Source organism: Arthrobacter sp. UCD-GKA, assembly GCF_001863355.1.
Classification (GTDB): Bacteria; Actinomycetota; Actinomycetes; order Actinomycetales; family Micrococcaceae; genus Paeniglutamicibacter.
Map to the genome: position 1 here is coordinate 112,848 of NZ_MOLR01000007.1, position 55,598 is coordinate 168,445.

At 67.6% G+C, this 55,598-nt stretch carries 54 protein-coding genes (1 of these 54 only partly in view); 30 read left to right on the forward strand and 24 right to left on the reverse strand.

Translation table 11 applies throughout. The features are described from left to right. The 3 genes from BLJ79_RS13595 to BLJ79_RS22945 form a co-directional block, all read left to right on the forward strand. Positions 1-808, forward strand: partial view of a hypothetical protein gene (locus BLJ79_RS13595; protein ID WP_071215298.1) — the 3' portion only. Its footprint begins 311 nt before the window's first position; 808 of the gene's 1,119 nt are visible here — the last part of the coding sequence; its start codon lies off the left edge, out of view; the stop codon is at positions 806-808. Between the two features lie 84 nt (positions 809-892). After that, positions 893-1,141, forward strand: a complete 249-nt coding sequence (locus BLJ79_RS13600; RefSeq protein WP_286135406.1) for a DUF4235 domain-containing protein — start codon at positions 893-895, stop codon at positions 1,139-1,141. Between the two features lie 63 nt (positions 1,142-1,204). Then, positions 1,205-1,423, forward strand: a complete 219-nt coding sequence (locus tag BLJ79_RS22945) for a hypothetical protein (protein WP_139194874.1) — start codon at positions 1,205-1,207, stop codon at positions 1,421-1,423. A gap of 118 nt (positions 1,424-1,541) precedes the next feature. Here BLJ79_RS22945 and BLJ79_RS13605 read toward each other — a convergent pair whose 3' ends face one another. From BLJ79_RS13605 to BLJ79_RS13620, 4 genes are all read right to left on the reverse strand, one after another. Beyond that, complete coding sequence (locus tag BLJ79_RS13605; protein WP_071215300.1) at positions 1,542-2,024, reverse strand: DUF421 domain-containing protein; 483 nt, start codon at positions 2,022-2,024, stop codon at positions 1,542-1,544. Beyond that, entirely contained in the window at positions 2,024-2,572 is a 549-nt protein-coding gene (locus BLJ79_RS13610; RefSeq protein ID WP_071215301.1) for a hypothetical protein, read from the reverse strand. Before BLJ79_RS13610 ends, BLJ79_RS13605 begins: the two co-directional genes overlap by 1 nt. 653 nt (positions 2,573-3,225) lie before the next feature. Then, the gene (gene speB / locus BLJ79_RS13615; protein WP_071215302.1) at positions 3,226-4,224 is read right to left on the reverse strand and encodes an agmatinase; all 999 of its coding nucleotides are present in this window, start codon (positions 4,222-4,224) and stop codon (positions 3,226-3,228) included. After that, positions 4,221-5,618: an MFS transporter gene (locus BLJ79_RS13620; RefSeq protein WP_071215303.1), complete on the reverse strand. Its 1,398-nt coding sequence runs from the start codon at positions 5,616-5,618 to the stop codon at positions 4,221-4,223. The genes speB and BLJ79_RS13620 overlap by 4 nt, the downstream gene beginning before the upstream one ends. Before the next feature lie 205 nt (positions 5,619-5,823). On the opposite strand from BLJ79_RS13620, the gene BLJ79_RS13625 reads away from it, so the two are divergent. Beyond that, on the forward strand, positions 5,824-7,338 hold the full coding sequence (locus tag BLJ79_RS13625; RefSeq protein WP_071215304.1) for a PucR family transcriptional regulator: 1,515 nt from the start codon (positions 5,824-5,826) through the stop codon (positions 7,336-7,338). Between the two features lie 52 nt (positions 7,339-7,390). On the opposite strand, the gene BLJ79_RS13630 is transcribed toward BLJ79_RS13625, so the two are convergent. Both BLJ79_RS13630 and BLJ79_RS13635 read right to left on the reverse strand, forming a co-directional pair. Next, entirely contained in the window at positions 7,391-8,371 is a 981-nt protein-coding gene (locus BLJ79_RS13630; protein ID WP_071215306.1) for a permease prefix domain 1-containing protein, read from the reverse strand. Beyond that, entirely contained in the window at positions 8,368-8,730 is a 363-nt protein-coding gene (locus BLJ79_RS13635) for a PadR family transcriptional regulator (RefSeq protein ID WP_071215307.1), read from the reverse strand. The genes BLJ79_RS13630 and BLJ79_RS13635 overlap by 4 nt, the downstream gene beginning before the upstream one ends. 330 nt (positions 8,731-9,060) lie before the next feature. On the opposite strand from BLJ79_RS13635, the gene BLJ79_RS13640 reads away from it, so the two are divergent. Both BLJ79_RS13640 and BLJ79_RS13645 read left to right on the forward strand, forming a co-directional pair. Further along, positions 9,061-9,753 carry a GTP pyrophosphokinase gene (locus tag BLJ79_RS13640; protein WP_071215309.1) on the forward strand — a complete coding sequence of 231 codons (693 nt, stop codon included), beginning with the start codon at positions 9,061-9,063 and terminating at the stop codon, positions 9,751-9,753. A gap of 357 nt (positions 9,754-10,110) precedes the next feature. Beyond that, positions 10,111-10,980 (forward strand): VOC family protein, encoded by an 870-nt coding sequence (locus tag BLJ79_RS13645; RefSeq protein WP_071215310.1) that lies wholly within the window; start codon positions 10,111-10,113, stop codon positions 10,978-10,980. 85 nt (positions 10,981-11,065) lie between these two features. Here the strand turns inward: BLJ79_RS13645 and BLJ79_RS13650 are convergent, their stop codons facing one another. Then, the gene (locus BLJ79_RS13650) at positions 11,066-12,055 is read right to left on the reverse strand and encodes a GlxA family transcriptional regulator (protein WP_175475479.1); all 990 of its coding nucleotides are present in this window, start codon (positions 12,053-12,055) and stop codon (positions 11,066-11,068) included. Between the two features lie 414 nt (positions 12,056-12,469). Here BLJ79_RS13650 and BLJ79_RS13655 point away from each other — a divergent pair, with 414 nt between their 5' ends. Genes BLJ79_RS13655 through BLJ79_RS13665 form a run of 3 tightly spaced genes read left to right on the forward strand, consistent with a single transcriptional unit; the run spans position 12,470 to position 15,581 of the window. Further along, positions 12,470-14,146, forward strand: a complete 1,677-nt coding sequence (locus BLJ79_RS13655; protein WP_071215312.1) for an IS200/IS605 family element transposase accessory protein TnpB — start codon at positions 12,470-12,472, stop codon at positions 14,144-14,146. Then, positions 14,124-14,777 (forward strand): isochorismatase family protein, encoded by a 654-nt coding sequence (locus BLJ79_RS13660; protein WP_083411298.1) that lies wholly within the window; start codon positions 14,124-14,126, stop codon positions 14,775-14,777. The genes BLJ79_RS13655 and BLJ79_RS13660 overlap by 23 nt, the downstream gene beginning before the upstream one ends. Before the next feature lie 9 nt (positions 14,778-14,786). Then, positions 14,787-15,581 carry a CatB-related O-acetyltransferase gene (locus BLJ79_RS13665; protein WP_071215315.1) on the forward strand — a complete coding sequence of 265 codons (795 nt, stop codon included), beginning with the start codon at positions 14,787-14,789 and terminating at the stop codon, positions 15,579-15,581. Positions 15,582-16,710: 1,129 nt separating this feature from the next. On the opposite strand, the gene BLJ79_RS13675 is transcribed toward BLJ79_RS13665, so the two are convergent. Next, the gene (locus BLJ79_RS13675; protein ID WP_071215317.1) at positions 16,711-17,145 is read right to left on the reverse strand and encodes an arsenate-mycothiol transferase ArsC; all 435 of its coding nucleotides are present in this window, start codon (positions 17,143-17,145) and stop codon (positions 16,711-16,713) included. Then, positions 17,142-17,534: an ArsR/SmtB family transcription factor gene (locus BLJ79_RS13680; RefSeq protein WP_083411299.1), complete on the reverse strand. Its 393-nt coding sequence runs from the start codon at positions 17,532-17,534 to the stop codon at positions 17,142-17,144. The genes BLJ79_RS13675 and BLJ79_RS13680 overlap by 4 nt, the downstream gene beginning before the upstream one ends. A gap of 116 nt (positions 17,535-17,650) precedes the next feature. Here BLJ79_RS13680 and arsB point away from each other — a divergent pair, with 116 nt between their 5' ends. The 6 genes from arsB (at position 17,651) to BLJ79_RS22950 (ending at position 23,200) form a co-directional block, all read left to right on the forward strand. Beyond that, positions 17,651-18,742, forward strand: a complete 1,092-nt coding sequence (arsB, locus tag BLJ79_RS13685) for an ACR3 family arsenite efflux transporter (protein ID WP_071215318.1) — start codon at positions 17,651-17,653, stop codon at positions 18,740-18,742. After that, the gene (locus BLJ79_RS13690) at positions 18,739-19,155 is read left to right on the forward strand and encodes an arsenate reductase ArsC (protein WP_071215319.1); all 417 of its coding nucleotides are present in this window, start codon (positions 18,739-18,741) and stop codon (positions 19,153-19,155) included. Before arsB ends, BLJ79_RS13690 begins: the two co-directional genes overlap by 4 nt. A gap of 32 nt (positions 19,156-19,187) precedes the next feature. After that, positions 19,188-20,603, forward strand: coding sequence for an FAD-dependent oxidoreductase (locus BLJ79_RS13695; RefSeq protein ID WP_071215320.1), 1,416 nt, complete (start codon positions 19,188-19,190; stop codon positions 20,601-20,603). A gap of 146 nt (positions 20,604-20,749) precedes the next feature. Then, positions 20,750-21,583, forward strand: a complete 834-nt coding sequence (locus BLJ79_RS13700) for an alpha/beta fold hydrolase (protein ID WP_071215321.1) — start codon at positions 20,750-20,752, stop codon at positions 21,581-21,583. 298 nt (positions 21,584-21,881) lie between these two features. Next, entirely contained in the window at positions 21,882-23,030 is a 1,149-nt protein-coding gene (locus tag BLJ79_RS13705; protein ID WP_071215322.1) for a glycosyltransferase family 2 protein, read from the forward strand. Positions 23,031-23,059: 29 nt separating this feature from the next. Further along, positions 23,060-23,200: an LPXTG cell wall anchor domain-containing protein gene (locus BLJ79_RS22950; RefSeq protein WP_286135408.1), complete on the forward strand. Its 141-nt coding sequence runs from the start codon at positions 23,060-23,062 to the stop codon at positions 23,198-23,200. Positions 23,201-23,272: 72 nt separating this feature from the next. On the opposite strand, the gene BLJ79_RS13710 is transcribed toward BLJ79_RS22950, so the two are convergent. The 4 genes from BLJ79_RS13710 to BLJ79_RS13725 all read right to left on the reverse strand — a co-directional run bounded on the left by BLJ79_RS13710 (position 23,273) and on the right by BLJ79_RS13725 (position 27,652). After that, a complete protein-coding gene (locus BLJ79_RS13710; RefSeq protein WP_286135409.1) occupies positions 23,273-24,394 on the reverse strand; it encodes a hypothetical protein in 1,122 nt (373 codons plus the stop codon). 191 nt (positions 24,395-24,585) lie between these two features. Continuing rightward, positions 24,586-25,488, reverse strand: coding sequence for a diacylglycerol/lipid kinase family protein (locus tag BLJ79_RS13715; protein WP_071215323.1), 903 nt, complete (start codon positions 25,486-25,488; stop codon positions 24,586-24,588). Continuing rightward, positions 25,485-27,059, reverse strand: coding sequence for a glycerol-3-phosphate dehydrogenase/oxidase (locus tag BLJ79_RS13720; protein ID WP_071215324.1), 1,575 nt, complete (start codon positions 27,057-27,059; stop codon positions 25,485-25,487). The genes BLJ79_RS13715 and BLJ79_RS13720 overlap by 4 nt, the downstream gene beginning before the upstream one ends. Further along, positions 27,056-27,652 carry a TetR/AcrR family transcriptional regulator gene (locus BLJ79_RS13725; RefSeq protein WP_071215325.1) on the reverse strand — a complete coding sequence of 199 codons (597 nt, stop codon included), beginning with the start codon at positions 27,650-27,652 and terminating at the stop codon, positions 27,056-27,058. Before BLJ79_RS13725 ends, BLJ79_RS13720 begins: the two co-directional genes overlap by 4 nt. 17 nt (positions 27,653-27,669) lie before the next feature. Here BLJ79_RS13725 and BLJ79_RS13730 point away from each other — a divergent pair, with 17 nt between their 5' ends. From BLJ79_RS13730 to BLJ79_RS13745, 4 genes are all read left to right on the forward strand, one after another. Continuing rightward, positions 27,670-29,361: an FAD-binding oxidoreductase gene (locus BLJ79_RS13730; protein WP_071215326.1), complete on the forward strand. Its 1,692-nt coding sequence runs from the start codon at positions 27,670-27,672 to the stop codon at positions 29,359-29,361. Continuing rightward, entirely contained in the window at positions 29,358-30,191 is an 834-nt protein-coding gene (locus BLJ79_RS13735) for an SDR family oxidoreductase (RefSeq protein WP_083411300.1), read from the forward strand. Before BLJ79_RS13730 ends, BLJ79_RS13735 begins: the two co-directional genes overlap by 4 nt. Before the next feature lie 221 nt (positions 30,192-30,412). Then, entirely contained in the window at positions 30,413-31,744 is a 1,332-nt protein-coding gene (locus BLJ79_RS13740; RefSeq protein ID WP_175475480.1) for a DUF222 domain-containing protein, read from the forward strand. A 488-nt stretch (positions 31,745-32,232) separates the two neighbouring features. Further along, entirely contained in the window at positions 32,233-33,303 is a 1,071-nt protein-coding gene (locus tag BLJ79_RS13745) for a 2,3-butanediol dehydrogenase (protein WP_071215328.1), read from the forward strand. Between the two features lie 304 nt (positions 33,304-33,607). Here the strand turns inward: BLJ79_RS13745 and BLJ79_RS13750 are convergent, their stop codons facing one another. Beyond that, entirely contained in the window at positions 33,608-34,009 is a 402-nt protein-coding gene (locus BLJ79_RS13750) for a PIN domain-containing protein (RefSeq protein WP_071215329.1), read from the reverse strand. Positions 34,010-34,044: 35 nt separating this feature from the next. Next, complete coding sequence (locus tag BLJ79_RS13755) at positions 34,045-34,890, reverse strand: hypothetical protein (RefSeq protein WP_071215330.1); 846 nt, start codon at positions 34,888-34,890, stop codon at positions 34,045-34,047. 496 nt (positions 34,891-35,386) lie between these two features. Between BLJ79_RS13755 and BLJ79_RS13765 the strand changes: the two genes are divergently transcribed. Next, positions 35,387-35,851 carry a hypothetical protein gene (locus BLJ79_RS13765; RefSeq protein ID WP_071215332.1) on the forward strand — a complete coding sequence of 155 codons (465 nt, stop codon included), beginning with the start codon at positions 35,387-35,389 and terminating at the stop codon, positions 35,849-35,851. A 39-nt stretch (positions 35,852-35,890) separates the two neighbouring features. Further along, positions 35,891-36,631: an alpha/beta fold hydrolase gene (locus tag BLJ79_RS13770; protein WP_071215333.1), complete on the forward strand. Its 741-nt coding sequence runs from the start codon at positions 35,891-35,893 to the stop codon at positions 36,629-36,631. 12 nt (positions 36,632-36,643) lie between these two features. Here the strand turns inward: BLJ79_RS13770 and BLJ79_RS13775 are convergent, their stop codons facing one another. Together BLJ79_RS13775 and BLJ79_RS13780 are read right to left on the reverse strand one after the other, a co-directional pair. Further along, positions 36,644-36,964 (reverse strand): AzlD domain-containing protein, encoded by a 321-nt coding sequence (locus tag BLJ79_RS13775; protein WP_071215334.1) that lies wholly within the window; start codon positions 36,962-36,964, stop codon positions 36,644-36,646. Then, positions 36,961-37,596 carry an AzlC family ABC transporter permease gene (locus BLJ79_RS13780; RefSeq protein WP_286135411.1) on the reverse strand — a complete coding sequence of 212 codons (636 nt, stop codon included), beginning with the start codon at positions 37,594-37,596 and terminating at the stop codon, positions 36,961-36,963. Before BLJ79_RS13780 ends, BLJ79_RS13775 begins: the two co-directional genes overlap by 4 nt. A 115-nt stretch (positions 37,597-37,711) precedes the next feature. On the opposite strand from BLJ79_RS13780, the gene BLJ79_RS13785 reads away from it, so the two are divergent. Together BLJ79_RS13785 and BLJ79_RS13790 are read left to right on the forward strand one after the other, a co-directional pair. Further along, positions 37,712-38,287, forward strand: a complete 576-nt coding sequence (locus BLJ79_RS13785) for a helix-turn-helix domain-containing protein (protein WP_071215336.1) — start codon at positions 37,712-37,714, stop codon at positions 38,285-38,287. A gap of 112 nt (positions 38,288-38,399) precedes the next feature. Further along, the gene (locus BLJ79_RS13790; RefSeq protein ID WP_071215337.1) at positions 38,400-38,954 is read left to right on the forward strand and encodes an isochorismatase family protein; all 555 of its coding nucleotides are present in this window, start codon (positions 38,400-38,402) and stop codon (positions 38,952-38,954) included. Positions 38,955-39,028: 74 nt separating this feature from the next. Here the strand turns inward: BLJ79_RS13790 and BLJ79_RS13795 are convergent, their stop codons facing one another. Next, positions 39,029-39,907: a class I SAM-dependent methyltransferase gene (locus BLJ79_RS13795; RefSeq protein ID WP_071215338.1), complete on the reverse strand. Its 879-nt coding sequence runs from the start codon at positions 39,905-39,907 to the stop codon at positions 39,029-39,031. A 68-nt stretch (positions 39,908-39,975) separates the two neighbouring features. On the opposite strand from BLJ79_RS13795, the gene BLJ79_RS13800 reads away from it, so the two are divergent. Beyond that, entirely contained in the window at positions 39,976-40,542 is a 567-nt protein-coding gene (locus BLJ79_RS13800; RefSeq protein ID WP_286135412.1) for a helix-turn-helix transcriptional regulator, read from the forward strand. Here the strand turns inward: BLJ79_RS13800 and BLJ79_RS13805 are convergent. Further along, entirely contained in the window at positions 40,539-41,453 is a 915-nt protein-coding gene (locus BLJ79_RS13805; RefSeq protein ID WP_071215340.1) for a LysR family transcriptional regulator, read from the reverse strand. The two genes, BLJ79_RS13800 and BLJ79_RS13805, sit on opposite strands and share 4 nt — an antisense overlap. Before the next feature lie 119 nt (positions 41,454-41,572). Here BLJ79_RS13805 and BLJ79_RS13810 point away from each other — a divergent pair, with 119 nt between their 5' ends. From BLJ79_RS13810 to BLJ79_RS13820, 3 genes are read left to right on the forward strand one after another with little or no spacing between them, the layout of a single operon-like run. Further along, positions 41,573-43,615, forward strand: a complete 2,043-nt coding sequence (locus tag BLJ79_RS13810; RefSeq protein WP_071215341.1) for an oxidoreductase — start codon at positions 41,573-41,575, stop codon at positions 43,613-43,615. 54 nt (positions 43,616-43,669) lie between these two features. After that, complete coding sequence (locus BLJ79_RS13815) at positions 43,670-44,974, forward strand: aromatic ring-hydroxylating oxygenase subunit alpha (RefSeq protein ID WP_071215342.1); 1,305 nt, start codon at positions 43,670-43,672, stop codon at positions 44,972-44,974. Further along, positions 44,971-46,071: a flavin reductase family protein gene (locus BLJ79_RS13820; RefSeq protein WP_071215343.1), complete on the forward strand. Its 1,101-nt coding sequence runs from the start codon at positions 44,971-44,973 to the stop codon at positions 46,069-46,071. The genes BLJ79_RS13815 and BLJ79_RS13820 overlap by 4 nt, the downstream gene beginning before the upstream one ends. Positions 46,072-46,092: 21 nt before the next feature. Here BLJ79_RS13820 and BLJ79_RS13825 read toward each other — a convergent pair whose 3' ends face one another. The 3 genes from BLJ79_RS13825 to BLJ79_RS13835 form a co-directional block, all read right to left on the reverse strand. After that, entirely contained in the window at positions 46,093-47,718 is a 1,626-nt protein-coding gene (locus tag BLJ79_RS13825) for a peptide chain release factor 3 (RefSeq protein ID WP_071215344.1), read from the reverse strand. 121 nt (positions 47,719-47,839) lie between these two features. After that, a complete protein-coding gene (locus BLJ79_RS13830) occupies positions 47,840-49,204 on the reverse strand; it encodes an MFS transporter (RefSeq protein WP_071215345.1) in 1,365 nt (454 codons plus the stop codon). A gap of 112 nt (positions 49,205-49,316) precedes the next feature. Further along, positions 49,317-50,552 carry an MFS transporter gene (locus tag BLJ79_RS13835; RefSeq protein ID WP_071215346.1) on the reverse strand — a complete coding sequence of 412 codons (1,236 nt, stop codon included), beginning with the start codon at positions 50,550-50,552 and terminating at the stop codon, positions 49,317-49,319. A gap of 169 nt (positions 50,553-50,721) precedes the next feature. Here BLJ79_RS13835 and BLJ79_RS22955 point away from each other — a divergent pair, with 169 nt between their 5' ends. Continuing rightward, positions 50,722-50,865, forward strand: coding sequence for a hypothetical protein (locus BLJ79_RS22955; RefSeq protein ID WP_286135414.1), 144 nt, complete (start codon positions 50,722-50,724; stop codon positions 50,863-50,865). 13 nt (positions 50,866-50,878) lie between these two features. Here the strand turns inward: BLJ79_RS22955 and BLJ79_RS13840 are convergent, their stop codons facing one another. Both BLJ79_RS13840 and BLJ79_RS13845 read right to left on the reverse strand, forming a co-directional pair. After that, complete coding sequence (locus tag BLJ79_RS13840) at positions 50,879-51,796, reverse strand: DUF4389 domain-containing protein (protein WP_083411302.1); 918 nt, start codon at positions 51,794-51,796, stop codon at positions 50,879-50,881. A gap of 80 nt (positions 51,797-51,876) precedes the next feature. Continuing rightward, the gene (locus BLJ79_RS13845; RefSeq protein WP_286135415.1) at positions 51,877-52,908 is read right to left on the reverse strand and encodes an NAD(P)-dependent alcohol dehydrogenase; all 1,032 of its coding nucleotides are present in this window, start codon (positions 52,906-52,908) and stop codon (positions 51,877-51,879) included. A 96-nt stretch (positions 52,909-53,004) separates the two neighbouring features. Here BLJ79_RS13845 and BLJ79_RS13850 point away from each other — a divergent pair, with 96 nt between their 5' ends. Continuing rightward, positions 53,005-53,715, forward strand: coding sequence for a TetR/AcrR family transcriptional regulator C-terminal domain-containing protein (locus tag BLJ79_RS13850; protein ID WP_071215348.1), 711 nt, complete (start codon positions 53,005-53,007; stop codon positions 53,713-53,715). A gap of 407 nt (positions 53,716-54,122) precedes the next feature. Continuing rightward, on the forward strand, positions 54,123-55,592 hold the full coding sequence (locus BLJ79_RS13855; protein WP_071215349.1) for an HNH endonuclease: 1,470 nt from the start codon (positions 54,123-54,125) through the stop codon (positions 55,590-55,592). The last annotated feature ends 6 nt before the right edge of the window (positions 55,593-55,598 follow it).

The window sequence follows — 55,598 nt, forward strand, 5'->3', positions numbered from 1 at the left end:
TGCGGCGGTGATCGTGCTGCCGACGCTGGGCTTCGTGCGCCGCAAGCGCCTGGTCCGGGCAGTGGTACAGGTCCTGGCATCACTGCACGGGGTTGGCGACCCCTACCTTCGCGAGGACGGACGCGTCGACCTCAAGAGTGATCCGCTGTTGGTTGAACGCCGCATCGAGGCCCCGGAGGTCGATGACGATGCCTTCGAAACCGCCAAGGGCGCCAGGGGCCGGCTGCTGCTGCTCGTGGGCATGGTCCGAAGCAATCGGCCTTGGCATTTGGTGCCCCGGTTGTCCTCTGCCATGGCCGCGGCCCTGGCCACCGGCGCTTTCGGGGTCTTCTACACGAGCATCTGGTCCATGGCCGACTTCCTTTCGCCGCAACGCCTGGCAACCATCAGCCTGCTTTCGATCCTGATCATGGGTTCTTGGCTGGTGCTGCACAACGGGTTGTGGGAATCGCCGCTCGGGGCCAGCCATGCGCAGAAGCGGGTGGTGTACAACGTGGCCACGCTGATGACGATCTTCACCGCGATCCTGCTGATGTATCTGGCGCTTTTCGTGATCATCCTCGCCGGCTCCCTGGTCATCATCGATGCCCGTTTCCTGGCGGCCGAACTCGGGCACCCGGTGGGGTTCGGGGAGTACGTGAACCTTTCGTGGATGTCGGCGTCCCTGGGCACGGTCGCCGGGGCCGTCGGCTCGAGCCTGGACGACGAGGAAGCGGTTCGAAAGGCCACCTTCAGCCACCGGGAATATGAGCGCCGGAAGATCAGGCTGGACGAGGACGAACATAATGCGGCCGCCGAGGAAGACTAGGAGCCTGCGGGCGACCGGCCCGCGGAAGTTCCATCACCGGGCCGCATGGATTTTGACCAAGGAACACACCGAAGGAGAACAACCGTGAAATTGGCAGTGAAGATACTCGGAATGGCGGCCTCGATCGTGGCCGGACTGCTCGGAGCCAAGCTTGTGGGCAGCATCTGGAAGGGGGCCACCGGAGAAAATCCACCGACCCTTGCCAATCCGGACGTTCAGCAACGGGCCACCATCGGCAAGGTCCTGGCCTTCGCCGCCGTCTCCGGCGCGAGCGCCTCGATCATCCAGGCCGTCACCAAGCGTTGGGCCGGGAAGCTGGCCGACAAAGGCTAGCGCTCCACCGCCATCAGGCATGCGGCGCGCTACGGAAACCGCGCCAAGGAAAGGGGAACCACCATGAAAGAACACGGATTTGAAGAGCACGGCCAACCGGGGAAAGGTAGGTCGGGGCCAAAAGGCAACAAGGCGACCGAAAAATCCGCCACCGGGGCCACAGACGAAGTGCCGTCTTCCGAGGAAGAAATCAAGCCGGGGCTGAACCAAGACACCTCCACGGCTGGCCCATTCTCCTCCGAGCCGCCGGAGAAAGCGGGAGGGTCTGCGGCGCAGCGGTAGAGTCACCGGCGGTCCCGCTCGCCCGGGAGAGGAGGGGGCCGCCGGTTTCACGCGCCTCCGGCGATTGCGCCGGTGCCGGGTGCGAAAAAACCCACGCGGGGCTTGGGCGACGATATGCTCAGCCGGGTTCGGGCTCTTCCGGGGATCCATCCGAGGCCGCGCGGTCCTTGGCAAAGAACGAAATCCTGCCGTTCGGTTCGAGCACTGCCAAGTCGATGTCCGAGAAGTTCCGAAACCCCTGGCCGCGCGCGGCGGACATGAGGTCGTTCAAGCCCATCCGTTCGGCACGCAACGCCTTGGTGTCCGGGCGACCGTCGTGCAAGATGACCACCGGTGCCCCGTGGACCAGTCGGCTCAATTTGGGCCAACGCGCGTTTGCCCAACCCAACAGGACGGTCAGCAATGCCATGGTGCCAACGGCCATGATGCCCCCGGCCACGGAATGGTCTTCCTGGGTGATGCCCTGCTGCACGAGATCGCCCATGGTGATGAACAGCAGTAGTTCGAACGAGCTGAGTTCGCCCAGCGTGGAGCGCCCCACGGACCGGGTAATGAGCCAAAGCGCGATGAAAGTCACTGCAGCCCGAAGCACGATTTCCATTAGTACGCCTTCCAGAGCTTTAATTTCGTGGATGCCACCAGTTTTCCGTCGATGTAGACATGGGCATTCCCGCTTGCCAGCAGGACGCTGTCCTCGCTGACGGTTCCGTCAATGTCCAAGCGGAAGGCGTTTTCCTGCGGTGCATCGTAGTCGAGCACGAGCATGCTTCCGTCGCTGCTTTCCCCATCCGGAGCCGGGGAAATGCTGTACGTAGAAAAGGTATCAAGATAGTCCTGGTCGATTTTGACGGTGACCGGGCCGGAGATCTTCTCCGCGGTGCGCAATGTGAAGGTTATCTTCGCATCCATCCCGGCCCTGCTGGTTCGGGGCGCGGTGACAGTGAGTTCGTGGCCCGGGGCAACGCTCGTGGAGGTGGTTTCCATGCCGAAGACATTGCTGAGGGCTGCCAGGACAAACAGCGCCACGAGCGTCAAAAAGACCCGACGGCCAAGGCGGCCGGCCTTGTCATAGTCGGAATCAACCACATCGGAAAGTGTTGAGCCGTCGAGTGGATCCGCGCTTTCCGAGGGCTCGAAGTCCTTGTCCATGACTCATCCTAACCATGCCCCCACGATTGTGAAGATCAATGTGGAGGGGGTTGTTGCCGGTGGCCTCAGGGGAACCCCGTCCGACCGCAGATGTCCCCATGGAATGTTCCACGAAGGCGCGCGTCCAGGATCGTCAATCCAGGGGGCACCGTGCCGGCCCCGATGTCGCGGTGTCGTGGAACATTGCCGGTCATGGAATCGGGCAGGAAGTCATAGCGCGGGGCTGGGTAAACCGACGTAGTCCAGGTGAGACTGTCGATGATCTCTTAACATGTTTAAGTTGAGGCAACCGATTWCGGCTGGTTTCACATGCGGGCGACCATACACTCGGTGGCGCAAGCAACGGTGGTCAGATTCGGTGTGGGGAACGCCAATCTGCGCATGGCCCTCTAATTGAAACCACCAGCTGGCGGCCACTGACATGGACCATTGGCGGCATCGTGCGCAATGTTTGAGGCGGTGGAAAACGGCCTCTGAGGACAGGGCGTTGAGCTGCCGTTCGGCACTCAACGCTGATGGTCTTCGGCTTCCCGGGCCATCGTCGGGTCCCGAGCTGTTCCGGCTTCCTCGCCAAGTTGCCTTCGGCGCAAAAGTGGTCCGGCCCGGCCAACGAATGGGCCGTGGCCGGACCGCATGGGGCTCTGGTTTGTTTTCTAGACTGCCGCGACCTCTAGACGGTGGACGTTCTCGTTGGTCCGCAGACTGCCGGAGTTGACCATCAGGCCCATCATGTCGAAGACCACGGTCGCCGCGGCCAGCGAGGTGATGTCCGCGTGGTCGTAGGCCGGGGCGACCTCCACCACGTCGGCGCCGACGATATTGATGCCGTTGAGCCCGCGCAGCAGGCGCAGCAGCTCGCGGGAGTGCAGGCCGCCCATTTCGGGGGTTCCGGTGCCCGGGGCGAAGGCCGGGTCCAAGACATCGATGTCGACCGAGAGGTAGACAGGGGTGTTGCCCAGGCGCTCGCGCACCTTGGCGATGGCCGCCGGCACTCCAATGTCGTCGATGTCGGTGCTGCGGATGATCTGGAAGCCGAATTCGTGGTCCCGCAGGAAGTCGTCCTGGTCATAGACCGGGCCCCGGATGCCCACGTGCATCGACTTGTCCTCGATCAGCAGGCCCTCCTCGAAGGCCCTGCGGAACATGGTCCCGTGGGTGATCGGCTCGTCGAAGTAGGTGTCCCAGGTGTCCAGATGGGCGTCGAAGTGCAGCAGGGCCACCGGACCGTGGACCTTGTTGACGGCCCTCAGCATCGGCAGGGCAATGGTGTGGTCCCCGCCGACAGCGATGATCCTCTTGTCCTTGGCCATGAGGGGCAGGGCTTGCTCCTCGATCTGCTCCACGGCCTTGGTGATGTCATACGGTGTGCAGGCCACGTCGCCGGCGTCAACGACCTGGACGGCCTCGACCGGGGTGACATCGAGCTCCACGTGGTAACCCGGGCGCAGCAGGCGGGAGGCCTCGCGGACCGCGGCGGGGCCGAATCGGGCGCCGGGGCGGAAGGACGTGCCGCCGTCGAAGGGAACGCCAAGCACCGCGATGTCGTAGTCCGGGACGGCATCGATCTGCGGGAGTCTGGCGAAGGTGCCCAATCCGGCGAACCGGGGGACCTTGGTGGCTTCGACGGGGCCTATAGGCTGGTGCTTGCTCATACGAGGGTTCCTTCTGCTTTCGTTTCTTCGGTCGTTCCGTTGGTCTTGGTTTTCTTCTTGTTGCTGCCGCTGGAGATGTCTGCCAGCGAGCGGTTGGCGGTCTCCGGGGCCAGGATGAATGTGGCCACGAGTCCGATCAGGGAAATCCCGGCGCCGATCAGCAGGGCGCCCGAGGCGCCGAAGCTGATGATGGCCACCGGCATGAGATAGGTGCTTGCAGCGGAGCCCACGCGGCTGATCGCGGTGCCGAAGCCGACCGCGGTGGCCCGGATCTCGGTAGGGAACAGCTCGTTGGGGTACACGACCTCCAGGAAGCTGGAGGCACCCGAAGCCAGGGCGAAAATCGCCAGGGCGGTGAACAGCGTCTTCGGGCCAACCCCGGGGACGAAGGCCGGGGCCGCCAGCGCCACCACTATGATGCCGAAGGTCCACAACAGCAGCTTGCGCCGTCCGATGCGTTCGACCAGCCACAGGCCCGGGATGCCGCCGACGACAAACAGCAGGGAGATCAGCAGGGAACCGCCGTAGAGGTTCGCGTCCCCGTCCAGGCCGAAGGAGGCGAGCAGTTCCGGGGCGAAGGTGTAGACCGCGAAGAGCGGGATCACCTGGGCGGTCCAGAAGATGGAGACGAAAAGCGTGCGGCGCCAGAACTTCTTGTTGAAGATGTCGGTGAAGGTTGCCGCGCGCTTGCCGCTGGCTTCGTCCTCGCCGAGGGAATCTACGTCGTAGTCGTTGCCGTAGACCTTTTTGATCACGGTGCGGGCCTCGTCGACACGGCCGCGGGAGAGCAGCCACCGCGGGGACTCCGGGGTGCCGAGGCGGAAGAGCAGGGTGATCACGGCAAAGATCGCGGGGCTGGCAAGCATCCAGCGCCAGGCGTCCGGACCGAAGCCGCGCATCGCGTAGCCGACGGCGAAGGCCGCCGCGGCACCCACTGCCCAGACCACGAAGGTGGCCCCGAGCAGCCGGCCACGGTGCTTGCGGGGGAGGAACTCGGCCAGCAGCGAGGTGGCMATCGGGTAATCGGCGCCGATGGCCACGCCGAGCAGGAAGCGCCAGATCACCAACTGCCAGATGTCCGTGGAGAAGGCGCTGAGGATGGAGAAGGCAGCCAGGGCGAGCAGGTCCAGGATGTACATGGTGTGGCGGCCGACCTTGTCGGTCACCCAACCGAAGACCCCGCCGCCAAAGAAGATCCCGACCAGGCTGGCTGCGCCGACCATGCCGATTTCCTTGGGGCCCAGGTCCAAGGCCGGGGTCATGGTGATCAGCGCGATCCCGATGATGGACAGCGCGTAGCCGTCGATGAAGGGGCCGCCGGAGGAAAACACGGTCAGCTTCTTGTGGAACCGGGTCAGGGGCGCATCGTCAATGAGGCGAACGGAGGTGCTCATTGCGGGCTCTTTTCTCTCTAGGTGCCCGGGTGGCCCGGGCTGGTGTGTGGTGTGTTTCAATCATTCGTGATCGGCGTCACGGCGACAATCGACAAGTGTCAACTATCGCAGAGACGCACTAGACATTTGTATGAGAGATCACGTTTGATGGATTGGTGCCCGGCGGCAATGCGTTGGACGCCGGAAAGTGGAAGGGGAATGCCCAATGGCCATGACGGTCAAGGAACTGCTGGACGAGCCGCAACTGGGTCTGCGGCTGCTGGCCGGCGCTGACGGGCTGGGGCATCCGATCACCTGGTCCCACACCTCGGACCTGCCCCAGCTCTGGGAATGGGTCTCGCCCGGAGTGCTGCTGATGACCAACGGGCTCTCGATCCCCGCCGAGCCGGAGGCGCAGGTCCATTTGGCCAGATCGCTGGTGGCGGCCGGAGCGGTCGCCTTGGCGGTGGGCGAGAAGATGCATGCCCCGGAGTTCTCCGGTCAATTGCTCGCGGCCTGCGATGATCTTCCGCTTCCCTTGGTTTCCGTTCCCTACCCGTTGCCCTTCATGGCCATTTCACGGTCCATTGCCGAAGCGAGCCTGCTCGAGGAATCACGGCGGATCAAGCAAACCGCCCGCATCTACGACCTGCTGCGCAAGGCGACCACGCCGGGGGAAACCTGGAGCCAGCTGCTGGCCGGGATCGGCAAGGAAATCCGCGCCCGGCTCTACGTGGTGGATGACCGCTGCCAGCATCCCTGGCAACCCGGCGACGCCGCCCTTCCCGAGGACGTGTTGGTGCGGGTGCAGAAGGTCACCTCCGAATCCACGGCGGAGACCCGGCACTTCCTGTGGAGTTCCGAGGGGGCGGCTTCGCTGTTGATCATGGAAATTCCCACCCATCCGCATGCGCTGCTGGTGATCCTGCCCGATGACCAAGTGCAGCCGGACGGGGTGGTGTTGCTGCACTCGGCCACCGTACTGGGGCTGGGCCTCTCGCGTTCAGCCCTGGCGATGGAAAGCCGCTACCGCTCCGGCGGCGAATTCCTGCTGCAGTCCTTCGAGGGCCGCATCGGGGCGGCCGAGGCCGCCCGCCGCCTCGAGGAATTCGGGTTTCCGGACGGCGACCTCCGCCTAGTTTCGGTCCCGGCCCAGGCGGAGGCCGGCTTGCCCCAGGTCCACAGTGCGCTGTGGCGCCACGGCATCAACAGCGTCTGCGTGGCGGGCGAGGGAAAATTGCATCTGATGGTGTCCGAAAAATGCCCGGAGGACCTGCTGCTGCACGTCTTTGATCCCTCGCTGCCCATGGGCCTGAGCACCCCCGTGGGTATCGAGGCGATCCAGCGCGGATTGCGCGAATCCTTGTGGGCGCTGGGTCAGGCGACTGCCCGAGCCGTGCGCCTGGTTGGGTACTCGGAGGACGCTCCGTGGTTCGGGCTGGGCGGCCATCGCGATGGCGCGGAGCTGGTGGAGCGGCTGCTGGGTCCGGTGATCGAGCATGACCGGCTCAATGGAACGGATTTCATGGCCACGCTGCGCAGCTACCTGGACAACCAGCGCTCGGCCCAGAGGGTCGCCGCGCTGCTTTTTGTCCACCGGCAAACCATCATCTACCGCATCCGCAAGATCAGCGAACTCACCGGCCTTGACGTGGCCGAAACCTCTGCGGTTGCCCAGCTGTGGCTGGCGTTCCAGGTGCACGAGGCCATGGGCCCGGGGGAGCGTGTAGCGCGCGGGTGAAACAACGTCGTGTTTTCTCACCCAATATCGGTGGCTGCCGGGAGCCGTCGGATTATCCGAAGTTGTCGACGTGTTTGGCGCGCGCCGCGGTGTCGATGCGGACCTTGCGCAGCGGGTCGATCAAGTTCCAGGCGAGCACGCCGGCGGTGATCACGATGACCGACACATTCAGGTGCAAGGCCGCATCCGCCCAACCGTGCCCAACCAACTCGGTGACAAAACGGGGTTCCAGCAGCGTGTTGGCGGCTGCAAGCCAGATCAGGGGCACGGCAACAGCCAGTTCCAGGACGGTGCTGATGGCCACGAAGCGCCACGACCAGCCGCCGGCCCTGTAGCGGAATATCTCCAGCACTGCCGTGGCCAGCAGCCCTGCCATCAGCAACGGGATCCACACGGGCCAAAGCTCCACGTTGAGCGTCGGGATGGATTCCCCGTCCGCACCCGTGAAGGGAGAACTGAAGTGTTGCCACGGCAGGTAGAGAACTCCGACGAGTGCCACGAGGACCGCTGCCAGGGTGTCACCCAGGCGAAGCCCGCCGGGAGGTGTGTCAGGAAGCGTCGACGGGTCCCATTTGGCACGTATTTGCTTGGAATCGGGACTGCGCTCGATGATCGCAAAGATGATGGTGGTCCAGAAGAAGATGTGCATGGCGACACCGATCGCCGCGATGATGCCGCCGCTGACGATTTCGCCCGCGTCGCCTCCGGAGAGGAAGCTGCCAAGCATCACCGCGACGCCGATGACCGGCAGCACCGTTGCCGCCAGGATCTTGAGCAGGCGGATGTAGGCGGGGAAGTGGTCGGGGCCGATGAGATGCAACGGCTTGTTCGAATAGTCCGCCGCCAGGCGCATGGGATCCCCGAGCTCCAGCAGGACCTCGCGCTCGGCATCCTCCGGAGTGCTCCCGGCCGCCAGGCGTGCCTCTCTCAGGTCCTCGATGGCGGCCGCGACTTCTGCCTCCACGTCCGCGCGCTGGGATTCCGGTACGGAGCGGGACACCGCCGTGATGTAACGGTTGGATAGGGTGCTCATGGCAATTCCTTGAGGGGTGGGTTCGATTTTTCGGAACGCAATGCGTTCAGGGACTTCGCCAAGTGGTTCCACTCGGCTTCAAGGGCACCAAGCAGGCTCCGCCCGGCATCGCTGGTCTTGTACATCTTGCGGGGGCGGGACTCGGTGGTGTCCCACTCGGCGTCCAACAAGCCCTGCTTTTCCAACCGGCGCAGCAATGGGTAGAGGGTGTTGGCATCGACGCTCAGCCCCGATTCCTCCAACACCGCCAGCAGGCCGTAGCCGTAGCCCGGTGTTTCGAGCGTGGCCAGCGCTGCCATCACCACGGTGCCGCGGCGCAGCTCCTGCTGGTGACCGGCCAGGACTTCATCATCGATCATGGTTCACACGATACTGTGTCACACACACTATTGTCTAGAGACACTTCTCGCGGGTTTGCCCTGGGTCGACGGCCGTGTGCGATGCCCATCATCGACGAAAACCATGGCAGGCCTCCCGGCGACCCCGGCAATGCTGGTCTTGCCCGGGTCTTGGGCTCCGGAAGCGGATCCGCAGCCTGCGAGAGGCGCGTGTCTTGGTGGCCAGTTCCATGGGATGGCCATAACCAACAGGTTCCGGTGGCCTAGGCTTCATGGGAGGGAAGTGTTTGGTTGCCAAGGCCAGCAGGCGACGAAGTCGCATGCACCACGGCACGATCAGGAGACGAGTATATGAGTGGGTCCAACGAGTGGTTCGACAGCGTGGATCCGGAGACCATCCAACGCATGGCAGACAGCAAGAACCTGCGCGACGGATTCGCCCGGTTCATGCTCAACTACCAGTTCGCCATGGACGAGATCATGACCAAGATCAACATCCTCAAGACCGAGTTCGAGCATCTGCATGACTACAGTCCGATCGAGCACGTCAGCGCCCGCCTGAAATCGCCCGAAAGCCTACTCTCAAAGGCCAGGCGTCGCGATCTGCCGTTGAGCTTCGAGACGCTAAGCGAGAACGTGCTTGATGTCGCGGGGGTGCGCATTGTCTGCAGCTTCATCTCCGACGCCTACTGGGTTGCCAAGATGATCACCTCGCAGCCGGACATCACGGTGGTGACGGTCAAGGACTACATTGAGGAACCCAAGCCGAACGGCTACAAGAGCCTCCACATCATCGTCAAGGTCCCGATCTTCCTCTCTGAGTCGGTGCAGAACATCCATGTTGAACTGCAGATCCGCACCGTGGCCATGGACTTCTGGGCCAGTCTTGAACACAAGATCTACTACAAGTACGACAAGGAAGTTCCTGCGGAATTGCTCGCGGAGCTCAAGGAAGCCGCCGGCGTTGCCGACCGACTCGACTCTACAATGGAGCGCATCCACAACGAGGTGCACACAGGCGCTTCCGGAAGCGCCGAAAAGTAGGCTCCTTCTGCCATCGACACCACACGGGGGCCTCAGAAGTTCGGGGTTGGATTTCTGTGCGATGACATAGTGAGGGGGCCACGGCGCTCCACCCATTGAAAATGGGGMGGCTCCTCGGAGGGGAGCAACATGAGGACTATTCGATTCCTCGAAGGGTGCAATTTTTGCCAGGTAGCGGAGATATTTTTCGTGGCGCTGCCATTTCTTTCCCCTTGGGGGCACGCTGCTGGCGAGCGCTGACGGTTGGATCTCGTGGTAGGTGACGGAAGGAACTCTCTTATTGGTTGTAGCTTCAAGTAAAACGTGCAATACTTGAGGCAAGCACAATCCACCGCCTCATTCCAAGGAGTCACCACCATGGCCATCACCACACAAGACCAGCTGTCCGCCGAACTGGCCATGGGCACCGTCATGCTCAAGGTCGGGGACATGAAGAAGATGAGCAACTACTACCAGAAGGCCCTGGGCCTCGAAGTACTCTCCGAAGGCCCCACCGGCACCGGCCTGGGCCGCCGCGGACTCGAGCTTGTCCACCTGGCCGACGGCAAGGGCCTGGACCTCCCGGGCCGCGGCGAGGCCGGGCTTTTCCACACCGCGCTGCTCTTCGACACCCAGTCGGACCTGGCCGCCACCGTGCTCTCCGCCGCCCAGTTCGACGGCTCGCTGTTCACCGGCAGTTCCGACCACCTGGTCTCGGAGGCCTTCTACTTCAACGACCCCGAGGGCAACGGCATCGAGCTCTACTGGGACCGCCCGCGCGAGACCTGGACCTGGAACGGGGACACCGTGGCCATGGACACCCTCCACCTTGACCCGAACAACTACCTCAACAAGCACGTCAACGAGACGGCCGTCTCCGGACTTGTCCAGGCCAACGCCGGCATCGGCCACGTTCACCTGCAGGTCGGCGACGTCGCCACCGCCGAGACGTTCTATGTCGACACCCTGGGATTCGCCAAGACCACCGGCTTCCACGGCCAGGCCCTGTTCGTTTCGGCCGGCGGCTACCACCACCACATGGCCATGAACGTGTGGAACTCCCGCGGCGCGGGCCCCCGCAAGGACACCCTGGGCCTGGGCGAGGTCGTCATTACCGTGCCCAACGCCGACGAGGTCGGCGCGCTGGCCGACCGCCTCAAGGTTGCAGGGATCTCCAGCCACCACACGGGCGCCGAGCTGCGCTTCGAGGATCCGTGGCGCAACCAGCTGCGCGTGTCCGTCGGCTAGCAACAACGGTTCCCTTGCAGGGCGGGCCGGGGATGTCGCATTTTCGCGGCGTCCCCGGCCCGCCCTGCGTGGTTCCGGGGCATGGTCAGGTTCCGTGGGTATACCTCCGGCCGGGCTGCAGCCTCGGTGCCACGTGCCCCATGGTCGCCCGGTAGGTGCTGGGCGGGAGATTGAAGTGTGCGGTGAAATGCTGGCGCAAGTGTTCGCCGCCGCCGAACCCCGAAAGGTGCGCAATGCGCTCGATGGTGAGCGCCGTGGTTTCCAACAAGGCCCTGGCTTCCTGGAGCCGGATGAGAGTGACCCATCGGCCCGGCGCCAGCCCCATGGTTTCCTTGAAGCGCCGGTGAAAGGTCCGGGTGGACATGTTCGATGTACTGGCCAGTTCGGCGACGCTCCAGTCGTGGGCCGGATCATCCTGGATCGAACCGGCAAGGGCGGCAAAGGGATGGACCGCGGACCTGGTGGGAGCCGGGGCGAATTGCGCCTGGCTGCCCTGTCGGCGCGGCGGAGTGACCATCGACCTGGCGATGATGTCGGCCGTTGCCGCGCCGTCGATCGCATCCACCGCCGCAATCAGCGCATCCACCCCCGCGCTGACGCCGGCCGAGGTCCAGATGTTTCCGTCGCGCACGTACAGCCCGTGGGGTGAACCGATGATCTGCGGGAAGCGGGACGCCAACAGCTCGGTGTACCGCCAGTGGGTGGCGGCACGCCTCCCCTCGAGCAGCCCGGCCTCCGCCAGCACGAAGGCACCGGTGCACAGGCCGATCACGGCAGCCGGCTCCTCGGCGGCGCGCTCCCGCAGCCACTCGAGTTCTTCGGGCCCGATCCGCCCCAGCCGGTCTTCCGAGCCGGGAACCACGATGATGTCCGGTCGCCTGGCGGGCTCGCGCATGCGGAGGCAGGCCACCGGCAGTCCTGAATCGGTGGCAACCTGGCTTGAGGCTCCCACGATGGACACGTCGAATCGGCTCGAGGTCATTTCCGGGCGCCGGCTGAAGACCTCTTGTGCGATGGCAAGGTCGTACAGGCGCATGCCGGGGTAGGCCAGGATATCCACGTGAAAAATGCGCATGGCAGGATTCTGGGGGTACATGGCATTTGCGCCACTGTTTGCCACGCGGCATCTCGGGTTGGCTTGAGTCATGAGCGAAACATTCGAGATTTCCCACGCCGCACTTGTCCTTGTCGATGTCCAGGAGGGGTTCCCAACAGTTGGCCCGGGAATGCGTTTGCGTACGAATGAATGCCTTCGGGTGCGGCGTTGTCCACGTCCGTGGGCCAGCCCAAGCCTGGAAGTCCCCGCCCTGCTGGCTGCCGGTGGTGCGGCGGCGGTGTCGGCCCCGCACTGTTCCCACGGGTGGGAACGTGGCCGCTGCGGGACGTCCCGCCCCGCGTGCCAACTGCCGACAGGGTTGGGAGCGTCCTGTTGTCCACATCCCCGCCCGGTAGGCACCAAAGCGTCGGTGGCGGGGCGGATGATTGAGGCATGGACACACCCATCCAGCCATCCGAGGCACCCGCCGGGCGGGATCCTGCCCGCAATGCCGGTGGGCTGCGGAGGATCGTGGTCCCGTTCGTGGTCGCCCCGCCGGCCGGGGTGCGGATCCGCACCCGGCTGCGCCCCACCGACACCGAGGCAGCAGCGCTCACCACGATCGGCGAACACCTGGGGCACCTGTACCGCACCGACCTGGCCGGCCGCGTGGCCTTGGGCCGGGTCCCTGCAGCCCAGCGGGCCCGCACCGAACGCAAGCGGAACCTCACCGCCGTATCGTCTTCCCGGTGGGCGGGTGCCATCACCCGGGCCGCCGAGGACCAATACCAGCTAGGCATGCGCGCGCTGGTGGCGGAGGTCTCGCACCTGCGGGCCGCCACCGCGGCCCTGCACCGCCGGATCGCGGTGCCCGCCGGCCCGAAGGACGGGAAGAACCGCGGCTACCGGAGCGAGTCGGAGCGGTTCCAGAAAACCCGCCGCCTGTCCCAGCTGCAGGAACGCCTTGAGGCGGCGCAGACGGCGCTGGCCGCGGGCCGCCCGTCGATCTCGGTGGGCGGGAGACGCCTGTGGAAGACCCGCAACCACCTCGGCGAAGCCGGCCTCACCCGGGTGCAGTGGGAAGAACGGTGGGCCGCCTCGCGGATGTTCCTGACCGCGGACGGGGAATCCGGTTCAATTGGCGGCAACCAAACCATCCGGCTGACCGCTGCCGGGACCGGGCTGCCCGGGAAACTGTCCGTGAAGGTTCCCACCCCGTTGGTCCCGGCCTTGGGTGACCGCCTGGTGCTGTCGGTCCCGGTCGCGTTCGCCCACCGCGGTGAGGAGTGGACGGACCGGGTCGCCTCACGCCGGTGCATCCGTTACGACATCGGCTTCGACCCCGAGAAAGGGCGCTGGTACCTGGATGCTTCCTGGTCATATGGTGATTTGCAGGTCTTGCCGCTCGAGGCGTTGCAGTCCTCCGGGGTGGTGGGCGTGGACCTGAATGCCGACCACCTGGCGGCCTGCCGGCTGGATGCCTCCGGCAACCCGGTCGGCCAGCCAATCACGATCCCGCTGGAGCTGGCCGGGCTGAACGCGGGCGCGCGGGATGGGCGGCTGCGGTCGGCAATCACCACCCTGCTGGATCTGGCCCGGGACACCGGGGCTGCAGCGATCGCCATCGAGAACCTCGACTTCGAGGATTCACGCAGCACAGGCCGGGAGACCATGGGCCGCGGGGCGCGCGGCAAGCGCTTTCGGCGCACCGTGCACGGGATCCCGACCGGGAAATTCCGGGACCGGCTGGTGGGAATGGCCGCCAACCGCGGGATCCACGTGATCGCCGTGGACCCCGCCTACACATCCAAATGGGGCGGCCAGCACTGGCACAAACCCCTGCAAGCAGCTTCCGGTGGGACGGTGACGCGGCACCACGCCGCATCCGTGGCCATCGGCAGGCGCGCCCTCGGATGCAGGATTAGGCGACGGGAGGACGGTCCCCGCACCCGACAGTGGACGGGTGCGGGCAAACCCAGTCCCAGGCCCAATCAAGCATCCAAGGGTGCGGCCACCGGCACAGGCCCAGTTCGCCCGGCGGCCACGAGCCGCCCGGGCCCGCCGGGAACCGGCCGGCGGCAGGCTCCCAAGACCGTCCGGGGAGCCAGTGCGTCGCCAAGACGCACTTAAAAAGGAACGGTTCCGGGATCCTTCTTGGGGACGCTCCGCCAACTTCTCCGCGGCCCTGGCGAATATTGCCGCGCTCGGGCAAGCCTGGGAGGCGCGCGGCCTACCCGTGGTGAAGGTCCGCCATGACAGCGTCCATCCGCTATCGACCTTGCGCGCCGGCTCCCTCGGTAACCGGTTCATGGCCGAGGTGCTCGAGCTGCGAGAAGACCTGCTGGTCACCAAGACGGTGAACTCGTCGTTTCTCGGGACGCCGGACCTGGCACGCTGGCTGCGCTCCCGCAGACTGGGAACGATTGTCGTGGCGGGAATCCAGACAAACCTGTGCGTGGAAACCACCGCGCGAATGGGCGGAAACCTGGGATTCGACGTGTTGKTTCCCCTGGATGCAACAACCACCTTCGACCTGGAGGGGCCGGCTCTCACAGGCGGTCCGCCCCTTCGTCTCACGGCGGAGGAACTCATGACCGCAACGGCGGTGAACCTCCACGGGGACGGCTTTGCCAGGGTCACCGACACCGCGGACATTCTCAAGCACCTGGCCGGCAAACCCGTGCGGGAAGTTGCGCCGGCAACACCGACGGCCATGGTCTTGCCAGCAAACGCCAACGAAACCACCGGGTTCGGTGGCTAAGGTCGTACGATGCAATTGCGCCTTAGAGAACTTCGCCCGCACCTGGTTTCGAGCCGGATATTCCTGATGGGTCCCGGGGCCAAGACGATCGAGAGGACCGGGGCCAGCTACGGCGAGGACAGCCTGATCAAGTTCGATGCTGACCTGAGATTGGAGCCCTACGCCACCTATTGGGCGGGAAGCGGCCGGCACCTGGTGGGCCTGGGTTCCTTCTCCTACACCCACTCGCGGCTCCCGCTCTCGACGCGGGTGGGCCGCTACACCTCCATTGCCAAGGGCGTGAAGGTCATGGGGGCGATGCATCCGCACGAATGGGCCTCCACCAGCCCGGTTTTCTACAACCGCCGGCTTATGATGGAAACCTTCGAACGGGACCGGGGAGAAACTCCCGCCTACCGGAAGTTCGACTATGCACCCGACCCCGTGGTGGTCGGAAACGACGTGTGGATCGGGGAGAACGTCACGTTGGGCCACGGCGTGCACATCGGCGACGGGGCAGTGGTTGCCTCCAACTCGGTGGTCACCCGCGATGTGCCGCCCTACGCGGTGGTGGCCGGGGTGCCCGCCAAGATCATCCGGCAACGCTTCGATGAACAGACCGCCAACGATTTGGTGCGCAGCGCCTGGTGGGACTATTCGCCGACCGCGCTGAACCAGCTCGATGTCCGCAATCCCGCGGAGTTCGCCCGCGGCGCCATCGGCCTCATCGAGGCCGGGGCCATCGAGCCCTACCGCCCGGCCGTCCTCACCGGCCGCGAGCTGGCCGCGGCCGTCGCCTCCTCGTTTGACCACGCCGCATCCTGAGCGTTTCACGGACAGGGCGCGCTGGAATTGACCCGGTTGCCATCCATCGCCCGCCGATTCCGGCAGCCGCACGACACGGAAACGACGGGCGAATGCGTGGTTCCACGGATGCGCCAACGCCGCCGACGGCGCACCATGAATCCAGGAGTCGATGACCGGCACCATGCACTCGTGGTTCGGTCCGAACGGAGGAATCATGCAAACGGGAAATCCACTTGGCGGTGTCGCCGGGACCGGCTACCTTGCCCTCGCCGCGGGGGTGATCGGTGTGGCAACCGCAGCGGCGCTGGGAATGATGTATGGCACGGAAATCTCGAGGCCCGGCCCGAAGATCTTTGGGCCGGCCAGCGACCTGCTGGGCGGGCTGTCCAACCTGTGCGTTGCCGGCGTGTTCATCCGCCTGCAGCGCGCCGTGTCCGACTCCCGCCGTGCGATCCCGGGCATGGCCGTCGTCGTGGTGTTGTTGGCGGCGGGTGCTGTTTCCTCGTTCCTGCTCGTGGCGGGCGTGCTCGACTTCGTACCCGCCACGATCGCGGCGATAGTGGCGCTCGCGGCGCAGGCCCTGTGGTTGGTGGCCATCTGCACGCGGTTGCGCCGCGGTGGCGCCATCCCACCCCGGCTGGGGCGCGGCGGCAAGGCCGTCGGTGCCGGCTTCCTCGCCGGGTGCTTCATCGTCGCTGCCGGCCTGCTGGCACCGGCAGGGTGGCCGCAGTGGACGGTTTTTGCCGTCGGCGGTGTGGTCGGGCTCACCGGCTGGGTCGGCATGCCCGTATGGTTCGTCCTTCTCGGGCGGCATCTGGTCGCTAGGTGTACGTGCGGCCGGCCCCCTGGCCCCTGCGCCCGGCGGGCCCCGAACCGCGTAGCGTCGACGGGGTGTCCACGGGCGGCGCCCCGCTTCCGGAGTATCCTCACCGGGCGCACCGGCCCGTTGGTCCTGGTCTCGACCGATGGATACCGAAATCGCCTGCATTCCGTACAAGCGCAACTCCCTCGGGCGGGTTCCGTCGCCTTAAAAGGTGCTCCGGGATGCGCATCTCAAGACGCAGCGCGCCGCCCGGACGTGGCAGGCGTCCCGGGCGGCACGTTGTCGGCCTGCCCGGGGGGTCCGGGCCAAGCGAGGCGCGAGGGTCTAGCGGGAATCCAGAAGGCGGTGCTTGAGTTCCTTGATGCGTGCGTGGATGTCATCGCGGATAAGTTCCATGCGCTCCCGGCCCTCGATCCCGCGCAGGGAAGGCTCGTCGGTTTCCCAGACCTCGACCTGGACGCCGTCAACGGCCGGAACGTTGGCCTCGGTGCCCAGGACCACCACGTGCCCGGCGGCCCGCATGTTCTCTTCGGTCAACGCCTTGGGCTTTTCATTGCCGATGTCGACGCCGACCTCCAACAGGACCTCGGCCGTGAGCGGGTTGATGGCTGTTCCGGGCTTGGTGCCGGCAGAGGTGGCGGTGATGTCGTCGCCCGCCTCGAGTTTCATGAGGCCAGCGGCCATCTGCGATTTCCCGCCGTTCTTGACGCACACGAACAGGACGGCGGGGCGCCCGGGCCGCGATGGCGCGGAGCTCATCGGCTGGCCTTCGGGCTGAGCGTTGCCGCCAGCGAGTCCAGCGCGCCGGGGACCAACGAGTAGTACGCCCAGACGCCGCGCTTTTCGCGGGTCAGCAGCCCGGCCTCCACCATGATCTTCAGGTGGTGGGAGACCGTGGGCTGGCCCAGGTTCAACGGCTCGGACAAGTCGCAGACACAGGTCTCGGCCTCCGGAGAGGAGGAGACGATCGAGAGGATGCGCAGCCGGTTGGGGTCGGCGAGCGCCTTGAAGCGCGCCGCCAGGGCCTCGGCCTCGCCGGCCAGCAATGACTCCTGCCCGTGGGAAGGAACGCAGCACGGGGCTTCGGTTTCCTGCACGGGATCCGCGGGGGAGTCCCGACGCACTGGGGTGGCAACCGGTGTGGGCATGTGCCTTGCCTCGCTTTCCTGGGCTCCCGGACGGGAGATTGACAATCGTCGATATATGCAAGGATACTCGATACATCGACACTCGTCGATGCCTATGCCTTTTGGAGTGAACCCGCGTGACGCCCAATGCCCCGCCCGCCGAGACCCGGCACCTGAGCGCCAAGCTCTCCACCCTGGACCGCTACCTGGCCGTCTGGATCCTGGCGGCCATGGCCCTCGGGCTGGTGCTGGGCCGGGTCATTCCCTCGCTGGGCGCGGCCCTGGACTCCATCCAGGTCGCCGGCATCTCCCTGCCCATCGCCCTGGGCCTGCTGGTGATGATGTACCCGGTGCTAGCCAAGGTCCGCTACAACGAGACCGGCGCCGTGCTCAGCGACAAAAAACTCATGGTCACCTCGCTGGTGATCAACTGGGTGCTAGCCCCGGCCTTCATGTTCGTGCTCGCCTGGATCTTCCTGGCCGACCTGCCCGAGTACCGCACGGGGCTGATCATCGTCGGGCTCGCCCGCTGCATCGCCATGGTCTTCATCTGGAACGACCTGGCCTGCGGGGACCGCGAGGCCGCCGCCGTGCTGGTCGCCATCAACTCCGTCTTCCAGGTCTTCGCCTTCGGCGCCCTRGGCTGGTTCTACCTCCAGCTACTCCCGTCCTGGCTGGGACTGCCCACCACCAGCGCCGAATTCTCCATCTGGACCATTACGCTTTCGGTCCTCGTGTTCCTGGGCATCCCGCTGGTGGCCGGGTACCTCACCCGGACCTTCGGCGAGAAGGCCAGGGGCCGCGAATGGTACGAGGACAGGTTCCTGCCCAAGATCGGCCCCTGGGCGCTCTACGGCCTGCTGTTCACCATCGTGCTGCTCTTCGCCCTGCAGGGCGACAACATCATCGCCAAGCCCCTGGACGTCGTGCGCATCGCGCTGCCGCTGCTGGTCTACTTCCTGGTGGTCTTCGGCGCCTCGATGCTCATCGGCCGCGCCCTGCGCATGGGCTATGCCCGCACCACCACGCTGGCGTTCACCGCGGCCAGCAACAACTTCGAACTGGCCATCGCCGTGGCCATCGCAACCTTCGGGGTCACCAGCGGCCAGGCCCTGGCCGGGGTCGTCGGCCCGCTGATCGAGGTGCCGCTGCTGGTGGCCCTGGTCTACGTCGCGCTCTGGTCCCGCAAGTTCTTCGACTCCTTCAACCCCGCAAAGGTGCAAGCATGAACACCGCCGCCAAGCCCTCCGTCCTGTTTGTCTGCGTCCACAACGCCGGACGCTCCCAAATGGCCGCGGCCTTCCTGGCCAACCTTTCGGCCGGGCAGATCGAGGTCCGCTCCGCAGGCTCCGCCCCGGCGGACACCGTGAACCCTGCGGCCGTCGCGGCCATGGGCGAGGTGGGCATCGACATGGCGGGCGAAACCCCGAAGATCCTCACCACCGAGGCCGTGAAGGAATCGGACGTGGTCATCACCATGGGCTGCGGGGACACCTGCCCGATCTTCCCGGGCAAGCGCTACGAGGACTGGGTTCTGGAGGATCCCGCGGGCCGGGGCGTTGAAGCCGTGCGCCCGATCCGCGACGAGATCCGCGCGCGCATCGAGACCCTGATCTCCGAACTGCTGCCCGCCACCAGGTAACACCCCCTCGACCCCCCCAGGAGCGGAAGACCATGAACCAGAGCCACCCGATCATCGTCATCGGCGCCGGACCCATCGGGCTGGCCGCCGCGGCGCACCTGCTCGAACGCGGCCAGGACGTGCGCGTCCTCGAGGCCGGAAGCGGTGCCGGTGCCGCCATCCGCAGCTGGGGGCACATCCGGCTCTTCTCCACCTGGCGCTGGAACATCGACGCCGCCGCCCGCCGGCTGCTCGAAACACCCACCAACGGCTACGCCGGCGGCTGGGAAGCACCTCGCGAAACCCGCCTCCCAACGGGTTCCGAGATGGTGGCCGAGTACCTCGAGCCGCTGGCGGCCCACCCTGCTATGGCCCCGCGCATCAGCTACGGGCACCGGGTCACCCGGGTCACCCGCGTCCGGCCGGATGGCAACTCCGTGGACAAGGCCCGGTCGCAGGACCGGGCGGAGTCCGCCTTCCTGCTGCGCACCGCGACCGCCCGGGGACTTGTGGACATCCAGGCCCGGGCCGTCATCGACGCCTCGGGCACCGGGGGGACCCCGAGCCCGGTCGGCCGCTGCGGCATCGAGGCCATCGGCGAGGCGGACGCCCGGGCCATGGGCATCGTCACCTCCCCGCTGCCGGATCCGCTGGGAGCCGGCCGCGAACACTTTGCCGGAAAGACCGTCCTGGTGCTCGGTGCCGGGCATTCGGCGGCCAACACCCTGATCAGCCTGGGCCGGTTGCGCCAGCACCACCCCGACACCCGCATCCTGTGGGGCCTGCGCGGGGCGGCCAACCCGATCCGCCTGTACGGAGGAGGACCGGCGGACCAGTTGCCGGCCCGCGGACAGCTGGGCACCTCGCTGCGCCGCTGCGTGGAGAACGGCGACATCACCATCGTTGAAAACCTCGCCGTCACCACCCTGGAACGCGGGGAGAAACTCGGCGTGGTGCTCGCCGATGGCCGTCGGCTGGAGGCGGACCTGCTGGTCCCGGCCACCGGCTTCCGTCCCGAGCTGGGGATGCTCTCGGAGTTGCGCCTGGACATGGACCAGGTTGTGGAGGCCCCGCGCCAGCTTGGCCCGCTGATCGATCCGGAGTTCCATAGCTGCGGCACCGTTTCCGCCCACGGCGCGTCCGTGCTGGCCCATTCGGAAACCGACTTCTACATCGCCGGGATGAAGAGCTACGGCCGGGCCCCGACCTTCCTGCTGGCCACCGGCTACGAGCAGGTCCGCTCCATCGCCGCCGCCCTGGCCGGGGACCGCGCCGCAGCCCAGGCCGTGGAACTGGAGCTGCCGGACACCGGGGTGTGTTCCACCGACCTGGCCGGCTCCTGCGACGCACCGGCAGCCGGCGCCCCCGAGCCTGTGGCGGGGTCCTGTTGCGGCACCCCCGAACCGGTAAAGATCGGCTTCGCCACCGGCACCCTGCACGGCCACACCGAGATGCTCGTCGAGCGGTAAGGCAGGGCTCGCCCACGTCCGGGGACCCGGGAGGGGAGCGGCGGGCGGTGCGGCGGCGTCCTTGCCAAGCAGCACCCCGCCTGCATAGCGTGGAAAGCAGTGCGGCGTTGCGCCGCGCGCCCTGGCACGGTGAAAGGAAGATCCCCATGGGAACCATCAGCGTAGGAACCGAGAACAGCAAGCCGATCGAACTCCACTACGAGGACCACGGCAGCGGCCAGCCGGTGGTGCTGATCCACGGCTATCCGCTGGATGGCACCTCGTGGGAGAAGCAGACCGCGGCCCTGCTGGAGGCCGGCTACCGGGTCATCACCTATGACCGCCGCGGCTTCGGCAAGAGTTCCAAGCCCACCGACGGCTACGACTACGACACCTTTGCCGCCGACCTGCACGCCGTGATGGAAGCCATTGACGTGTACGACGCGGTGCTGGTGGGCTTCTCCATGGGCACCGGGGAGGTGGCCCGCTACCTGGCGAACCACGGCTCGGCGCGGGTGGCCAAGGCGGTGTTCCTCGGTTCCCTGGAACCGTTCCTGCTGCAGACCGCGGACAACCCCGAGGGACTGCCCGCCTCGACCTTCGAACCCCTGCTCGAGGCCGTGAAGGCCGACCGATACGCTTTTTTCACCGAGTTCTTCAAGAACTTCTTCAACACCGATCAGTTCCTGGGCAACCGGCTGAGCCCGGAGGCGCTGGAAGCCAACAAGCATGTGGCCTATGCGGCCTCGCCCTTTGCCTCGGTCGCCGCCCAGCCGACCTGGCTGACCGACTTCCGCGAGGATGTTGCCGCGATCAAGGTGCCGACGCTGATCGTGCACGGCACCGCGGACCGGATCCTGCCGATCGAAAACACCGCACGCCGCTTCGCCAAGGCCCTTCCCGCCGCGCAGTTCCACGAGATCGAAGGGGCGCCGCACGGCATGCTCTGGACCCATGCCGAGGAGGTCAACCGGATCCTGCTGGCCTTCCTGAAGGGCTAGGACCCTTTACCGACTCGCATTCTTGTCTTGTCCTCCCGCCCGGCGATGCCCGACACCGGGCAGTTCCATGGCCCGCGGCGCGGCTTCCCAACACCCGTTTGGTCTCCCTGCCCGCGACGGAAGCCGACCCGAAGGTCCGATCCGGCGGCGGGAAGCCGTGGACCGGCCACCAGGCGGTTTTCTTGCACCATTCCTGTTGCAGTCCTGTTCCTTTTGTGCGGGTTCCTTGCCCGTAGGTTGAGATTCAACTGCAACAGTGGGGCAAGGGCAGGGAAACACGACCAAGGGCAGGAATCCGATGCGCAACGACCGCACCATGGGGGCAGGCAGCGATCCGACCGCGCCGCGGGGTCCCGCCGCGGAACCCGCCCGGGGAACCCATCGGGCCGACGGCGGCACGGTGACCGTGCTGGTCCCCGCACACAACGAAGCCGGGGCCATAATCGAGACCCTGCACTCGCTCGGGCAGCAAACCCGCCGGCCGGACCGGGTCATCGTCATTGCCGACAACTGCACCGATGCCACGGAGCAGCTGGCCCTGGCCCAGGGGGCCGAAGTCATCCGCACGCACGGGAACACGGACAAGAAGGCCGGCGCGCTGAACTTCGCACTGGGCAGCTTGCTCGAATCGGCCGACGGGGACGAGCTGGTCTTGGTCCAGGATGCGGACTCGCAGTTGGCGGGGGACTTCATCGAAAACGCCGTCCGCCACCTCGGTGCGGACTCCACGCTTGGCGCGGTCGGCGGGGTGTTCAGCGGAGGCCCGGGAGGCGGCTTCGTCGGCCACCTGCAACGCAACGAGTACGCCAGGTACGCCAGGGACGTGAAAAGGCTCCACGGCAGATGCCTCGTCGTGACGGGAACCGCGGCGCTTTTCCGGGTGCGGACCCTTCGGGGCGTCTCGGTGGCGCGAACCCGGGGCGCGCTGCCGGCCGGCAACGGCCGCGGCGGGGTCTATGACACCTCGGTGCTGACCGAAGACAACGAACTGTCCTTCGCGCTGCTCACCCTGGGACACACCATCCTGTCCCCGGCCGACTGCACCCTGGTCACCGAGGTCATGCCGACCTGGCACGAGCTGTGGGCCCAACGCCTGCGCTGGAAGCGGGGTGCTGTTGAAAATTGCGTGCAGTACGGCTGGACCAAGGTCACCCGTCCCTACTGGGGCCGGCAGTTCCTGTCCATGCTTGGCGTCCTGGTCACCCTGGCCTATGCCGGGGCGATTGCCTACGCCGTGGGATCGGGAGCCGGCCTGCACATCCATGCCATTTGGATGGCGGTGACCGCCGTGTTCGTGCTTGAACGCGTCGTGACCCTGCGGCCGCGGGGATGGAAATACATGCTGTTGGCGGCCACCATGTACGAAATGGTCATTGACCTGTTCCTGCAGGCCGCCCACGCCAAGGCATTCGCCGATGCACTGTTCAACACCAAGAAGGTCTGGTAGCCAAGATGTACAACAATCCAATGATCCCCATGGCAGCAAGCGCAGGATCGGCGGCCCTGGCCATGACCGGAGCGGGCGAGGCCTTCTGGTACGCCCTGGCGGGCTTCGCGCTGCTGGCCCTCGGCCTGGCGATCAAGCGCATCGTCCCGGTGCGCGCGCTGAAGTCCTAGCCCGGATTCTGCTCTGAAGGTTGCGGGGGACCGGTGGCCAACCGGCCATCGGCCGCCCCGCAACATCCCCGCTCAGGCCACCGGCGCGGTCGCGGCCGAGTACCTCGAGACCGTCGTGTAGCCGGTCTTGGTGCCGGTGACCCGGACCTTGATGGTGTCGCCCGCATCTATCGCGGCGAGCGTGTAGGTCTTGACCGTCGCCCCGGGGATGGCGGCACCCGAGCGGTACCACTGGTACTTCAGCGTGGTGCCGGTGGTCCAGGTGCCGGGGTTCGCGCTCAGCGTGTTGCCGGTGGCCAGGGTGCCACTGATGGTCGGAGTCGGTGCGGTGAGCGTGCCCGGGGCCGCGAAGGAGAAATCGCGGATGACCACCGACTCGGGCGCGACATGCAGCGGGTCTCCGCCGCCGCCTCCGGTGACCCACAGGTTGAAGTGGATGGCTTCGTTGGCCGGAACCGGGACCGTGGCGCCCTGCATCACGGTCCGCTTGAGCAGCGTCCCGGCGAATCCGGTCCCGGCGAAGGTCTCGAAGGTCAGCTTGGATGGCTCCCAGATCAGCCGGTGGGTCAGCACGGCGGTGGTCGTCGTGGGAAAGGTGATCGTGCTGTTGCCCTCGCCCGGCGGCAGCAGGGCATCGAACCAGTAGCCGTGTCCCTGGGTCACCGGCCAGTTCTCGCCGTAGGCGGCGCCGCCGCCCCAGGCCGAGGCCTCGCACAGGTCGATTTCGTTGTATCCCGGCGAGGCCTCGGGGTCGTAGGTGAACAGGCACCCCCACACGACCTCCTTTTGCAGCGCGCTGACGTTCTTGGCAACGGTGGTGCTGTAGGTTCCGTACCCGAACCCCTGCCGGGTGGACTGGATTTCGGCACCCGCCGGGGCCGCGCCGGTGGGGTTGGACAACCTCAGGGTGACATACCCGTTGGCGTCGGGGTTGCCGACATTTGCCGGGTCGAACATCCGGTTGAATTGGGGGGCCCCGCCCCAGAACCGTTTCTGCCAGTTGAAGCCCTTCCATTCGAAGCTGCCGGCCGGCCCGGGATCCTCCGCCAGGGGCGCGATCACGGCGGCCTGGGCGGGCATCGGGCCCACCGCCAGGCACAGCCCCGCCGCGACCAGGAGGGAGAAGGTTCGCAGGATCCGGGGGAACCTGGCGGGGATTCGTGCCGGGACAAGCGCAATGGCGGTTCGTTTCATGGCAAGACCTTCGCTGTTCGGTGACCCGGGGACCACCATGGCCCCGTGGCTGGACACCGGGCCCCACCCGATGTGCCTGAAAGGCTAGGCACATGCCCGCTCCCGTCGCCGCACGTCCCACCCAAGGCATGCAACTGAATGATTATCGGGCATGACCCGTGGATTTGGATAGTGGCAGGTGGTCCGGCGCCTCAGCCAAACACCGGGGAATCGGCGGGCACCAGGACGCTGACCGCGCGCGGTGCGATGGAGATGGTGGCCGGCAGCGGGCCGACGTTTTCCCCGTCGGCATAGATGTTCAGCGGCTTGCTGGCGCTGATGGTGATCTCGCGGCCGCGGCTGAACGTGATGTTCCCCTGGCTCAGGTGCGTGCCGCGGTAGGAACGCAGGAAGGTCAGGGCCACGCCCAGGATGCCGGCCTGGCCCAGGGACACCACGTCCAGCAGGCCGTCGTCGACCTTGACCAGCGGGCAGATGTGCAGCCCTCCGCCGTATTGGCCGACGTTTCCCACTGCGACAAACCAGCCCGGAACGGTGTGCTGCACCCCGTCCACGTCCAGGGTGAAGGTGACGTTGCGCCATTGAAGGAACGCCTTCAGCCCGCCGTAGAGGTACACGAAGGGTCCGAGGTTGATCCGGGCGCCGTTGCCGTATTCGTTGGCCAGCCCGTCGAAGCCGGCATTCGCGACCCCGAAGTAGGCGCGGCCGTTGACCAGCCCCAGGTCCAATTGCCGCACCACCAGCCGCGGCAGCCGGCGCACGGCCGTGGCCGGGTCGAGGTCCAGCCCGAGGCGGCGGATCGTGTCGTTGCCCCGGCCCCCGGCCAGCGGGAGCAGGATGGCGCCGGACTCCCTGGCCCCGGCCGCAGCGGCGCCCAGGAACCCGTCCCCGCCCAGCACCGCCACCAGGGTTCCGGCCGCGGCCGCGCGCGCCCGGTCGGTGGCCTCCTGCAGGCTTTCGGTGATGCGGACGACCGGGGTGAATCCGGCCGCGTGCAGGGCGGCGGCCGTTTGTTCCCAGTGTTTCAGGCCGCGTCCGCGGCCCGAGGTCGGATTGACCAGCAGCAGGGCCGGCTCGGACGAGGGCGCCTTCATGCGCCCGGTCCTTCCACGGACGGGGTGCCGGCTGCCAGCGCCAGGATCTCGGCGGCGCGGCCGGAGGCCCGGGCCGCGTCCGCGGGCACCAGGGAGAGCCGGGTGCGGCGCTCCAGCAGGTCTTCGACGCCCGTTGCCCCCTCGGCGCGGATGGCGAAGAGCAGTTCAGCGCCGGTGATCCCGGTGCCCTCGAAGAGCGGTTCGGCCAGCAGCGGGTGTTCCCCGGCGAGGGCGTGCACCGCCGGCGCCTCCGTGCCGTACTTGGCCACCAGCCGTGCCGGCGCGTCCAGCGAGGCCAATGCGCTGCGGTGTGCGGCGCCGACCAGCGGCAGCCGCCTGGTCCGGCTCGGCGTGGAGACCCCGAGCCGGGCCGCTGCGACGTCCACCGCGTCCTGCGCCATGCGGCGGTAGGTGGTCAGCTTCCCGCCCACCACGGTGATCGGCTCCCCGGGAACATCCTTCACCAGGTGCCGGCGGGAAATGTCCGCGGTGCCGCCGGACCCGCTGGCCGGCGCGGAGCGCACCAGCGGACGCAGCCCGGCAAAGGAGCCGATCACGTCCGTGCGGGCCAGCGGGGGATCGAGCACCCGGTTGACGACACCGAGCAGGAAATCAATGTCGTGCTCCGGCACGGCGGGACGGTGGCCGTCGGCGTCGCGGTCCTCCTGGTCGGTCAGCCCGATGTACACCGTGCCCTCCGGCTGGGGCAGCACAAAGACGTACCGGCCGAAGTGCCCGGGGACCGCCACGGTGTGGGCGGCATGCGGGTTGCCCAGGCGTGCGGCGCGCACCACCAGGTGGGTGCCGCGGCTCGGAACCAGCTCCAGGCCGGCATCGAAATCGGCCGCCCAGACGCCGGCGGCGTTGATGACGCTCCGAGCCCGGATGGCCAGGGATTCGCCGGTCCGGGTGTCGATTGCCTCCACGGAGCCGGCGGTGATCGCGGTCGCCTTGGCATCGCGCAGCACATGGGCGCCGAGCCCGGCGGCGGTGCGCAGCACGGCCAGCACCAGCCGCGCATCGTCGATGACCTGCCCGTCCCAGTAGAGCAGGCCGCGGCGCAACCCTGGCGTGTCCAGGGCCGGCGCCATGGCCGCAACGGCCTGCTTCGAGAGCAGCTGGGGGCGCGGCAGGATGGAGGAATGCAGGCCCGAGGTGCGGCGCAGCGCGTCGTAGAGCAGCACGCCGGCCCCCGCCGCGGCGGTCTGGGCGCGCCGGGCGCCGGTGGTGTCGGGGATGATGAAGCCCAGCGGGCGGATCAGGTGCGGGGCGATGTGCTGCATCAGCCAGCGCCGCTCCACCGCCGATTCCCAGGCGACGGGCAGGTCTCCGCGAGCCAGGTAGCGCAGCCCGCCGTGGACGAGCTTGGAGCTGTAGCCGCTGGTGCCGGAGCCGAAGTCGCGGGATTCGAGCAATGCCACGGACAACCCGCGGCTGGCCGCATCCAGCGCCACGCCGGCCCCGGTGATCCCGCCGCCGATGACGGCCACGTCCACTTCGTGCCCGGCCAGATGCTCCAGCGAGCGCTGCCGGGTGGCGTCGTTGATCCAGGTCGGATCCTGCCTGCTCATCGGGTGCCGCCCGGCTGCGGGGTCAGGTGCCGCACGAGCATCTTCTCGAGCTCCTTCAGCGTCGGGTCGAAGGTGCCGCTCTTGCGCAGCAGCCGCGCCGAGAGCGCCACGCCCTGCAGGGCGAGCAGCAGCGTGGCGGCGGTGGCCTCGCCCGCCTCGATGCTGTGGTCGGCCTGCCCCGCGGCGAGCAGCGATTCGAGCTGGTCCAGGATCAGCTGCTGGCTGGCGCCGAACCTGTCGGTGACGTAGGGGATGAGGAATTCGGGGTCGCGCTCGGCAATCGATTCCAGCAGCTCCGAGGTGGCGAAGACCCGCACGGCCGCGATGGCGAAGTGCACCAGCTGTTCGCGCCCGGTGCCGGCGGGGGAGGCCGAGCGGACATCCGCGGCGGCGGTGCGGAACTCCCGGGTCAGGGTGGCCAGGACGGCGTTTTCCACCGAGCCCATCCGGCGGTAGAAGGTCATGCGGGAGACCCCCGCCCGTTCGGCAATGTCGTTCGCGGTGGTGCGCCGCACCCCGTGGCGGACCACCGAGGCGCGCGTGGCCAGCAGGAGGCCCTCGTCGGCGGGGCTGCTGGTACGTTGTGACGTCATGTGTCACACTGTATCGCATGGTGACCCAGAACACAGTGACGATTCCCCGCTCGGTTTGGTACGGCTGGGGAGACCCGGCCCGGGCCAAGCCGCTGGCCGCCGGCGGCCTCGAATACCTGCGCGCCACCCTCGGGCTTCGGCACGTGGACGCCACGCATCCGCCCGTCGACTTCGCGGACATCGAATTGGACACCTCCGCCCTGGGCGAGGAAGTGCTGGCCGAATTGCGCGGGATCTGCGGGGTCGACCACGTCTCGACCGAACGCACCGAACGCATCCTGCACTCCGGCGGAAAGAGCACGCCCGACCTGCTGCGCATCCGTGGCGGCGACGCGCGGCAGGCGCCCGACGCGGTCCTCTTCCCCGGCAGCGCCGACCAGGTGCGCCGGATCCTGGAACTATGCGTGCGGCGGCGCCTGGCCGTGGTCGCCTTCGGCGGGGGCACCTCGGTCGTCGGGGGAGTCGAACCGGAACACGGCCCCTTCTCCGGGGTGCTCACCCTCGACATGCGGCGCATGGACAAGCTGCTGCACCTCGACGCGCTCTCGCGCACCGCCACCTTCGAGGCCGGGATCCGCGGACCGGCCATCGAGGCGGACCTGGAGCCGCTGGGGTTCACCCTCGGCCACTTCCCGCAAAGCCACCAGGAGGCAACCCTCGGCGGCTATGTCGCCACGCGCTCCGCCGGCCAGGCCTCCACCGGGTACGGCCGCTCCGACGACCTGGTCAAGGCCGTCCATCTCGAGACGCCCGCCGGCCCGATGGACGTCGGCTCGACGGCACCGGGGACAGCCGCCGGGCCCAGGCTCCTGGACCTCGTCGTGGGATCCGAGGGCACCCTGGGCGTCATCACCTCCGCCACGGTGCTCATCCACCCGCTGCCCGAATCCAGGAGCCACGGCGCCTGGTCCTTCGAATCCTTCGACGCCGGGGCCGCAGCCCTGCGGCGGCTGCGCCACGAGGGCGTCCGCGGGGACATGCCCCACGTGTGCAGGCTCAGCGACACCGACCAGACTGCGGCCACGTTCAAGCTCGGCGGCCCCAAGACCGCCGCCATGTCCAGGTACCTCGGGCTGCGCGGCCAGCACGCACCCGCGCTCGCCCTGTTCGTCTGGGAGGGTTCCAAGCGCGAAACCGCCGCCCGCAAGCGGCGCAGCGCACGGATCCTGCGCGCCGCCGGGGGGATTTACGTCGGACCCCTACCGGCCCGGGCCTGGGAGCGCGGGCGCTTTTCCGGGCCCTACCTGCGCGACGAGCTGCTGACCCGCGGCGTGCTGGTCGAGACCCTGGAAACCGCCGCCACCTGGACCAGGCTCGAGGCCACCTACGCCGCGGTGCGCGGCGCCATCCTCGACGCCCTGGCGGAAGGCGGGGGAACCGGGTACGTGCAGGCCCACATCTCCCACGTCTACCCGGACGGCGCCTCGCTCTACTTCACGTTCCTGGCCGGGCTGGAGGAGGACGGGCCGGCGCAAAACGCCCGCGTGAAAAAAGCCGCCTCCCAGGCCATCGTCGCGGCCGGGGCCACCATCACCCACCACCACGCGGTGGGCATCGACCACGCACCGTACCTCGAGGCGGAAATCGGCGCCCTGGGCATCGCGGTGCTGGCCGGCATCAAGGAAACCCTTGACCCTTCGGGCATCATGAACCCCGGAAAACTCATCCCCGCACCCCAGAACGCGACAACAACCCAGGAGAAGCCATGAACCCCGTCATCGACACACTGGCCGGATCGACCGTGCTCATCACCGGGGCGGCCATGGGCATGGGCAAGATGTATGCCCAGCTCGCCGTCCGCGACCATGCCAGCCACGTGATCCTCTGGGACATCAACGCGGCGGAGCTCGAGCGCACGGCCGCCGAGCTGCGCGCCGGCGGCAGCCAGATCCACACCATGGTGGTGGACGTGTCCCGGCTCGAATCCATCGAGGAAGCCGCCGAGGCGGTGCGCTCCGGCGTCGGGGCCCCGGACATCCTGATCAACAACGCCGGCATCGTGCGCGGCAAGTACTTCTGGGAACACGACCAGCGCTCCGACATCGCCGCGACCATGAACATCAACACCCTCGCGCTGATGCACATCACCCGCGAATTCCTGCCCGAAATGATCTCCCGCGGTCGAACCTCGCGGATCGTGAACGTGGCCTCTGCCGCCGGGCTGCTGGCCAACCCGAAGATGAGCGTCTACTCCTCCTCCAAGTGGGCGGTGATCGGCTGGAGCGATTCGCTGCGCCTGGAACTGGTGCAGGCCGGGCACCGGCACATCAAGGTGACCACCTTCTGTCCCTCCTACATCAAGACCGGCATGTTCGCCGGCGCCCGCGGGCCGCTGCTGACCCCGCTGCTGGAGCCGGGCCCGGTGACCGAGAGGGTCTGGCGGGCCATGAAGGACGGTCAGCCGATGCTGATGATGCCCTGGACCGTGAAGCTGAGCACTGCGCTGCGCGGGGTGCTGCCGATTGCCGCCTGGGACGTCGTCGCAGGGCGCGTGTTCGGGGTGTACAAGTCCATGGAGCACTTCACCGGGCGCAAATAGCATCCAGCTCGGGGAGAATGGAGACCTGCCGGTAGTGAGTAGAATATTTATACGAAAAATGTGAAACAACTATTTTCTACTTCGGGTAATCGTTCTATACTGGTTATATGGCCAGTAAGTCATCGGGCGGTACTCTTTCAGCCGGAAACACCAGAGATGGTTCCGGCACTGGACTGGGGTATGCGGACCTCAAGGCCCAAGGCGTCGACTTGGATGCGGTGGTGGCTGACTATGTTGCCAGCAACGGCGCCGCCGGAATCAGGTGCGTGGCTTCCGGCCTGAACCGCATGGACATCCCTGCAGACCACTTCGACACCGTGGAAAACATCGCCGCGATGGAGGCCGCGAAGAGCGCGATCTTCGCGCAACAGGCCGACCACGCCGTGGCCTACGAAGATTCCCTGTCGGCCGCCCGGAAAAGGCGTAACCTCCGCGAAAAAAACCCGGGTTGGGGAGCCTCCAAGGAAGTCGCGCTGGCCATGCGCATCTCGCCAAAGGGCGGGACCCAATTCATGAACAGCTCCAGGATGATGGGGGCGGACCTGCCCTTGACCCGACMGGGACTGCGTGACGGCAAGGTGACTTGGGCGCAGGCCCAGATCGTGATCAGTGGAACCCGGAACCTGGAACTCGCCAACCGGCAACTGGTCGACAGGTTGCTCTGGGAAGAAACGCACAACTGCTTCGAGCAGGGAACGGCAAAGCTGGCTGACATCGTTGCCTACTGGGCGAAGATCCTGGAGCCCAAGACCGAGGAGGATCTCGAGGCGAAAGCCTGGAAAAACCGCTGCATCGGTGGTTACCAGATCAACGCCCACGAGGTCATGATCAGCGGGACACTGCCGTTATCCCTGGGGATTGCCGTTCTCCAAGTGCTTGCCGGAGAAGCGGAAAAGGCCCAGAGGGAACCCGGGGAAGAACGAAGTGCCGGGCAGATCCAGGCCGACGCCTTCTACGAGCTCATGACCGGGCTCAAGGTCGCCGGAGGCGTCCCACTTGAAATTCTGCTGGTGATGGACACCGCCGTTTTGACCGGGGAGAGCAACGAGCCCGTGCTGATACCGGGCTACGGATTTATCAGCGCGAACCGAGCCAGGAAAATGGTTGCGGCAGGTCCCGAGGACGAACTGGCGATCTGGGTCAGGGGCCTGTTCATTGAAAGCCGGACCGGGCAGCTGGTGGCAATGGAATCCAGGGCGCGGCGCTTTGGCGGAAACCTGAAGAAGCTCATCAAGGTGCGTGACCAATATTGCCGCACCCCCTATTGCAACGGAAAGATCCGCGACATCGACCATGTGGTGCAGGTCCGGAAGAACGGGAAAACCACCGAGGACAATTCCTCGGGTCGCTGCTTCAGTTGCAACCAGACCAAGGAAGCACCTGACTGGGACGAACATCCGACTCCAGGGGATCGGCACAGCTTCAACATCACCACACCCAGCAGCCACACCTATATTTCGAAAGCACCGCCCCTTCCGGGCATGAAAACCGGGCTGCATCGAAGCAACATATCCGAGGATGGCCTTCCCGGCACGGGGCCGCCGGGCGGCTGATGGACCCGCGAAAAGATCCATCCAATTCAAGACCAGCAGGACACCACCAAACCCCGCAGGGGGAGCTTGGTCGTGTCCTGCTGTAGTTTGGGGAAAACCGGCAGGTTCTTCAGGCGATGGAGGAAAACGAGGAAGGCTGCCGGGGCAGGCAGGGAGCCAGCGGACGAATCAACTACCAATACAACAACCACTATCAAACGACTCCCGGCAGCGATGCGCATGCAGTCGTAGCGATCATGACCATCAACTATTCGAGTCACTAGCGCTCTCGTGCACTCCCTTGACGCCGGACTCCACCGCAATGTTTGGCCTGCATCGATCTTCCTCCCTGCCGTCCATCGAAAGTTCCTCGCTTCGATCTAGCCACCGGCCGCGGCACGGCGGTAGCGTCGAGAACGAACGGATTCCATGCACGGACAAACCATTTTGCCCTCCGGTATCCGTACGGGCGCGTGCCCCGCGTCCGGTCGTTCGAGAAAGGATTCGCCGTGAAAGCTGCACGCTTCTACGCACAAAAAGACATCCGCATCGAAGAGATCCCCGAGCCCGAGCTCCGCCCCGGTGCGGTGGCCATCGACGTCGCATGGTGCGGCATCTGCGGCACCGACCTGCACGAGTACCTCGAGGGCCCCATCTTCATCCCCTCCCCGGGCCACCCGCACCCGCTGTCCCACGAGGAAGCCCCGGTGACCCTGGGGCACGAATTCTCCGGAACCATCACCGCGCTGGGCGAGGGCGTGATGGACCTCGCCGTGGGCCAAAACGTCGTGGTCGAGCCGTACTTCACCTGCGGGCAATGTGCCTCCTGCCAGGCGGGAAACTACCACCTGTGCGTCAAGATGGGCTTCATCGGGCTGGCCGGCGGCGGCGGGGGACTGGGCGAGAAGATCGTCGTCGACGCGCGTTGGGTCCACCCCATCGGGGATATCCCGCTGGATGAGGCGGCGCTGATCGAGCCCCTGTCGGTGGGGCACCACGCGGTGGTGCGCAGCGGCGTGCACCAGGGCCAGATCGCGCTCGTGGGCGGCGCCGGACCCATCGGCCTGCTGACCGCAGCGGTGCTCAAGGGCATGGGCGTGACGGTGATCGTCAGCGAGCTTTCGGCTGCGCGCAAGGACAAGGCCCGCGACAGCGGGGTCGCCGACCACGTTCTGGATCCGAGCACCGAGGACGTCAAGGCCCGGGTCCTGGAGATCACCAACGGCCTCGGGGCCGACGTGGCCTTCGAATGCGCCGGGGTCAACGCGGTGCTCGACACCCTGCTCGATGCCCTTAAGCCCACCGGTGTGCTGGTCAACGTCTCCATCTGGGGCCACCCGGCGACGGTGGACATGCAGAAGATCGTGCTCAAGGAAATCGACGTGCGCGGCACCATCGCCTACGTGCGCGACCACGCCGAGGTCATCGAGCTGGTCGGCAGCGGCAAGATCGACCTCAAGCCCTTCATCACCGGGAAGATCGCCCTGGAGAACCTGATCGACAAGGGCTTCGACACGCTGATCAACCACAACGAGACGGCCGTGAAGATCCTCGTCTCGCCCAGCGGCAAGGGCCTTTAGGAATTGTCGTAGCGGCCGGGGCCCACCTGTGTGGGCCCCGGTGAAATTCGCATGCACCCAATCGCGCTTCAGCAGCGCCCGGCGCGATCCGCCCTTGGGGTGCCGGGAACGGGGGCAATCTGTCCAGTAGTGGATCTGCCCGGGGGCAACAACGTGTTGGAACTGCTCCGTGGTTGCCGACCGATCGGTGCCGTTGATGGTCGGGAATGCATCGTGGCTTCAACGCGGCCCCCGTGTTTGCCGGGGTTGGGAATCTGCAGCAGTCCACCGGTGAATCATGCCTGTGCACCGTGGGCGGATTTGTTCAGCCGGAGAAGAGCGCGGGGAAAGGAGCCAGCGGCAGGACGCCTGCAGCCTGCGCGGCGAGTCGCGGGTCCAGCGTCACCAATGCGTCGGCCTGGAGCATGCCGACTGCGAGGTACTCGGCATCCCCGAGTGAGGCCCACCCGTGCGTCCGTGCCAGCTTCCAGGCGGTGCCCCGCGAGACCCGATCGCCCAGGGTGCGGATCTTCACCGCTGTCATGGCCTCGTGCAAGGCCAGCGCCTCGGCTTCGTCCAGCGTGCCCGCCCCCACCTCGGCCAAGAGCAGCCCGAGTGCGGCGGTGCGGACCGCGTGGGGTGCGACAAGCCGGTGGTCCGGGTGCACCGTGGTGTCCGCCCGCACGATGGCCAGCAGTGCGGGCGGGTCGATCGCGAAGCGGGTCATGGGCCCACGGTACGCCCCGGGCATGCCGCCTGTCGCTAGGCCTCGGGAGTGAAAACGACCTCGGAAGCCAGCGGCCACCCGGTAATCGATTCGAACGGATCGTCGTCGTCGGTGTTGGCCGTGACCAGTTGCTCATGCTGCACGTCGATGAGCAGGGTGTCGAGCGTGCCGTCATGCACCTGCAGGCTCACGCGCATCGGATGCCCGTCCGGGGTGGTGAAATCCGCGTGCACCGGGAAGATGAAATTGCGCGGCACGGTGCGATCCGCGTCCTGGGGCACCACGAAGGACAGGGAACAGGTGAACTCTTCGGGGCCGGCCCAGTACTGCTCCCTGGCTCCGGCCAACTGCTCGCGCAGCTGGGCGGCGCCGAAGTCTTCGGTGGCGCCCAGCATTCCGGTGAGAACCTCGCGAAGCTCCACGCTGATCTCGCGTTCCGCGGGCCCGGCGTCGGCGTCGTAGTCGAGGGGCTCGGCCTCCCGCCCCGGCGCCTCGAGCAGCACCAGGGCCGCGGTGAGGATGCCGGAGCCCACGGCCATGAGCGGGCGCGGGTTGCCGATGCCGCGGCGCAGCAGTCCCTGGTGGATCTTGCTGTCCAGGGCGAAGCTGTAGTGCGTGGCGATGGCCCCCAGCGCACCCAGGCCCAGGGAAAGAGATCCGCGCAGCACGTTGCCGGGCTTGTATTCCGCGCTGCCAGAGCTTCCGACCCATGCCACTGCCGCATAGGCGGCCCCGGACCCTCCGACCAGGCTCCTGCGGGTGCAGGGCTTGAAACGGGCGGGATCGATGAGCGTCAGGGCCCCGCTGGCCGCACCACTGACCAGGGCGGTCACGAAGCGGGCACGGGGGCTCTTCTTTGCTGCGTCAAGGGAAGAAGTCATGGTTCCAGCCTACTGGTCCATTCAGAGGCGACGGGTCTGGTCAGCCGATGTTTAGGAGATCTGGGCAGGGGTTGCCGAAAAGGCCCGCCTAGGTGTGGCGCGTGTGAAGAGCGGCCTGCGCGGCGCCGCGTGGACCACCGCCGGGCCGCCGAGCAGCTGGCACCGGAGCAGGGCGCGGGGCTCTATGTGGCCGAGGTCGCCTGCGCCGTGCCGGCCAGGGCTGAGGAAGCCGTGGCGGGCCTCGATACGCATCTAAGATGCCGTCCCGGTGGATGCCCCGGACTACACCGGGCTGCGTTGCTACGCACCCGGGGGCAAGAGCCCGAAGCCCTGCTGACCGGATGGCAAACGACCAATGGCCGCCCGTGGGTGGAACACCGCGCGACGGTGTTCCACCCACGGGCGGTTTGCGTGGCCATGTCCCGGGGCCGGATTCGTTGCTAGACTCCGCGCCAAGTGGCTGCACATCGGAACCTTCGGGAAACGGGGAAAAGACATGGGCACGTTCGAGGACGAATTGACGCCGGATCTCGCCGCGGTGGCCGGGCCATTCGCGGCCGCCGCGGCACCGTTCGACAGGGATCGCGGTGGCGAGGCGGAGCACGACCCGCACGCGGAATTCCTCGAGATGGCAGGATTCCTGGTGGGTGTGGTGGGGCTGCTGGTGTCGTTGATCAGCGTGTACACCGCGGGGGTCGAGGCCCGGCGCAAACGCGTCCCTGATTTCCAGAAGCTGCTTGATGGGCTGGTTGCCGGAACCATCAGCCCCCAAGACGCCCTGGCCACGGTGGGCCGCTGGAAGCCGGAACTCAGCCCGGCCGAGGTTGCCGAACATTGGAAGAGCGGGAACATTGCCCGCTACAAGGAGGTTTTGGGCTTGCTGGGGTACCCGCCAGCGGTGGTGGAAAAGATCCTGCAGGCCAGTTTCGGGGCCATCGCGGAGTTGGCTGGCAAATCCTGAAACCGCCTTCCCCCGTGCCTTGCCGATAGGGTTGCCTGGATGATCACCAACAGTTTCGGGCCCGCAACGGACAAGCCGGTGCTGCTGCTCCATGGCGGGGGAGTCGCCGGGTGGATGTGGACCTCGCTGCGCCGGAGCCTGGAAACCAGATACCGGGTTCTGGTGCCAGACCTGCCCGGCCATGGCGAAAGCTCCTCGGAACCCTTCCTGAACCACGCGGCCACCATCGAGGCGCTGGCCAACATGCTCGTCGCCGGAAACACCCGCCCGGTGGCCGTCATCGGCTTCTCCCTGGGTGCCCAGCTGGCCATCGAACTGGCCGCAACGCACCCGGGACTGGTGGACCGGGTCATGGTGGTCAGCGCCCAGGCCAAGCCGCTGCCCCTGGTAGAACCCACGCTCTCACTTCTCGGTCTCAGCGCCCCGTTGGCCCGCAGGCGCTGGTTTGCCCGGCTGCAGGCCCGGGAACTGTTTATCCCCGAGGACATGATGGAGGCGTACATTGCCACCAGCGCGGGCATTGGCAGGGAAACGCTGCTCGCCGCGGTGGAGGCAAACCTGCGCTTCACGCTGCCCGAAGAGTGGCCGGATTTTCCCGGCAGGGCCATCGTGCTGGCCGGGGCACGTGAGCGGGCCGTGATGCGGGAATCCGCCCTGGCCATCCATGCGGAGCTGCCCGGCAGTGAACTTGAAATTGTCGCGGGCTGTGGGCACGGGATGCCGTTGCAGCGCCCGGACTGGTTCAACGCCCACGCCTTGGCATGGCTTTCACGCACCTGAGCCAAGGCGGCTTTAGGGGACGCCGAGCAGGCGCAGGCCGCCGGTCACCAGCACCGCGGCCAACAGGACAACCACCAGAGGCGCCCGCATCACCACGGCGATTCCCGCCGCGCCGATCCCGGCCACGCGGGCGAAGCCGCCGAACTCCTCGCCGGCAATCCCCAGGGATGTCACCACGACACCCATCAGCAGGGCAATGACGCAGCGGTCGATCCAGTTTTCCGCGTCCGGCGACAACTGGAACCGGGAGCGCAGCAGCACTCCGCCCAGCCGCATGGCGTAGGTGCCGCCGGCCAGTGCGAGCATGCACCACAGGAACACCTCGACATTCATGCCGAAACCCGCCTCCGGCGCTTGCTGGTCAGATACACGACGGCCACCCCGAGCAACGCCATGGCCGGGGCCAGGCCCGCGGGAACGAACGGGGAGGCCACCAGGGTGAAGATCACCCCGATGCTAGCGGCCAGCAGGGTGGTCTTGTTGCGCAGCGAATTGGCCGCCATGCACAACAGCAGCGCGGGGAATGCGGAGTCAAGGCCAAGCGCCGTGGGGGAGACCACGGAGCCCAGCCATGCGCCGATCGCCGCGCCTCCCGGCCAGGCCACAAAGATTCCCAGTCCGACCAGCCAGAAGGTGGCCCGCTGCTTTTCCGTCCCTTCCTTGCCCAGGGCCATGGCCACCGATTCGTCGTTGACCAGGTGGGCGCCGAGCACGGTCCGCCACCCGGAGCGCAGGAACTTGCCGGCTCCCACGGCATAGGCGAGGTTCCGCGAGTTGACCATGAGTCCGGCCAGGACGGCGACAGCGGGCGAACCGCCGCTGCCGATGACATTGATGAACAGCAACTCCGAGGCCGCGCCCAGCACCGTGCCGGCCAGCAGTACCACCTGCCAGAAATCCAGCCCCATGTCCCGGCCCAGGGCGCCATAGGAAATGCCGACGACTCCGACCGACAGCGAGACCATCACCGACTCGTGGACGGCAGACCGTCCGACTGTTCGAAATATAGAACGCATGGGTTCAGTGTGGCGGCAGGCCTGTCGTTCGTCAAGGTGAACAAGTGGCCGCTATGATGATCGCATGGCCAAGACCACGTCCAACCCCGAATCATCCCTGCCCATGGAACGCGTGGCCGTCGCGCTGCGCCGGGAACGCGAGCGCGCGGGCCTGAGCCTCTCGGAGGTGGCGCGGCGCGCGGGCATCGGCAAGTCCACGCTCTCGCAGCTGGAATCGGGCGCGGGCAATCCCAGCGTGGAAACCATGTGGGCCCTGAGCGCCGCATTCGGTGTCCCGCTCTCCGTGTTGCTCGATCCGCCCCGCCCCGAAGTGACCGTTATCCGGGCCGGCGAGGGCCCGCGCCTGGCCTCGGGATCCGCAGACTACGCGGCCGCCCTGCTGGCACCCAGCCCGCCGAACGCACGCCGGGACATCTACCTGATCACCGCCGAGCCCGGTGCCGTCAAGCATTCCGAGCCGCACGCCCCGGGAACCGTCGAGCACATCATCCTGTCCGCGGGCCGGGCCACGAACACCGTCGCCGGCAACGCCACGGAACTCGGCCCGGGCGACTACATGAGCTACCCCGGTGACCAGGCCCACGACTTCGAGGCACTCGAGCAGGGAACGTTCGCGGTCTTTGTTGTCGAGACCCGGTAGCACCCCGGAGGCGAGTTAAGTTGCCCCGCGCCGGCCATTCCAAATCGCGGGTGCATCGGCGTAGGTTGGTTCGTGGAAAAGCACCGGCACATCCTTCAAAGGGGAGACGACCATGAGYACATTCTCGGACCGGGACCGCACCGCACTGATGGTGATCGACGTCCAGAACAATGTCGTGGCAGACGCCTATCGGCGTGAGGAAACCATCGGCAACATCAACGAACTCGTGAAGCGGGCCAGGGAGTCCGGTGCGCCGGTGGTGTGGGTGCAGCACGCTGACGAGGAAATGGAAGTGGGTAGTGCCGACTGGGAAATCGTCCCGGAGCTCTCGCCCGCCGCCGAAGAACCGGTCGTCCAAAAGATCTACGGGGATTCCTTCGAGGGCACCAATCTGGAAGAAGTACTTGCCTCCGCCGGCGTCGGCCGGCTGTTCGTCTCGGGTGCCGAGTCGGATGCGTGCATCCGCTCCACGGTCCACGGCGCCTTCACCCGGGGCTACGACGTCACCCTGGTTTCGGACGCACACACCACCAGCGACATGACCGAATGGGGAGCGCCGGCGCCCGAGGTCGCGATCTCGCACATCAACCTCTACTGGCAGTTCCAGGGAGCCCCCGGCCGCACCGCAGCCGTCGTCTCCACTCAGGAGGTCGACTTCCGGTCCTGACCGTCCCCAACCGCTGGACCCGAAGCGACGGGGCTCCCGGTGGATAGCGAGCCCGGGAGCCCTGCGAGTCGTTCCTACCTGGCGATTCGTGCGGCCCACACCGTGCGGCTGCCGCGCATCGACAGGTCGGTGCGGGCGAGCACCGAGCGCGGGTCCCTGTCATCCAGCAGCACTTCCAGGGCGTGGAGGTACGCCGTCGCCAAGTCGTCCTTGAGGGAGTCGCGCATCCGGGACAGCCACCGGTGGGCGGCGCGCGCCACCAACTTCTGGTCTTCTTCGATCGCGTAGCCGAAGGTTCGCTGGTCGACGACCTCCATCCCCGCCTCCCGGATCGGGCCGGCCCAGTCCGGGTGGGCGTTCCACTTGGCGCTGCCCGCCGCCGCATGGCAGCGTTCCTCCAGGCCCGGGGTGCCGAACCCCAGGTCCCGGGGCAGGTAGCGGGGGAAGGCGTCCATCTCCACGACCACCAGCAGCCCGTCGGCCGACAGCGTGCCGGCGATCCGGTCGTACACGCTGGCCGGCTCGCTCATGTGGTGCATGGAGGATGCTGCCCACACCAGGTCGATGTCCGTCAGTTCCGGCCACGCCGCGTCCAGGTCCACCTGCAGGGTCGAGACCCGCTCCTCCAGCCCAAGCGATTTCACCTTCCCCGCCAGGCGCCCGAGCATGAACTCGGACTGGTCCAGGGCAACAACCCCGGCCTCGGGGAAGGTGCGCGCCAGCCCGAGCGTACCGGTGCCCGTGCCGGCGCCCAGGTCCAGGATGGTGCTCGGGCCTGGCTGGTGCCCGGCGGTCCAGGCGAAGATCTCCTGCAGGTGGTCCTTGATCAGCTGGGCGTCCAGGTCGAGCATTTCCGCCATGCCCTGTTCGTTCGAATGCTGGTGATCGTGGTGGTTGCCGTGGTTTCCGCCATGATGGTGGTGGCCGTGTTCCGGGGAATGCTGTGTCGTCATGGTTCCAGCCTAACCACCATATGCGTCATTGGCATACACTCTTGCGTATGACGCAAGAAGATATTTCCATGGACACCGTGATCCGCCAACGCCTCAAGGGACTGCGGCTGGCCAAGGGCTGGTCGCTGGATTCCCTGGCGGCCCGCTGCTTCCTGAGCCCCTCCACGCTCAGTCGCATCGAGACCGGACACCGCAGGATCGCGCTTGACCAACTCGTACCGCTGGCCAAGGCGCTGGGCACCACTCTTGACCAGCTGGTCGRSYCGACCAGCGACGAGGACGTGGTGATCCGGCCCGAGCCCGAACACCAACCCGGGCTCACCACCTGGCTGCTCTCGCGCGAACACTCGGCCAACGGGACCACGGTGGCCAAGATGCGCATCACCCCGGAGCGGTCCCTGAAGGACATCGGGCTGTCCGTGCACCCGGGCCGCGAATGGTTCACCGTCCTGTCCGGCACCGTCTCACTGGTGCTGGGGGAGCGCGCCATCCTGGTCCACGAGGGACAAGCCGCCGAATTCTCCACCATGGTCCCGCACCGCATCGGGGCGCACGAAGGCCCGGTGGAGATCCTGACGATCTTCGACCACGGCGGGGAACGGGCCCACATGCACCACGACCACGCTTCGGACTAAGCCAGGCCGGGGACTGCGGCCGCGGTGCGCGTGAGCACCTCCAGGGCCTCGGCCAGCACCGGCTGGGAGCCGCTGCCGCGGCGCACCACGGTGCGGATGTGCCTCGAGGGGGCGGGATCCCCGCGCAGCGGCACCCGCACGATCGGGTAGCCGGAGGGAAGCCGTGCCAGCCGCGGGACCAGGCAGACCCCGAACCCGGCCGCCACCAGTGCCGCGGCGGTGTCCCATTCCGCTGCCTCGTGGGCCACCGTCGGGGTGAAGCCCGCTTCCGCGCAGGAGTTGAACACCAGTTGCCGGTGCGGCCGGCCGAGCCGGTCCACGATCCACTGCTGGTCCGCGGTTTCCCCGAGCCTCACGTCGGGCCGGGAAGCCAGCGGATGGCCGGCCGGAACCAGCAACTCCAGCGGGTCGTCGAGCAGGAAGTGGGTTTCGAAGCGGCTGTCGGCACTCGACGGGGCGGCCTCGGTGGAAACGATCACTGCCAGGTCGGCGTCGTCCGCCAGCAACAGGTCCAGGCATTCTGCCGGGTCCGCCTCGATGATCCGCACCTCCAATGCCGGCCGGCTGGCCCGCAGCGCCGTGACCACCGCCGGCAGCAGGGCCGCGGCCGCGGTGGAGAAGCCGCAGATCCGCAGCGAGCCCGCATAGCTGCCGGATTCGGCGGCCAGCAGCCCGCGGATGTGTTCCCAGCTGGAGAACAGCGCATCGACGTGGCTGAGCAGGATGCGCGCCGCCGGGGCCAGCCGGACCCCGCGTCCCTGCGGGACCAGCAGCACCACGTCGAGGTCCTCGGCCAGGGTGCGCAGCTGGTGGGAGACGGCCGAGGGCGTGAAGTGCAGGGCCTTGGCGGTGGCGGTGACGGTCCCGTGGGCGGCAAGCATGCGCAGCACGTGGAGCCTCGGATCGATCATGCACGAAGATTACACGTTATTGTGCGATTCCGTTTGCTGGTCTTCAGCAATGGCCCGGTCCACACTTGAGGCAACGGGTCCCCGGGACCGGGCACCCGGTGAACGAAAGGGCCTGGCGCATGAAAATCACGGACCCGCTGCTCGAGCCGTTTGCGCTGCGGCACCTGGTGCTGCGCAACCGGATCGTGAGCACCTCGCACGAGCCGGCCTACGCGGAGAACTCGATGCCGACCGACCGCTACCGGGCCTACCACGTGGAGCGCGCCAGGGGCGGTGCGGCACTGCTGATGATCGGCGGATCCGCGGTGGTTTCCCCCGACAGCCCGCCCTCCTTCGGGAACCTCCAACTGCACCGCGACGAGATCTCCGCCTGGCTGCGCAAGCTCACCGCCGAGGTGCACGAGGCGGGGGCCGCGGTGATGTGCCAGATCACCCACCTGGGCCGGCGCACCAGCAACTACGCCGGGGACTGGCTCCCGGTCCCGTACCCCTCGGCCATGCGCGAGCCGGCGCACCGCGCCTTCCCCAAGGTCGCCGAGGAATGGGACCTGCACCGGATCGCCGCCGACTACGCCGCCGCGGCGGTGCGCTGCCGGGACGCCGGCATGGACGGGGTCGAGATCCAGTCCTACGGGCACTTCATGGATGCCTTCCTGTCCCCGGCCACCAACGACCGCACCGACGCCTGGGGCGGCAGCTTCGAGAACCGCATCGCCTTCCCGCTGCTGGTGATCCGCGCCGTGCGCGAGGCCGTGGGCCCGGAGTTCATCCTGGGCATCCGCATGTCCATGGACGAGGACAAGGAGCACGGGCTGGGACGCACCGAGGCCATGGCCGCGCTGCACCGCTACGTCGAGGCCGGCATCGACTTCCTGTCCGTGATCAAGGGGTCCATCGAATCCGACGCCGCCCTGGCCAAGGTGATCCCGTCCATGGGAGCGCCCTCGGCCCCGTTCCTTGACTTCGCCGCATCCATCAGGGCCGAGGCCGGGATCCCGGTCATGCACGCCTCGAAGATCGCCGACATCGCCACCGCCCGCCACGCAGTCTCCCACGGGCTGCTGGACCTGGTCGGGATGACCCGGGCCCAGATCGCCGACCCGCACCTGGTCGCCAAGCTGGCCGCCGGGCAGGAGGAACGGATCCGGCCCTGCGTGGGGGCGAACTACTGCCTGGATTCCATCTACGCCTCCGGGGATGCCAAGTGCATCCACAACCCCGCCACCGGGCGCGAGCTGAAGCTGCCGCACACCGTGCCGCCGGCCGCCGCACCCTCGAAGGTCGCCGTGGTCATCGGCGCCGGGCCGGCCGGCCTGGAATGCGCCCGCGTGCTGGGCGAGCGCGGGCACCGGGTCGTGGTGTTCGAGGCCGCGGACGCCCCCGGCGGCCAGGTGCTGATCGCCGCCTCCACGCCCCGGCGGCGGGACCTGCTGGGCATCATCGACTGGCGGGTCTCCGAGGCGCTGCTGGCCGGGGTCGAGATCCGCTACGGGGTCTACGCCGAGGCCGACACCGTGCTGGCCGAAAACCCGGACGTGGTCCTGGTGGCCACCGGCGGGATGCCCAACCACGACTTCCTCACCCGAGGCGGGGACCTGACCGCCGATTGCTGGGACGTGCTCGGGCACCTGGCCGCCGTCCCCGAAACCGTGCTGGTCTATGACGACAACGGGGCAGAGCCGGGCATGGACGCCGCCGAGAAACTCGCGGCCGCCGGAGCGAAGGTGGAAATCGTCACCCCCGAGCGCATGCTCGCCCCCGATGTCGGGGCCATGAACTCCCCGGCCTACCTGCGGGCCTTCTCCGAACACGGGGTCTCCACTACCCTGGCGCACCGGCTGCGCTCGGTCGTGCGCGAGCCGGACGGAAAATTCACCGCGGTGCTCTACAGCGAATACTCGGGCCTCGAAACCACCCGCACCGTGGACCTGGTGGTCACCGAGCACGGCACCCTGCCCAACACCGAGCTGTACTTCGAGCTGCTGCCCGATTCGACCAACGCCGGGGAAATCGACTACCCGGCGCTGTTGGCCGGGACCCCGCAGCCCGCCGGGAAAAACCCGCAGGGCCGCTTCGCGCTCTACCGCGTCGGGGACGCGGTGGCCAGCCGGAACATCCACGCGGCCATCTACGACGCCCTGAGGTTGTGCCTGCCCATGTAAATAGACCCGCTCGCTTTGCCCAGACCCAGCCACCTCACCACGAAAGGAACCGCCATGACCACGACCACGACACCGGTCCACCACCTGCCGCCCTCGCACACCCCCTCCGCCGGGATCGCCGAACTGGTTGCCCGGCGGATCCCGGGGCTGAGCCTCGAGGCCCCGTTCTACACCTCGCCCGAGGTGCTTGAGATGGACATCTCCGAGATCTTCGCCAAGCACTGGATCTTCGTGGCCACCGACGCCGAGATCCCCGAACCGGGGGACTACCTCACCATCTCGGTGGGCCCGCACTCGGTGATCCTGCTGCGCGACGACGACGAGGAAATCTCCGCACTGCACAACGTCTGCCGGCACCGCGGGGCCAGGATCCTTTCCGACCCGTCCGGCTCCGTTGGCAACCTGGTCTGCGGCTACCACCACTGGACCTACGGATCCGACGGGGCCCTGCTGCACGCCGACTCCCAGCCCGCCGACTTCGACAAAACCCGTTTCGGGCTGCGCAAGGTGGCCGTGCAGTCCGTGGCCGGGCTGGTGTTCATCTGCCTCTCCACCGACCCGCCGGAAGACTTCGCCACCTATGCGGGCCGGATCGAGCCCTACCTGGCCCCGCACCAGCTGCGCCGCACCAAGGTCGCCGCGCAAGAGGACCTGGTGGAGCACGGGAACTGGAAGCTGGTGATGGAGAACAACCGGGAGTGCTACCACTGCGACGGGCACCCCGAACTCTCCTGCTCGCTGTTCCCCACCTACGGATACGACCCGGACGGGCTGCCGCCGCGGCTGCGTCCCGCCTACGACCGCTACCTCGCCGCGGAGGCCGACCTGCACCGGCGCAGCGAGGCACACAACCTTCCCTACGCGCAGATCCAGGAGCTGCGCGCCCCGGGCACCGGATTCCGGATCCAGCGCGAACCCATGGACGGGGCGGGCGAGTCCTTCAGCCCCGACGGGAGCCTGCTGTGCCGCAAGCTGCTGGGGGAGCTCACCGAGCCCAGGCTCGGGCGGCTGTCCATGCACCTGCAGCCCAACGCCTGGTTCCACGTGCTCTCCGACCACGCGGTTACCTTCTCGGTGCTGCCGCTTTCCCCGGACAAGACGCTGCTGCGCACCACCTGGCTGGTCCACGAGGACGCGGTGGAGGGGGAAGACTACGACCTGGAGGCACTGAAACGGGTGTGGCAACGCACCAACGAGCAGGACTGCAGCTTCGTCCAGCGAGCCCAGCTCGGGGTCACCAGCCCCGCCTACCTCCAGGGGCCCTACGCCCCGAACGAATACCAGGTCGAGGACTTCATTTCCTGGTACATCGACCGCCTGCGCGCTGGCCTCGGCATGGGCATGGAGGTGCAGCCATGACGCAGGAACTCCAGGTCCTGCCGGCTTCCCTGCCGGCGGCACCCGCCGACCGAACCCTGCGCTGCACGGCCGTCCGCCAGGAGACCGCGGAGGCCAGGACCTTCACCTTCGAGCCCGAGGCGGGGGAGGGCTTCGGCTGGCTGCCGGGGCAGTACCTCACGTTCTCGCTGGACACGCCCCACGGGCAGCTGGCGCGCTGCTACACCATCAGCTCCATCCCGCGGGACGGGCTGGAGATCACGGTCAAGGCCCTGCCCGGGGGACCGGCCTCGAGCTGGCTGCACGACTCGCTGGCCCCCGGCACGGTCATCGAGGCCCACGGTCCGCTGGGCGGCTTCACCCCGCCCGCGCTCGCCGGCGGGCTGCCGGACACTGCGCCCGGCTACCTGTTCCTGGCGGCGGGCTCGGGGATCACCCCGCTGATGTCCATCACCCGGGCCCTGCTGGATTCCGGCGCCCCGGTGGACGCGGTGCTGCTCTACAGCGCGCACGGCCCGGCCGAGGTCATCTTCCACCGCGAGCTGCGCTCGATCCCGGAGGCCAGCGGCATCCGCGTGGAAACGATCCTCAGCACCGGCTCCATCCCCACCCTGGGCGCCCCGCGCGCGCCGGGGCGGCTGGATGCGGAGCTGCTGCTCGAACTGGTGCCCGATGTGCGCGGGCGCGAGGTCTTCGCCTGCGGCCCGCCGGAATACCTGGAGGCGGTCCGCGGGATGCTGGAAGCTGCGGGCTGCGACGCCTCGGCGCTCACGGTGGAAAGCTTCGACATCGCCGACCACGCCCCGGCGGCATCCTCCGGGGCGCCGCTGTCGACCGCCGCCGCGGCCGGCGCACAGGTGTTCAGCGTCGAGTTCGTGCAAAGCGGGCGCACCATCGACTGCGCCGCGGACGGGTTCATCCTCGACGCCGCGCTGGCCGCGGGCATTCCCCTGCCCTCCTCGTGCACGCTGGGGATGTGCGGCACCTGCAAGTCCACCCTGCTCGGGGGCACGGTGGAGATGAACCACGCCGGAGGGATCCGGCCCCGGGAAATCGCCGCGGGCAAGATCCTGATCTGCTGCTCCACGCCGACCGGCGACCTGGTGATCGACGCCTAGCCGGCTCCGCAACCTCCCCTGCTATTTGGCTTCGTCGTCGGTGATGCCGAAGAGCTCGGGGCTGTCGGTCATGGTGCGACCGAGCTTCCACTGGTTCCTGAAGAGCCCCACGGGATTCCCGTTCGACCGGTAGACGACCTCGATGGCGGCGGCCTTGGCGGTCTTTTCCGGCTCCGGGCCGAACAGGTCCCTGGCCATTTCGTAGGGCAACGTCTCGTCGATTGCGGCCGGGGCGCCGAACTCGCGCTTCAAGCGATCCAGGGCCACCTCGAACTGCAGGACTCCAACCGCCGCGAAGATCGGCGACTGGCTCGTCCCGAAGCCGCGGTAGAGAACCTGGATGGTGCCTTCTTCTTCCAGGTGGGAGATTCCCCGGGCGAAGGCCTTGGAACGGCCTGCATCCAGGCTGCGCACCACGCGGAAGTGCTCGGCGTTGAAGTGCGGCAAGCGCGGAAAGGAAACTGCCGAACCGGCATGCACCGTGTCGCCGATCCGCAATCCGCTGGCGTTGCTGAAGCCCACCACGTCTCCGGGCCACGATTCATCCGCTGAATCGCGGTCCCTGCCGCTCATGTGGTGGGTGTACTTGGAGGAGACGGGCTTTGCCGTGGATTCGTTTAGCAGGGCCATGCCCCGTCGGAACGTCCCCGAGCACACCCGGATAAAGGCGAGCTTGTCGTGGTGGGCCGGGTTCATCCCCGACTGCATCTTGAAGACGAATCCGGAGAAATCCGAATCGAGGGGACGCAGGGTGCCGGACGAATCCGGGCGTGGACCTGGCGCGGGTGCCCGGTCCACCAGGAAATCCAAGAGCGGGGCGACCCCGAAGTTTGATGCGGCGGCAGCGAAAAGCACCGGCGTGGACCGGCCGGCCAAGAAATCTTCCCTGTCGAAGCCGCCATTGAGGGAGAGAGCAATGTCGCAGTCTTCGCGGGCGGCCTCCCACGCGTCTCCGGCGTCCAGGGCGGCTTCCTCGGGGCTCAGCTCGTCGGCCTGTGCGAGACTGGCGCCCGCGTTGGTGCGAGACAAGCGCGTGTAGGTTCCGATTTCAGGGTTGTACAGGCCACGGAAGTCGCCCGCGATGCCCACGGGCCAGTTCAAGGGCACCGGCATGCGGCCGGTGGCTTCCTGGACCTCATCGAGCAGCTGCAGCGTTTCCTGTCCGGGCCGGTCCCATTTGTTGAACACGGTGACCACCGGCAGCCCGAGTTCCTTGCAAACGGCAAAGAGTTTCAGGGTCTGGGTTTCCATTCCCCGTGAGGAATCGACAAGCATGATGGCGCAGTCCACGGCCGTCAGCACGCGGTAGGTGTCCTCGGAGAAGTCCGCGTGCCCCGGGGTGTCGAGCAGGTTGAAAATCACATTGCCGTGTTCGAACCGCAACGCGGTGGAGCTGATGGAGATGCCGCGTTCGCGTTCCATGGTGCCCCAGTCGGACATGCTTGCCGCGCGTCCCTGCTTGCCGTGCGTCACGCCTGCCTCCGTGATGACCCGCGCATGCAGGGCCAACGCCTCGGTCAACGTCGACTTGCCGGCGTCGGGGTGCGCAATGATGGCAAAGGTCCGGCGCCTGCGGGCCTGGTGGAACACGTCATTGCCGTCGGTGTTGGGTGGGGAATCGAAATCAGTGAAAGTGCTGGGAACCATCCCTAGAATCTACACTCGCGCGAGGGTTGCGCTAAGCCAGGAGGCTTGGCCGTGGACTGCCCGGGCCCGAACCTGTGCCGGGAACAGGCCTCGCGGCGGCCGGTGGAATCCCCCGGGGCACTCAGGGATCGTACATGGGACCGGGGGTTTCGTCGGTTTTCAGGGGCTTGAGTTCCTCGTCCGGCAGGTAGAGGTTGGTGCCGGTGCGGTCCTTGAGGGTGATCGTGGCGACCAGCGAGACCGCGACGAGCAGGAACAGGTAGGTCGACACCGCGATCGTGGAGTTGAAGGCTCCCACCAGGGCGGTGGCGATGGTGGGGGCAAAGGCCCCGCCGAGCACCGCGCCCAGGGCGTAGCTGATGGAGGAGCCGCTGAGCCGGATGCGGGCGGGGAACAGCTCGGCGTACAGGGCCGGCAGCGGGCCGTAGGACAACCCCATCACCGCGCCGAAAACGACCAGGGCGATGACCACCAGCGGCATCCTACCGGTGTCGATGAGCAGGAACAGCGGGTATAGCCAGGCGAGCATGGCGATCCAGCCGATGATGTACATCTTGCGCCGGCCGATGCGGTCCGAGAGCACCCCGGAGACCCAGGTGGAAGCCAGCCAGGCCACCGACCCGATGGTGATGATGTTCAGGAGGGTGCCGGCGTCCAGGCCCAGGCGCTTGGTGGCGTAGCCGAGGATGAAGCCGCCGGTGAGCATGTAACCGGCGGCGTTGTTGCCCATGAAGATGAATGTTGCCTGGACGACCTTGCCGGGGTGGTGGCGGAAGAGGGTGGCCAGCGGGGCCGTCTCGGTCTGCTTCGTGGCCTCCAGCTCGTGGAAGACCGGGGACTCCTCGACCCGGGTGCGGATGTAGTGGCCGACCAGGATCAGCACGAAGCTCAGCAGGAACGGCACCCGCCAGCCCCAGGCCAGGAACTGCTCCTCGGTCAGTGCAGCGGCGAAGATGGCGGTGACCCCGGCGGCCAGCAGCATACCGGCGGGAACGCCCAGCTGCGGGAAGGCCCCGAACCTGCCGCGGCGGTCGGCCGGTGCGTGTTCAACGGCCATCAGCGCCGCCCCGCCCCACTCCCCGCCGGCGGAGAAGCCCTGGATCACGCGCAGCAGCACCAGCAGGATCGGTGCCCACACCCCGATGGTGGAGTAGGTCGGCAGCACGCCGATCAGGGTGGTGCCCGCGCCCATCAGGATCAGGGTGATGATCAGCACCACCCGGCGCCCGTAGCGGTCCCCGACCCGGCCCATCACCACGGCCCCGAAGGGCCGGAACAGGAAGCTGATGCCCACGGTGGCAAAGGAGACCACCGAGGCCACCGTGCCCTCGAGCTCCGAGAAGAACAGCGGTGCCAGGACCAGGGCGGCGGCGTTGGCATAGATGAAATAGTCGTACCACTCGACCGTCGTGCCGATCATGGTGGCCCCTGCCACCCTGCGCTGTTCGGGGCTCATCCGCCGGGAGGTCGATGCTGTGCTGCCCATGGGAATTCCTTCCTCCGGAGGCGAGGAGCCCGGGGCCGGCCGGCCGCAGTGCAGTTCGCCCGATGCCCACATTGTAGGTCTTCCACCGCACCCGGGGCGAGGGAAAACAGGCTTAACCTGCCGCTTCCCGGTCCTTGCGGCGCCGACGCAGCACCAGGTATCCGGCGAGCGCCACGCACAGCGCGTAGGTCCAGGCCGCCGCGCCCCAGCCCAGCGCGAATCCGCCGGGGGAGCCGATCAGCGCGCCCATGGCCAGGGGGCCGACGGTGAATCCGCCGAATTGCCCGGCGGTGACCATTCCGGTGGCCATGCCGATGGTGGAGGCCGGGACGCTGCGCACCACCGCCGCCATCAGCACCACCGAGACCCCCAGGGCCGAGGCCCCGTGCAGGGCCACGGCGCACCAGAGCAGCGCGGCGGAACCGGTGGCCCCGGCGGCCAGGAACACCCCGGCCCCGGCGAGCGCGAGGGTCGCCAGCAGCAGCAACAGCGGTGGAGCGGCCATGCCGCCGGACATCATCTTGCCCCAGCCCACGCGGGCCGCCACGCCGATCGCCCCGGCGGCCGCTGCCGCCAGGCCGCCCAGCACCAGGCTGAAATCCAGTTCGCGCACCGCATACAGGGACAGATAGACGTTGGTGGCCTGCACGCCCATGCCGTTGACGAAGCCGAAGGTGGCCAGAGCGTAGATCAGGAACCTGGTGTTCGGCGGCGGCGCCGGGACCGGGGCGGGCCCGGCGGGAAGCGGGCCGATGCGGACGGGGGCCTGGGGCAGCAGCGGCACCGAGGCGACCACGCGCACCGCGACCACGCCCAGCGCCCCGGCCACCACGGCGCCCACGGCGTTGGCCCCGTGCCAGCCGATCCAGGCGGCCAGGGCCGGGAAAGCCAAGGAGGCCACCAGCTGGCTGACCTGGACGCCGGATTGCTTGATGCCGATCCAGCCGATGCGCTTGTCCTCCGGGACGCGTTCGGCCAGGATGCGGTTGGTGACCCCGTTGGGGAAGGACTGGGCGAGCCCGGAGAGGCCCGCGGCGACCAGCAGCAGCACGTAGCCTCCGGGGATCGCGGCCAGGGCCAGGGCCGCGGCGGCCAGGGCGAAGACCAGCACCAGCAGCCGGGTGTCGGGCTGGCGGTCCGTGAAGCGGCCGAAGGCCGCGTTGCCCACGGCCCCCGCCGCGAAGCAGACGGTGGCCAGCAGGCCGAATTGGGCCTCGGTGATGCCCAAATCGGTGATCACCAGGTCGCTGATGGCGCTCAGCCCGTAGTTGAGGATCGGGCCGGCGGCCACCGCGGCCAGCAGGGCGGCCAGCAGCAACTTCCCGGGGCGCCCGGCGCGTGCCTGCATTCGGCTCTCCTGATGTCACGGTGTGGTTTCCGGGTTGGCTCCGGGTCGAAGACCAGTGTTTCACAACTGCCCTCTGGCTCCGGCACCGCGTGACCCCCGTTGTCTGCCATGTGGCGCGGCTGGGGTCTGGCCCCGAACGCTTCCGCACGTGTCAGGGAACAACTGTCTGGTGATTCAGTCGATCTCCTCCGGGCTGACCCTGGTGAACCTGGATTCCTCCTTGCGCTACATGATCACCGGGGCGGTGCTGCTGCTGGCCGTGGTCATCGACTCGCTCTCCCGGCGTTCCCGCCGGGCCGCCGGGCGCGCGTAGCCGCGCCCGCACCTCAGGCGCGCGGCGCGGGCACCGGTTCCCCGGCACCCTGGTCCAGGCGGAAGGGTGGATACGCATCGGTCATCAGGGCCGTGTAGGCCGCGGTGCGCAGCGCCCAGCGGTTCAGCCCCACCAGCAGGTTGAAGATTCCCTGGCGGTACACACCGGTGAACAGCAGGATCACCGCGGCGATCAGCACCAGCGCCGCGGCCAGCGAGATGCCCCGGGTCTCGTTTGACCAGGAATCGTCGGCCCAGGTGCCTCCGGTCATTGCGGCCACGATGAGCAGGTGCGGCAGCGCGAACAGCCAGGATTTCACCAGCACCTGCCAGTGCGAGAGCCGCTCCGGGTAGGCGACGTCGAAGCGGGCGGGGTAGGTGCCGCGGGCCAGTGTGAAGGGCGGGTAGGCGTCGGTGCCCAGCACGCCGTAGGCGTAGAAGGAAACCCGCCAGTTCCAGCGCAGCACCCCGACGGAGAACTGGAACCAGGAAGCCGGATACTTCCCGGTCAGCAGGATCACCAGGCCGGCGGCGAGCGTCACCACCGGGAACGCAACCCACAGCAGCGCCAGCACCACCACGTGCGGGATGGCCAGGAACCACTTGACCAGCCACTTCCAGCGCGAGAGCCCCGGGTCCAGTTGCCCGGAGACTTCCGTGGGCAGCGCCGCGGATGTTTCGTTGACCTGCGGGGCGCCGGCGGCGATGCTGCGGCCCAGTCCGGCGGCCCCCACGAGGATGGCCAGGAGGCCCAGTGCCGTCCCCGCGGCCAGGGCCGCGAATTCCGGGCCGGTGTCTGGGAAGCCCGGGACGGCGATTGAACCGAGGGATGCGACGGTGAGCAGCACCCCGATGACGAGCAGGGCCATGTGGAGTCCGGACATTTGTCCGGTGGAAGGGGCCTGGGGTGCGGATGCTGGCTGGGTTGTCATGGCGTTCGGCTTTCACGAAGCGGTGATGAGACGGGGGATGCGGAATTCCGCGGGCGGGGACGAAGGTGGGTTGGCGTGCCTTAGATGGTGATGGCGATCTTGCCTCGGGCCTTGCCGGCCACGAGGTGTTCCATGGCCGCCCGTGCCCGTTCCAGCGGGTAGGACACTTCGAGGTGCGGGCGCACCGCGCCCGATTCCAGGAACGGGGCCAGCTCCTCCAGGTCGGTGGCGCGCTGGGCGGAGGCCAGCATCACCAGGCGCTGGCGGATGAATGGCGAGAGCGCCACGGCCCTGAACTGGCGGTTCATGCCCAGCCACTTTCCGGCGCCCTCGCCGCCGACAACCACCGCGGTGCCCGTGGCTGTCAGCGCCCTGCGCAGCCGGCGCAGGCTCGGGTTTCCTCCGGTGTCAACGATCAGGTCGTAGCGCTGCGAAAACTCGGTAAAATCCTGGCGCGTGTAGTCCACCGAGTGCTCGGCCCCCAGGGCCAGGACGAGGTCCTGCTTCGCGGTGGAGGCCACGCCGGTGACCTCGGCGCCAAGCGCCTTGGCCAGCTGGACCGCATAGCTTCCCACCCCGCCCGAGGCGCCGGTGACCAGGACGCGCTGGCCCGCGGCGACACGGCCCAGGCGCAGGGCCTGGAGCGCGGTGGCACCCGACACCGGGACCACGGCGGCCTGGCGGAAGTCGAGGCTTGCAGGCTTGAGGGCCAGCCGGTCTTCCTTGGCCACCGCATATTCGGCGAACGTTGCGCGCCCGAAGCCATAGACCGCATCCCCGACGGCGAAGCGGGTGATGGCCGCTCCGACCGCGGCCACCGTGCCGGCCAGGTCAATGCCCGGCACCGGGTTCCTGGGCCGGCGCAGGCCCACGGCCAGGCGTGCCAGCAGCGGGGTGCCGGTCATCAGGTGCCAGGTGCCGCGGTCCAAGCCGGCGGCATGGACCCGCACGAGCACCTCGTTGTCCCGCGGAACGGGTACGGGGATGTCTGCCGAATGGAGGACCTCCGCATCCCCGTACCGGTCCTGGGTGACGGCCCGCATGGTTGTTTGGGGCACCGTCCCGCCCGTGGCCTCGGATGCCTGCGGTGGTACTTGCCCTTCGCCGTTCATGGCGATTCCTTCCGGGGTGCAAGGCTTCACGAATTGTTGCCTTACTTAGTAAGTGACCTTAGCTTACATAGTACGAAAATGCGATAGGATCGGGACATGACGGCCGAGGAAATTTCTGAAGACCCCTTGCCACGTACTCCGCTAAGCCGGGAACGCGTGCTGGGAAGCGCCGTTGCGATTGCCGACGCGGACGGGATCGGGGCGCTGACCATGAGGTCACTGGCCCGGGAGCTTGGGGTGAAGCCCATGTCGCTCTACTACTACGTGGCCAACAAGGGCGAGATCCTGGACGCCATCATCGACATGGTGTTCGCCGAGATCGATGTTCCATCCGTCGTGGGGGACTGGAAGCGGGAGATGCGTCGGCGGGCCGGCGCGGTGCGCCAGGCGCTGGGCCGCCACACCTGGGCCATCGGCCTGCTGGAGTCGCGCACTGCCCCCGGCCCGGCGACGCTGCGCCACCACGATGCGACGCTCGGGGTCCTGCGAACCGCCGGATTCTCGGTGACGGCCGCGGCGCACGCCTACGCGTTGCTGGACAGCTACACCTACGGCTTCGCCCTGCAGGAGGCCGCGCTTCCCTTCAGCGGGCGCGACACCGCGGCAAGCGTCACCGATCCGATCGTGCAAATGTTCTCCGCCGGCGACTACCCGCACCTCATGGAGATAGCCACCGAACACGTGCTGCAACCGGGCTACGACTTCGGCGATGAATTCGAGATCGGCCTCGAGCTGATCCTCGATGCCCTGCAGCGCTGGATCCCCGAAACCGGGGGCGGACCGGAGACCTCGGCGCCCACCGGGTGAACCGGCCCGCACCCGGCCTTGGCACGTCACGTACCTGGCCCGGATATGGATGCCAGCGGGCAGCATCTCCATGTTCTGCCGGCTTTCGACGCCGCGCTCGCCGGGCTCGTCGGTCAGTTAGTGCGCGCACCGCACCCCCTGTCGTTCTCGGGCATTCGGGCATCGGCACCGGGTTTCCCCAAGCCGACGCCTCCCTGGAACCTGCCCTCGCCACAGACACGAGAGAACAAGACTGCTGGCATCCGTGCGAGCTCGGCCTGCCCGGCGCTCCCAAGTCGACCGTTGCGGCTCCAATGCCGCCGCGTGCGAGTCCCGTCCCATCGGGATGAAAACTTGCGGACGTGCCCCGGACGGAGAGGGAGGGGCCCGAATCCCAAACTGTCTGTGGGGCTTTCTAGAATGGAGTCATGGCAACATCGTCATCGACTTCGGGATTCGGCAGCATCGAAGATGCCGACCTCGACGATGAGCTGTTCGCGGACCTGGAAGCCGACCTCGAATCCGTGGACCTGAGCTACGGGGCCCTGCTCGGCAGGGGCATGGACATGAAGGCCTTGCTCGCCGACTTCTTCGCCTGCACGGGAGTGGACGGCATCCGCACCGTGACCCAAGCCGTCGCCGACGTACCGCTGGAGCTCTCCCCGTACGAGGCGATCGAGGGCGTCGGGGCCCTGGAAGACCTGAAATCCTGCGCCAACGCGGTGCAAGCGGAAATCGCCTGCGCCCACGAGGCAGCTGTCACCACCGACCGCACGCGCCGCGGCGTGCTGGAAAAGAACCCGCAGCAAGGCATCGGCGCAGACGTCGCCATATCCCGGCACGAAGCGCCGCGCTCCGGAACCCGGGAGCTGAACTATTCCCGGATGCTCTRCCAATCGCTGCCCTTCACCAAGGCCGGCCTCAAATTCGGTGTCATCAACGACGCCGAAGCCCGCATCATCTACCGCGTGCTGAAGGACCTCGACGAAGACGCCCGGACGGAGCTCGACGCCCGCCTCTTCATGGAAACCCACACCTGCTTCGGCCTGGGCGGCAAGAAGCTCGAAGCGATGCTCCGCCACTGGGCCCTTGCCTACCAAAACCAGGTCGAGGCCGACCTCGAGGCCAAGGCCGCCAATGACCGCTACGTGAGCGTCTACCCCATCGACTCACACCGGACGAAGATCATCGGCATCGTGCCCACCGAGGTCGGGGCCGCCATTGCACAGGTGCTGGCCCGGGAAATCGCCAGTGCGCACGCGGCAGGGGACACACGCAACGCAGCACAGATCGCCGCCGACACCGTCCTGGAAGCCCTGACCGGCGTCAAGGACTTCACCAACATCCCGGTGACCCTCGAACTGGTCATGACCGACCGGACGCTGATGCAGGGACACCCGGAACCGGCCTTCCTGCAGGGCTACGGCGTCATCTCCGCGAAGAAGGCACGTGAACTCTTCGCCGGCAGCCCGGAAACCCCGCTGGGAACCTGGGTTCGCCGGCTGTACACGGCACCGGGCACCGGGGACCTCATCGCCATGGACCGCAAGGCCAGACTCTTCACCGGCGGCCTCAAGCGGTTCATCACCACCCGCGACCAGTTCTGCCGCACTCCTTACTGCACCGGCCGGGTCCAGCACCTGGACCACGTGGTCCAAGCCGCCCTTGGCGGAGAAACCTGCGCGGAAAACGGCGGCGCACGGTGTGCCTGGTGCAACGCCACCAAGGAATCGCCCGACTGGTTCGAAATCCCGGTGCCCGGGGACCGGCACAGCATCCGGATCACCACCTCCAGCGGCCACGCCTACACTTCCACCGCGCCGCGAATGCCCGGCACCGAAAATTATGCCGTGCACCCCGTGGGGCCGCCCGCGACCCCGCCGCCGCGGCGGCAGTAGGCCGCC

Coding starts and splice junctions, on each gene's coding strand:
- BLJ79_RS13810 (WP_071215341.1), top strand. CDS start 41,573: ATGAAAATCACGGACCCGCTGCTCGAGCCGTTTGCGCTGCGGCACCTG.
- BLJ79_RS13755 (WP_071215330.1), bottom strand. CDS start 34,890: ATGACTTCTTCCCTTGACGCAGCAAAGAAGAGCCCCCGTGCCCGCTTC.
- BLJ79_RS13845 (WP_286135415.1), bottom strand. CDS start 52,908: ATGAACGGCGAAGGGCAAGTACCACCGCAGGCATCCGAGGCCACGGGC.
- BLJ79_RS13840 (WP_083411302.1), bottom strand. CDS start 51,796: ATGACAACCCAGCCAGCATCCGCACCCCAGGCCCCTTCCACCGGACAA.
- BLJ79_RS13695 (WP_071215320.1), top strand. CDS start 19,188: ATGAACCAGAGCCACCCGATCATCGTCATCGGCGCCGGACCCATCGGG.
- BLJ79_RS13830 (WP_071215345.1), bottom strand. CDS start 49,204: ATGGGCAGCACAGCATCGACCTCCCGGCGGATGAGCCCCGAACAGCGC.
- speB (WP_071215302.1), bottom strand. CDS start 4,224: ATGAGCAAGCACCAGCCTATAGGCCCCGTCGAAGCCACCAAGGTCCCC.
- BLJ79_RS13735 (WP_083411300.1), top strand. CDS start 29,358: ATGAACCCCGTCATCGACACACTGGCCGGATCGACCGTGCTCATCACC.
- BLJ79_RS13700 (WP_071215321.1), top strand. CDS start 20,750: ATGGGAACCATCAGCGTAGGAACCGAGAACAGCAAGCCGATCGAACTC.
- BLJ79_RS13725 (WP_071215325.1), bottom strand. CDS start 27,652: ATGACGTCACAACGTACCAGCAGCCCCGCCGACGAGGGCCTCCTGCTG.
- BLJ79_RS13665 (WP_071215315.1), top strand. CDS start 14,787: ATGCAATTGCGCCTTAGAGAACTTCGCCCGCACCTGGTTTCGAGCCGG.
- BLJ79_RS13645 (WP_071215310.1), top strand. CDS start 10,111: ATGGCCATCACCACACAAGACCAGCTGTCCGCCGAACTGGCCATGGGC.
- BLJ79_RS22950 (WP_286135408.1), top strand. CDS start 23,060: ATGGCAGCAAGCGCAGGATCGGCGGCCCTGGCCATGACCGGAGCGGGC.
- BLJ79_RS13710 (WP_286135409.1), bottom strand. CDS start 24,394: ATGAAACGAACCGCCATTGCGCTTGTCCCGGCACGAATCCCCGCCAGG.
- BLJ79_RS13820 (WP_071215343.1), top strand. CDS start 44,971: ATGACGCAGGAACTCCAGGTCCTGCCGGCTTCCCTGCCGGCGGCACCC.
- BLJ79_RS13640 (WP_071215309.1), top strand. CDS start 9,061: ATGAGTGGGTCCAACGAGTGGTTCGACAGCGTGGATCCGGAGACCATC.
- BLJ79_RS13720 (WP_071215324.1), bottom strand. CDS start 27,059: ATGAGCAGGCAGGATCCGACCTGGATCAACGACGCCACCCGGCAGCGC.
- BLJ79_RS13780 (WP_286135411.1), bottom strand. CDS start 37,596: ATGGTCTCGCTGTCGGTCGGAGTCGTCGGCATTTCCTATGGCGCCCTG.
- BLJ79_RS13765 (WP_071215332.1), top strand. CDS start 35,387: ATGGGCACGTTCGAGGACGAATTGACGCCGGATCTCGCCGCGGTGGCC.
- BLJ79_RS13785 (WP_071215336.1), top strand. CDS start 37,712: ATGGCCAAGACCACGTCCAACCCCGAATCATCCCTGCCCATGGAACGC.
- BLJ79_RS22945 (WP_139194874.1), top strand. CDS start 1,205: ATGAAAGAACACGGATTTGAAGAGCACGGCCAACCGGGGAAAGGTAGG.
- BLJ79_RS13650 (WP_175475479.1), bottom strand. CDS start 12,055: ATGCGCATTTTTCACGTGGATATCCTGGCCTACCCCGGCATGCGCCTG.
- BLJ79_RS13680 (WP_083411299.1), bottom strand. CDS start 17,534: ATGCCCACACCGGTTGCCACCCCAGTGCGTCGGGACTCCCCCGCGGAT.
- BLJ79_RS13690 (WP_071215319.1), top strand. CDS start 18,739: ATGAACACCGCCGCCAAGCCCTCCGTCCTGTTTGTCTGCGTCCACAAC.
- BLJ79_RS13730 (WP_071215326.1), top strand. CDS start 27,670: ATGGTGACCCAGAACACAGTGACGATTCCCCGCTCGGTTTGGTACGGC.
- BLJ79_RS13805 (WP_071215340.1), bottom strand. CDS start 41,453: ATGATCGATCCGAGGCTCCACGTGCTGCGCATGCTTGCCGCCCACGGG.
- BLJ79_RS13605 (WP_071215300.1), bottom strand. CDS start 2,024: ATGGAAATCGTGCTTCGGGCTGCAGTGACTTTCATCGCGCTTTGGCTC.
- BLJ79_RS13825 (WP_071215344.1), bottom strand. CDS start 47,718: ATGGTTCCCAGCACTTTCACTGATTTCGATTCCCCACCCAACACCGAC.
- BLJ79_RS13655 (WP_071215312.1), top strand. CDS start 12,470: ATGGACACACCCATCCAGCCATCCGAGGCACCCGCCGGGCGGGATCCT.
- BLJ79_RS13850 (WP_071215348.1), top strand. CDS start 53,005: ATGACGGCCGAGGAAATTTCTGAAGACCCCTTGCCACGTACTCCGCTA.
- BLJ79_RS13770 (WP_071215333.1), top strand. CDS start 35,891: ATGATCACCAACAGTTTCGGGCCCGCAACGGACAAGCCGGTGCTGCTG.
- BLJ79_RS13775 (WP_071215334.1), bottom strand. CDS start 36,964: ATGAATGTCGAGGTGTTCCTGTGGTGCATGCTCGCACTGGCCGGCGGC.
- BLJ79_RS13835 (WP_071215346.1), bottom strand. CDS start 50,552: ATGCAGGCACGCGCCGGGCGCCCCGGGAAGTTGCTGCTGGCCGCCCTG.
- BLJ79_RS13635 (WP_071215307.1), bottom strand. CDS start 8,730: ATGATCGATGATGAAGTCCTGGCCGGTCACCAGCAGGAGCTGCGCCGC.
- BLJ79_RS13750 (WP_071215329.1), bottom strand. CDS start 34,009: ATGACCCGCTTCGCGATCGACCCGCCCGCACTGCTGGCCATCGTGCGG.
- BLJ79_RS13630 (WP_071215306.1), bottom strand. CDS start 8,371: ATGAGCACCCTATCCAACCGTTACATCACGGCGGTGTCCCGCTCCGTA.
- BLJ79_RS13705 (WP_071215322.1), top strand. CDS start 21,882: ATGCGCAACGACCGCACCATGGGGGCAGGCAGCGATCCGACCGCGCCG.
- BLJ79_RS13815 (WP_071215342.1), top strand. CDS start 43,670: ATGACCACGACCACGACACCGGTCCACCACCTGCCGCCCTCGCACACC.
- BLJ79_RS13675 (WP_071215317.1), bottom strand. CDS start 17,145: ATGAGCTCCGCGCCATCGCGGCCCGGGCGCCCCGCCGTCCTGTTCGTG.
- BLJ79_RS13715 (WP_071215323.1), bottom strand. CDS start 25,488: ATGAAGGCGCCCTCGTCCGAGCCGGCCCTGCTGCTGGTCAATCCGACC.
- BLJ79_RS13610 (WP_071215301.1), bottom strand. CDS start 2,572: ATGGACAAGGACTTCGAGCCCTCGGAAAGCGCGGATCCACTCGACGGC.
- BLJ79_RS13625 (WP_071215304.1), top strand. CDS start 5,824: ATGGCCATGACGGTCAAGGAACTGCTGGACGAGCCGCAACTGGGTCTG.
- BLJ79_RS13795 (WP_071215338.1), bottom strand. CDS start 39,907: ATGACGACACAGCATTCCCCGGAACACGGCCACCACCATCATGGCGGA.